A 55054-nucleotide genomic window follows, 5' to 3' on the forward strand; every position below is an offset into this window, starting at 1 on the left:
CATCGCCGTCGGCCACGACTCGCGCGGATCGATGCCGAGCTGGGTCACCGTCACGAGGCCCAACGAGCCGGGCACGAGGAGCCAGAAGCTGGGCAGGAACAGCACCATGCGCGACATCGTCGGGCGTGCCAGGGCGATGACCCAGGCGCTGAAGCTCGCGACGAAGGCGCCGGCGAGTGCGCCGCCCCAGGCCGGGGCGTCGACCCAGTTCTGCACCGACCACTGCGTCACGTACGTCGAGGCGGTGACGAACAGGACGCCGGGCGCGAGGCGGCGCGGCACCGACTCCATGAAGCAGATGCCGAGGGTGAGCAGGACGAGACCGACGAAGCCTGCGAGCGGGCCGATCTCGTCGACGCGCGCGTTGGCGAAGGCCTCCGGTGGCACGTCGAGGAGGATGCTCGCACCGGCGACCCCGGCTGCGAACATGACGAGCTGGGTCGTGCCGTAGGCGAGGCGTGAGGCGCCGGAGACCATGGCCCCGGCGACGAGTTCCGACAAGCCCGTGACCAGCAGGGCACCCGGCAACAGGACGGCCACGGGCGGCAACATCGTCCGCAGCGGGCTCGTGATGAAGCCCGCTTGGAACGCGGCGAAGGCCGCCGCGGCGACGAGGAATCCGGCGAAGAGCGGCAGGAGGGCGCTCGGTACGAGGCGTCGCCCGGTGAGGCGGATGAGGGCGATCGTGATGGGGCTCGCCACAGCTGCGAACAGCACGCTCGGCCACGTCGGTTGGAGGATGCCGGCAATGCCCGCCGCCACGGTGAACCCACCGAGGTACATGCCGGTGACGGGGAAACGGGCACGCTGCGCGCGCAGGCCCTTGAGAGCGTCGAGCGCGGCGGTCGGCGTCAGGGCGCCCGTCTCGAGGCCGTGCTGGATGCCGGCGACGCGGGCCGTCTGGTCGAGGCGCAGGGAGCCCTCGACCGACTCGAACGTCGCCGGGGCGCCGTGGCCGAGGCTGAGCGTGACACCGTCCGGGGTGGCGTTGATCTGCGCACCGGGGAGACCGATCGCGCGGGCTGCGCGCACGACGTCCTCGGTGGCCTCGTGGGCGCCGGCGCCGCCGGCCATGTGCGCGGCCGCGAGGTAGACGAGCAGCTGACGCGTCTGGGCGTCAGTGAGGGCGTCGGGGCTCGCAGTCACCGGACGATGGTACGCGGGCCTTCACGTGCCGAGCCGCCCCTCGCGTTCGTGGTGACGTTCGTTGCGGTTGGTGACGTTGCACCGTCACCAACCGCAGCAAACGTCACCAGCTAGGAGCGGGGCTCGAGCAGTCTGGCGGCGTTGTCGTGGAGAACGCCGCGCATCCAGTCGTCACCGAGGTCGAGACGCGCCAGGGCGTCGAGCTGGTGGATGTAGGGGTAAGGGATGTTGGGGAAGTCGCTGCCCAGCACCACCTTGTCGCCGATGTCGACGAGGCGCGGCAGATACTCGCGCGGGTACGGCGTGAGCGATTCGGTGAAGTCGGTGAACGCCATCGTCGTGTCGAGGTGGACGCGTTCGAAGCGTTCGGCGAGGTCGAGGAAGCGCCCGTACTCGGAGTTGCCCATGTGGGCGATGAGGAGCGTCAGCGCGGGGTGGCGCTCGAGAAGGGATTCGACGCGGTCGGGGCCGGTGAACTCACCTGGCATCGGGCCGGAGCCGCAGTGGATGACGACAGGCGTGCCCTTCGCCTCGAGCTGTGCCCAGGCGTCGTCGAGGGTGGGATCGAGAGGGTCGTAGCCGCCGACCTGGATGTGCACCTTGAAGATCTGCGCACCCGCGTCGAGGGCCTCGGCGACGTAGGTGGGAGCCTCGGGTTCGGCGTAGAACGTGGCGCTCGGGATGGCCTCCGGCGTGTTCGCGGCGAACTCGCGTGACCAGGCGTTGAGCCATTCGGCCATGCCGGGCCGGTGCGGGTAATTGAGGGAGCTGAAGCGGGTGACGCCGAAGTCACGCAGGGTGGCAACGCGCTCGGCTTCGTCGGTGCGGTAGGTGATCGTCCACGGCCCCGCCGCGGTCTCGATGGCGTCGAAGTAGGCCCACACCTTGTCGAGCACGTTCTGCGGCATGAAGTGGGTGTGGACGTCGATGAGGCCCGGCAGCTCGAGACGCTGGGCGTGCGCGCGGACCTGGGCAGCTTCGTCGTGTCGGCTCGGGTTCGTCACCACGCCAGGATGCCGCAGAGGGGCGGTGTCGGTGGGCGAACGCGGCCGTTCGTTCATCGCGCGCGCCGGGTGAACAGGCTGTAGAACGACAAAAGGGCCGGTGGCACGCGGTTATTTGCATGCCCACCGACCCTTCGGGCCGTCCCGATCAGACGGAGCAGTGGTCGCCTTCGCAGGACGGGCCGTGGTCGTGGGCAGCCTGAGCCGTGACGGCATCATCGCTCGTCGAGGCCGCGGTATCGCCGTGGAGCTCGTTCCACGTCTGTGCGAGAGCCTGCTCAAACAGCTCGACGGGCTGTGCACCCGAGATGGCGTACTTCTCGCCGAGCACGAAGAACGGCACGCCGGTGATGCCGAGCGCGCGGGCCTGCTCCTCGTCACCGCGCACGTCGTCGGCGAAGTCGGTGCCGGCGAGCAGCGCTCGCACCTGGTCGGAGGGCAGTTCGAGCTCTTCGCCGAGGCGCTGCAGCTCGGTCGTGTCGCCGACCGCGACGCCCTCGGTGAAGTAAGCGCGCATGAGGAGCTCGTGCGCTTCGGTGGCGCGCCCGTGCTGCGCGGCCAGGTGGACGAGACGGTGAGCATCGAACGTGTTGCCGAACTTGGCTTCGCGCCAGTTGAACGCGAGGCCGACCTCGGCCGCGCGGGCGGCGATGTCCTCCTGGCTGCGCTCGGACTGCTCCGGCGTCATGCCGTACTTGGCGGCGATCTTCTCGACGAGGGTGCCGTCGGGCACGGCCTCGATCGTCGGGTCGAGTTCGTAGGAGTGCCAGACGATCTCCACGTCGTCAGCGTGCTCGAAACCGTCGAGCGCGAGCTCGAGGTGGCGCTTGCCGATGTAGCAGAACGGGCAGACGATGTCGCTCCAGATGTCGATCTTCACGCGGGGTGAAACGTCGTGGGGGCATGTTCGATTCCGCACAGGCACCGGCGGGAGCCCCACCCCGGTGTGTTGTTCTGGGGAGACACGCACGCCCCCTCCCGTCACAGGAGCCGAGCGGCGCTGCCCGACGGGAGGGGGCGTGCTGGGCCGATGGCCTGTGCCCGATCCGAGGGGGCGCAAGCCGTCGCCACGGGCTCGTTCGTCGTCTTCGCCGTTGCCGTGGTGGCCGTCTGGGTCCTCACGATCGTGTCGATCCTGCGCTCGAGCTACACGTGGGGAATCAAGGCGTTGGCGCTGCTCGCAACCCTCCTCTTCCCGTTCGTCAGTTTCCTCGCGTGGTTCCTGTGGGTGAAGAAGCAGCAGCCCGGGTACGCGGGACGCTGACGGGGGCAGGGTCAGGCTGGGCAGACTCCCCTGCGGTTGGGTAGCGGCAGACTCTGCCCAACCGCAGGAAACCCTGCCCAACGAGGGTCAGGGCTAGAGCTGACTCACCAGAGCGTCATCGACTCCCGCAGCACGCGCTCGACGTCGGCCTCGGTGATCTCGGCCGGCGCCGTGGCGAGCAGGCGCTGCTGCTTCATCGTTCCCTCGACGAGCCTCGGAAGATCGGCGTCCGAATACCCCACGGCGGCAAGCCCGTTGGGCAAGCCGATGTCTCGCATGAGGCGACGCAGGGCGTTCGGTAGGGCGTCGCGCCCCAGGTCGCTCACCGACGTGTCGGGCTCGAGCAGCGCCGCCATCTCGTGGTGACGCTCCGGGTTCGCGGGGTAGAGCAGTGCGAAGGCCGCCGGCGCCGTCAGCGCCACGGCCATGCCGTGCGGCACCATCGCGTGGTCGGCGTCGTACCCGTCAGGCCGGAAGTCGCGCACCATGCCGGCGATCGGATAGGCGTTCGCGTGCGGCAGGTGCACGCCCGCGTTGCCGAAGCCCATACCCGCGAACGTCGCCGCGAGCGCCATGGCCCCGCGCGCCTCGGCGTCGTGGCCGCTCTGGACGGCGGTGCGGAACGAGCCGGCGAGCAGACGTACGGCCTCGCGCGACCACATGTCGCTGATCGGGTTGGCGCCGCAGTACGGCACCCGCTCGGACGCTTCCTTGCGGGCGAACTCGGTGTACGGCTTGGCCGTGTAGCTCTCGAGGGCGTGACACAGGATGTCCATGCCCGACGCCGCCGTCACGCCTGCCGGCTGGCTCATCGTGAGGTCCGGGTCGATGACGGCCATGCGCGGGCGCAGCGCAGGGTGACTGATGCCGGTCTTGACGTTCTGCTCGAGGACGTCGAGCACGCAGATCGTCGTCGACTCGCTGCCCGTGCCCGTCGTCGTCGGGACGGCGATGAGGGGCACGAGCGGCTTCGTCGGGTTCGCGCCCCCTCCGACGGGGGCGTTCACGTAGTCCATCAACTCGCCGTCGTTCGTCGTCATGAGGTTGATCGCCTTGGCGGTGTCGATGCTGGACCCGCCTCCCACGGCGACGATGACGTCCCACGGACCGTGCTCGCGCGCCCACGCGGTGGCTTCCTCGAGGGAGGCGTCCGTCGGTTCGACGTGCGAGTCGGTGAAGACGTCGACCCGCAACCCCGACGTTTCCAGCGCCTCCACGACCGGGGTGACGATGCCCGCGGCGGCCACGCCGGGATCGCTCACGACGGCGGCGGTGCGAGCGCCCAGCGTCGTCGCGTCGTGGCCGAGTTCGGTGACAGCTCCGGTGCCGTACTTCAGGTGCGGGCTGCCGTAGGTGAAGATCGTCTCGCTCATGGCTCCGACGCTACGCCCGAGGTGAGCACGTGCGTGGGCAGTGGACTCCGGAAGATCAGCGCTTCGTCAGGTCCTCGGCCAACATGACGAGGATGCCGCTCGGCCCGCGCACGTAGGTGAGCGCGAAGACGTCCTGGTAGTTCGCGACGCCACGCAACGGGTGGCAGCCGTGCCGCGCGGCGACGGCGAGCGCTTCGTCGAGGTCGTCGACGCGGAACGCCGCACGGTGCATCCCGATCTCGTGCGGCAGCGTCGGCTCGATCGCGATCGCGTGGGGGTGGAGGTACTCGAACAGTTCGATGCGCCCGAGCCGTCCGGCACCTCGAGCAGGGCGATCTTGGCGTGGTTGCCGTCGAGGCCGACTGCGGTGTCGGGCCATTCGCCGCTGACCTCGTCACGCCCGACGACGTTCAGGCCGAGGTCGGTGAAGAAGGCGACGGCGGCGTCGAGGTCGTCGACGGCAATGCCGACGTTGTCCAGGGTGATGGCCATGACCGACACGCTACCGAGGGGCGGCTGTTCCTCACGGTTCCTCGGGTGGACGCTCGTCGCCTGCTCGGGTCGAGCCGGTGCGCTGTGCGGCACCAGGCATGTCGCCTAGGCGTTCGCGGCGTCGGGCCTGGCGGGCCACCCGCGCTTGCGCTCGCTCGAGCGGCAGTTCCTGACGACGCACGCGCACCGCCTTCATCTGCTCCCGCACCGCCTCGCGCATCTGCTCGCGCGGGTAGGGGCGGCCGCCGATGATGTCGCGGATGGCGTTCCAGCGCGCGTCGTACGTCGCGTCGAACCGGCGCTCGGCCCGTCGCGCGAGCCATCCGTCCTTCTTGTAGCGCCGCCGCGCCCACCATGACCCCGGCTTCGCCACGCGCACGGCGCCGATGATCCCGACGAGCGGCACGAAGACGCCGACGAGGCCGGTGGGCAACTTGCCCTTGAGGATCGTCACGACGACGAAACCGAGGTTGACGATGCCGAGCGTCGACAGCAGTGCGCCGGGCAGGTCGTTGCCGGTGGGCACGACGTCGAGCGGGTTGGCACCGATGACGAGCGCCGCGGTGATCGTCACCGCGACGATGAGCGCCGTCACCGACTGACGTCCCTCCTCCTGCCAGTACACGTCGTCGAGGTGGAGCCACATGGCGAACTCGTCGAGCGTGAGCGCCGCGCCCATGCCGAACAGGGCCGCGAGGACGTTGAGCGCGAGCCCCCGCTCGGGCAGGTAGGTGATGAGCAGCAGACCGCTGAAGAGCACCATGAGGATGCCCCACACCTGGTGGTGCACGTGGATGCCGGCGACGACGATGTTGCGGATGAGCCCGGGTTCGGCGTTCTCCTTGAGGTATGCCTCGGCGCGGTCGGCCTTGTGGCGGATGTAGCGCGTCGTCGTGCGGGTGGCCGCCGTCGTGAAGACGAACGCGATGAGCAGCCACAGGACGGCGTGGCGGCTCGGGTCGATCATGCTGCCATCGTAGGTCGGGGGCGAGTTGTGGCCCGCTACGGCGCGTGTGGGCCGAACCGCTCCGTAGCGGGGGCGGAGCGGATATTCTCGCGGCATCGGACCGACCGAGCACCACCGACGGGGGAGCGTCATGAGCGACAACGACTGGACCAAGCGCGAGCAGGGCACGCCCGGGCAGGAGGACGACGCGACGCGTCAGTGGGGTGCCTCGCCGGCTCAGGGGAGCAACAACGCCGAGGCCCCGCACGACTCGTCCGAAGAGCGCACCCGCGCGTTCACCGCTCCCAACGAGTCAGGCGCCCAGAACACCGGCGCGACGGGACAGAACGACTCCTCGGAGGACCGCACGCGGGCCTTCACCGCTCCCAACGAGTCGGGCACCCAGAATGCCGGTGACCAGGCTCAGTACGGTTCGGCTCCCGCGGCGGGTGGCCAGAACGGGCAGCAGCAGGGTGGACAGTACGGCCAGTCTCCCTACGGCGCCAACGCTCAGGGCCAGCAGTACGGGCAGAACAACTCGTCGATCGGTCAGGGCTTCTCGAACGGACAGAACCAGTACGGCTCGCCCCAGTACGGCTCGGCGTCCCAAGGCGATGCGGGCTACGGCTCGTCGAGCCCGCAGAGCAACCAGAACCGGTACGACTCCGCCCCGCCGTCGAGTGGTCAGTACGGTCAGAACTCCTACGGTTCGACGCCGCAGGGTGGCCAGTACGGTCAGCCCAACCAGACCGAGAACGCGCAGTACGGCCAGAACTCCCAGGGTGCGAACTCGTCGATCGGCCAGGGCTTCTCGACCCATCAGAACCAGTACGACTCCGCCCCGCAGGGCGGCGGTCAGTACGGCCAGAACCAGTACGGCTTCCCGGGTCAGAGCGGGCAGGGCCACCAGTACGGTCAGCCCGGCCACAACGGACAGTACGGCCAGAACAACGCCTGGCAGGGCGGTGACGCGAATAACGCGAACAGCCCGTTCGGTGCCGGCGGCCAGGGTGCTGCCGCAGCCCTGCAGGTGAAGAACCCGGACGGGTCGCTGCGCATCGGGCGCGTCGGCCTGCTCGCCTCCCTCGCGGCGCAGTTCTTCGTCATCATCGGATGCCTCGGCCCGTGGGCCAGCGTGTGGGGCAGCTCGGTCTCGGGCATGAACGGCGACGGCGTCATCGTCCTGCTGCTGTCGCTCGCCATCATCGGCCTCGGCGTCGCGCACCTTCTCGGCAAGGTTCCGGCGAAGTTCCTGTGGGGCATCGTGGTCGCCGCTGCGATCTCCTTCATCGTCGGGCTCATCGACTACGGCAATGTCAGTGACGTCGCGTCGGTGGGCTGGGGCCTCGTGTTCGTCATCTTCTTCTCGCTCGTCTCCGGTGGCGCCGCGGCCCTCGCGGCTCTGCGCGACTGACGCCGTCACCCCTTCGGGCGCCCTGCCTTGCCGGGCGACCCGAAGGGCGGTTGGCTGATCGCATGAGTACGCACGATGAGGCCGCGGAGGCCATCGACACCGTCCTGTTCGACGTCGACGGCACGCTGATCGATTCCACCTACCACCACGCCGTCGCGTGGTCCCGCGCCTTCGCGCAGCACTACCTCCACCCGCCGATGTGGCGCATCCACCGCGCCGTGGGCATGGGCGGCGACCAGCTCGTGCCGAGCGTCGTCGGCGACGACGTCGAGGAGCGCCTCGGCGACGAACTGCGCACCGCGTGGGAGGGCGAGTACCGCCAGATGCTGCCAGACGTGCGGGCCTTCGACGGCGCGGCCGACGCCGTGCGGGCCGTGCAGGAGAAGGGCTACAAGGTGGCGCTCGCGAGCTCGGGTAAGAGTGAGTTCACGGACGCCGCGCTCGAGAAGCTCGGGCTCACGCGGGACGACGTCGACGCCGTCACCTCCTCCGACGACGCGGACAACAGCAAACCGGAGCCGGACATCCTCGTCGCGGCACTCGAGGAGGCCGGTGGCCGACGCGGTGTGCTCGTCGGTGACGCCACCTGGGACGCCGAATCGGCCGGTCGCGTGCCGCAGCCGGGCATGCTCTGCGTCGCCGTCCGCACCGGCGGTTTCTCCGCCGCAGAGCTGAAGGACGCGGGCGCGGTGGCCGTGTACGACGCCGTCACCGACCTGCGCGTCGGTGCGTGGATCGACGAACTCGCCTGAGGCTCACGGGCCGTCACCGGTGCGTGGCATGGTGTGACGCATGGCCGACCTCACCGAACCCTGCCCCAACTGCGGAACGATGATGCGCTGGGAAACCTCCCACGAACGCTGCGACGGCTGCGGCTGGATCCGCCCGTGCTGCGAGGGCGCCCCCTGCCCGAGCTGACGCCGCACGCCGTCACGACGTGAGCCGATCGTGGCGTTCGAGTGGTGTTCACCGCCGCTGAGGAGGAAGGTGGACGCCATGTCGACTCACGAAGGCGGTGACGAACGCAGTTCGTCACCGAGTCCAGAGCAGCAGAACGACACCCGCCACGACGAGCCTGTGCGCACGTGTGCGTTGCCCCCGGAGGGGCCCGCGACGAGCACCGAGCCGGGCGCCGACCACCTCGAATCCGGCCTCAAGCCGCGTCACGTCACGATGATCTCCATCGCCGGCGTCATCGGCGCGGGCCTGTTCGTCGGGTCGGCGAACGCGATCAAACTGGCCGGGCCCGCCGCCATCATCAGCTACGCGGCTGCAGGTCTCGTCGTCGTCCTCGTCATGCGGATGCTGGGCGAGATGGCCACGGTCAACCCCGACACCGGGTCGTTCAGCGTCTACGCGGACCGCGCGCTCGGCAAGTGGGCGGGCTTCTCCATCGGATGGCTCTACTGGTGGGCCTGGGCGCTCATCATCCCCGTCGAGGCAACGGCCGGGGCGACGATCCTGACGAACTGGATCGACTGGCCACAGTGGGTCTTCGCCTTCCTCATCACGGCGATCCTCACGGCCACCAACCTCGTGAGCGTCGGCAACTACGGCGAGTTCGAGTTCTGGTTCGCCCTCGTCAAGGTTGTCGTCATCATCGCGTTCATCGCCGTCGGCCTCCTCGCGATCCTCGGCCTGCTGCCGACGAGTGACGTCTCGGGCCTTTCCGGCCTCACGGCCAACGGCTTCTTCGGCGACGGCCTCGGCGGCATCTTCGCCGCCATGCTCACGACGACCACCACCTACCTCGGCACGGAGATCGTGACGATCGCCGCGGCCGAGTCGAAGAACCCCGTCAGCGGCATTCGCCGCGCGGTCAACAGCGTCATCTGGCGCATCTCGATCTTCTACCTGGGCTCGATCTTCGTCGTCGTGGCTCTCGTCAACTGGCGCAGCCCGCAGCTCGCAGAGGTTGGTTCGTACCAGTTCACCCTCGAGACGATCGGCCTCGGGCAACTGACGACGGTCCTCGACCTCGCGATCCTCACCGCCGTCGCGAGCTGCCTCAACTCAGCGCTCTACACTGCGAGCCGCATGGCGTTCAGCCTCGGCCAACGCGGTGACGCTCCCGGCGCGTTCGGACGGACGAACAGCCGAGGCGTTCCTGTCGCGGCGATCCTCGCGAGCGTCGTCGTCGGCTTCGTCTGCGTCGGACTCAACTACGTCCTGCCGGACAAGATCTTCGGCTACCTCCTGTCGACGGCCGGCTGCGCGGCGCTCTTCGTGTACCTGTGCATCTCGTTCACGCAGTTGCGCTCGCGTCGCGCGATGGACGCCGCGGGCGTGGCCGTGCGGGTTCGCATGTGGCTTTTTCCGGGCCTCACGTACGCGACGATCGCGTTCATCGTCCTCGTGCTCGTCATGATGGCGTTCGACTCGGAGCAGAGCCAGAACCTGTGGTTCAGCCTCGCCGTGGCCGCCGTCGTCCTCGTGGCGTCGTTCGTGCGTCACGGGTTCAGCGGCGGTAGCGACCGCGAGATCGTCGAGGCCGCCGAGGAGGGCATCGCCGAGACCTCCGATTCGGTCTGACGACTGACGACTGACGACTGACGGCGGCACGGCGCCCCACAGTCCGGTGCGACGGGGCAGACTCGACCCATGAGCACCTACGTCATGTTCCTGCGCGGCATCAACGTCGGCGGCATTCGCGTGCCGATGCCCGAGTTGCGGAAGGTGCTCGCCGACGCGGGGTGCCGCGACGTGATGACGTGGCTCGCCACGGGCAACGTCCGCCTCGACTTCGACGGCAGTGCCGAGGAGCTCAAGCAGGTGGCCGAGCAGGCCATCGGGGACGCGTTCGACTACGAGGCGTACGTGCTCGTGCGTGACGCCGAGTCGCTGCGCGAGCTCGTCGAGAGCTGGCCGTTCACGCCCGACGAGGCCCACCACCGCTACATCGTGCTGGGCGGTGGCAGTGCCTTCGAGGCAGCCCAGGCTGCGATCGATGCGGCGCCCACCGACGAGCACGTCGCGGCGTTCGGGGAAGACCTCTACTGGCGTTGTCTCAAGGGCTCGACGACCTCGACGCCCGTGGCGAAGCTGCTCACGAAGCGGGAGTACAAGGCGACGACGACCACGCGAAACCTCAACACGCTGGAGAAGATGCTGCCCGCCGACTGAGGTTCGCGTAATCCTCCACCGCGAGGCGATCGAGCGCTGTCACCGGTGCCCGTTAGGGTGTGCCGCATGTCGACGTCACCCCCTTCGCCGCTTCGCAGCGTCGCCGTCTTCTGCGGTTCGACGCCGGGTAACGACCCTGCCCTCATGGACGTTGCCTACGAGGCGGGGCGTGTCATCGCCGAGCGCGATCTCGTGCTCGTCTACGGCGCCGGTGGCGGCGGGCTCATGGGTGCTGTGAGCCAGGGCGCTCTCGATGCCGGCGGCGAGGTCGTCGGTTTCATCCCGACGCTCATGGTCGAGCGCGAGTGGGGCCGCGTGGACCTCACCGAGTTCCACGAGGTCGACACGATGCACACCCGCAAGGCAGGCATGGCCGAGCGGGCCGACGCCTTCCTCGCCCTGCCCGGCGGCCTCGGCACGCTCGAGGAGATCTTCGAGGTGTGGACCTGGCGCACCATCGGTTACCACTCGAAGCCCGTCGGCTTCCTCGACGTCGACGGTTTCTGGCGGCCGCTGCTCGACGCGCTGCGGGGCATCAGTGACGCAGGGTTCGTGCGCGGCAGCGTCATCGACGACGCCGTCGTCGAGCCGACCATCGAGCGGGCCCTCGACGCCCTCGCCGCGCGATGCACGGTGACCGGCCAAGAACTGCGCCCCGGTTTCTGAGCACGGTCGCCTCAAGGAGGGGTCTCATGAGTGACGAGGAGTGGGTGCGCTCGCGCCTTCCCGTGCGCACCATCGAGGCCTGGCCCGAGGTCCGCGAGCGGCTCATCGCGCACTCGCTCGAGGACGATGAGGTCGGCGAGTGGCCCGGCGAAGAAGCCGACGACTCACCCGAGACCGCCGGGACGCCCGAGCCGGCAGCGGCCGAGCAGGCCGCCGAACCCGACGACGGCCTCACCGACTTCCAACGTCAGTGGTTGTCGCTGGAGGAGCCCGAAGAGGACGAGTCCGAAGCGCCGCTCGAACCCGGCTACCACTGGTGGGAGGGCATCCCCGCCGTCCGTCAGTTCCTGCTCGAGGGGTTCACGCCCGGCCCCGCAACGGTGCTGCTCGGCGAGAACGGCAGCGGCAAGTCGACGCTCGCCGAGGGCATCGCCATGGCCTACGGCCTTGCGCCCGAGGGCGGTTCGACGGGCAGCAGGCACCGCACGCGCAACACCGAGGCCGGTCTCGGTGATCAGCTGCACATCGTGCGCAACGCCGGTGCGGGCAAGGGCGGCTACTTCCTGCGCGCCGAGACGATGCACTCGTTCTTCAGTTACCTCGAGGACAACCCGGGCAATGATCCCGAAGAGCCGCTCTTCCACCAGCTCAGCCACGGCGAGTCGTTCGTCGCGCTCGTGGAACTGAGGTTCAAGCCGAAGCGGCCCGGCCTCTACGTGCTCGATGAGCCGGAGTCAGCCTTGTCGTTCGACAACCAACTGCGCCTCCTGCGTCACCTCACCGCGCTCATGGGCACGGGCAGGCACCAGATCCTGCTCGCCACCCATTCACCGATCCTCGCGGCGCTGCCAGGCGCCACCATCATCGAACTCGACGATCGGGGCTTCCGCGAGGTCGATCACGACGACGCCGGGCTCGTGCGGCAGTGGCGTCACTTCATGAACGATCCGGCTTCGTTCCTCGAGTCCTGACGCAGGCGAGCGGCGCCCGAGCGAAGGCCCGGGCGCCGCTCACGCGGGGATCAGAGCTTGCCGGTGGTCGCGTAGGCACGCAGCTGCGTCAGCGAGCCGTTGAAGATGTTCGTGTCGTAGCCCTTCGCATCCAGCGCGGCGTTCTGCCAGATCGCGTGCTTGCGGTTCTGTGACGACCACATGGTCGGCAGCGGGCCGACCGAACTGCTGTAGCGCGCGAGCCACAACGGGTTCTGGGCGAGAACGGAATCCTTGACGACGACGGCCTGCTGCGTCGTTCCGGTCTGCGGGAGCGTCCCGTTCGAACCTGCGGCACTCGCATCGGTGCCGACGCAGCGGTTCCACCAGATCGAGGCGGTGTAGATCATCGGGTTCACGCCGGTACGCGTGCGGTACTGGGTGACGAAGTCGTTGATCCACGTGCGCATCTGCGTCTGGGTCATGTCGAAACACATGGAGCCGTAGGGGTTCCACTCCATGTCGAGGGCCCCGGGCAGGGTCTTGCCGTCGTTCGACCACCCACCGCCGTTCGACACGAAGAAGTCGGCCTGCTGCGCTCCGGTGGCGGACGAGGGATTCGCGAAGTGGTAGGCACCGCGGATGATGCCGTTGTCGTACGCGCCGGTGTACTGCGAGGCGAACTTGGGGTTCTTGTAGTAGTCGCCCTCGGTGGCCTTGGTGTAGAGGAAGGCCACCCCGGCTTCCTTCCACCCGGCCCAGTCGGACAGGACCGTATGGCCGCTGATGTCGATGCCTGCGACGCTGGTCGGCTCGCTCGGCGTCACGTCGCCGCTCGGGGGCGTGACGACGGTGGTTCCGCCGGTGGTGGCATCGGTGGTCGGGTTGGTCGGGATGGGCTTGACGACACCGAGCGAGGGGGAGGTCACGTTCGGCTTCTGCGAGATCTCGATGTGGCCGGAGAACAGCGGCACGCGAGAGTTGTAGTCGATCTCGTACTGCCACTTCTTCGTCACCGCGTTGAGCGTCACGCCGGAACGCCACGTCACCTTCGCGCCGAAGGTTCGTGCCTGGAGCGAGGCGACCCGCGCCTTCTCGACGGTTTCGACTTCGGCCTTCGTGGAGTAGGAACCGTTCACCTTGAACGAGTGCGCACCGGCGATGAGCGACGCCCAGCTTGGTGTCCCCGTTCCAGATGGTACGCGCCCGGTTGTACCTCACGTCGTAGAGGTAGCCGGTCTGACGGCCGGCACCCGTACCGGCGTCGATGCGGTGGCAGGCGCCGGCCTTGATGCTCGTGCCCTTGTATTTCTTGATCGTGGAGATGGCTGACGTGCGGGCCTCCTCGCAGGCGGCCAGCGTGCTCGAGTGCGACTGCTGGTACAGCCCGTGACGGAAGGTGTAGTTGGCAGCGGCCTGTGCGGGCGCTTCGGCGGGGACGAGCAGACCGAGGCTCGCGGTGGCGGGCACGACGGAACGTCAGAATGACGGCACGGTGAGAGGCTTCCTCGTCAGGGGCGGGGGAAGAGATCCGTCGCCCACGTGAATCGCAGTGGGAAGGCTGCGGATTCGACGGTAGGGATCGCGTGCGCCCAAAGAGACCCAACGGTTTGAATCGTTATCGAGGCGCGATGTGATCGAGACCGTAGCGCGACAGTCGGTAGGCAGACCGAATGGGTGGCCAGGCACCTCGCCCGACCCTTCGGGCCCTTCGGTGGCTCAGCTCGCGCTACTGGCGGCCTTCGAGGGCGGGCGCAGTTCGTAGACGGAGACCGTGGGCGAACTGAAGATCGTGGTCGTGAGGTCGGCCAACTCCGGCGAGACCCTCGACGCGCGGGAGTCGGCGTAGAGGTAGCGCACCCCGCGTGCGGCGAGAGCGTCGAGCACCTGACGATCCGGAGCCGAGAACGCTCGCTCGTTCTGGGCGAACGCCGTCGTGTCGTAGTACGGCTGGTACATGTAGCGGTAACCGCCCACACCGTTCCGGATCCGGGCGCTGGAACTGTAGGCCCAGGCCCCGATGTCGACCGGCGAACGCGTGATGGCCGACACCCAGAAACCCCGTGCATCGCAGTGATCGACGGTCACGACGGCCGCACAGTGCACGTTGGTCGCCACGAGTGACGACTCCGGGTTCGCCTGCGCAAGGGCGCGACCCGCCTCGAGTTCGTCCTCGGTGAGTGGAGAGGTGGCGGTCGGCGGATTGGCGGGCTTGACCACCGGGGCGTATTCGGGGGTCATCGTGTACGCAGTGGCAAGGACGGGGGCAGCCAGGCTGTAGCCGAGAACGGAAGCCCCCAGTGCGAGTGCGGCCCGCGGGTGCCGCTTGCGGCGCGCGAGCAACACGATGCTCACGAGGGCGAGCAGGAGGACAACACCGGCGATCGGGGCCATACGCGACATCTGAAGCGGCGCGAGGTGCTCGTAGACGGACGTGCGTTGCCACACGAGGGCCACACCGAACGAGGCGCCGCCGATGACTCCAGCGGCCAGGGCCACCGCCCGCGTGTCGGAGCGTCTGCGTGCCCCGTTGACCAACGCGACGAACCCCCAGGCGATGAAGACCGCCGACACGGGCTGCAGCCCGCGCATGAAGTAGACCTGCGACAGGGAGGGGTGAGCGAGCGCGAACATGGCCGCCACGGCTACCAGGAACATACCGATGAACATCGAGCGCGCCACGACGTCGTCGATCGCCGCCACGAAGAGGATGGCTGCGTAGGTCGCGAGCAACGCCACGACGAACAGAGCGAGCACGTCGAAACCCGGCTCGCGCCCCATCTTCTGAAGTTCTCTCCACGGCCGCAGCTGGCGGGCGGTGGCACCGAGCAGGAAGATCGAACCGCCCCCGCCGCCGGCGAAGAGAGGTGCTGTCCCGAGCACGATGGCTCCGCCGACGGCGCCGAGCACGATGGGCCGGACGACACCGCGCCGGCGCCACAGCGCGTGCACGGTGACGATGCCGAGACCGCCCATGAGCGTCGGCAGGATCGACACCTTCGTACCCGGGCCCATGAGAGCGAGCAGGAGAGCCAGCGCCGCCGTCGGCACCGGGACGCGAGGCGTTCGCAGGATGATGATGACGACCCAGGTGAGCAACAGGCACAGGGGCAGGCTGAAAAGGTGCGAAGGGCTGACCCAGATGAGCGCGAACGTCGAGCCGGTGTCGATGACCTCGCTGAACAGCGCGACGGGTGGGACGGCGATGAGCAGCGGAGCCAGGGCCGCGACGAGGGCCGAACGAGAAAGGGCAAGACCCATCTCGTAGGCGAGGCCGAGCGTCGCCAACCCCACGGGCAGGAACCACGCGACGACGGAGACCGCGTCGATGTCGACCCCGCTCGCAAGGCTCAGTGCCGCGCCGTGGGCGTTGCTGAACCAGTGGTAGGACAAGGGTCCTTCGGCAGCTGACTGGGGATCGGTCGGCGGCACCTGATGCATGGCGAGTGCCGAGATCGCGACGTGCCACTCCATGTCCTGGTACCAGCGCAGGTGGTGGTCGAGAGGCGTGATGCGCCACAGGGTGAGTGCCAGGGAATGCAGGGCGACGGCGCTACTGACGAGGAGTGCGCCGACGGCCCACCAGCGGCTGCGGGGCGCCTCGGCAGTTTCCTGGGTGCGAGGTGCGGGCGCGAAGCGGCGGAACGCGAGTTCCCACAGGCCCGCGAACAGCGCGGGCGTTACGAGGACCAGCCAGGTCTGTCCGGTGGCGACACCGACGGCCCACCCGAGAAGTTGCGCGGCAAGGCCGGCGGTGAAGGCAACACTCAGCCGTCCCACCCGTGTGAGCGTCGGGAAGCGCCGCGTGATGACGAGCCCGGGGCCGAGGACGGTGAGGCCGTACGCGAAGACGAGACGCGCGATGTCGGGCCAGGCGACGCCGGCTCGGTTGACGGCGAAAGCGCCGGCGAGGAACGTGAATGCACCGACGGCGTCGGAGGCCTCGAGACGGCGAAGAGAGAGGGACGAGCCGGGGGAGTTCACATGCACACCGCAGCATAAAGCGCGTCATGGCGGCATTCCGCGAGGCACGCCGTCACCCCGAACGCACCCGAGCGTCCACCGTGTCACGGTGGACGCTCGGGGCAGAAGTGATTGATTCAGCCGGCGTGCTTCTGCAGTGTGGCGCCGATGGCGGGCAGCGATTCCTTGATGAGGTCGGCGGCCTTGCCGCGCATGCTGCCGTAGACCTTCGAGATCTGGTCGCGGCTCGTGGCCTGAGCGCGGGCGTCGGCAACCTTGAGGATGTCGGCGGTCACCTCGTCGCCGCGGCCGGCGAGGTAGGCGCCGAAGTCGCCCTGGCCGCCGAACTGCTCCCAGTACGGGTCGAAGATGGCGGTGATCTGCTCGAGGTTCTCGTTGAGCACCTTCGGCACGTCGGCCTTCTTCTTGGCGGCGGCGTAGCCCGTCTTGATGGCGGCGCCGGAGAGGCCGCGCTTGTTCGAGACCTCGGTGTCGATCGTGGCCGCGAGGTCGGCGGAGACAGCGGGGCGCACGGCGGGGGCGAGGAGCTTCTCGGACAGAGACATGGGGTGCCTTTCTGACGGGGTAAATACTGCGCTCACCATAGCCGCCGCGGGTGACGGCGCCGTCGCGGGTGAGGCGCGCGGTCGAACGCGGCTCGGCGGAACGCCGCGGTTGTCACCGGGCCGTGGCAGTCTCGATTCATGACGACGAGAACAGCGAACTTCTGCATTGACTGTGCCGACCCGCGGGCCTTGGCCCTGTGGTGGGCCGACGTGGTCGACGACTTCGAGGCCGACGAGCAGGACGAGTGGACCGACGAGGAGGCCTGGTTGGCCGGCCCCGTGGGGCGAGACCTCGTGTTTCTCAAGGTGCCCGAACCGAAGCAGGTCAAGAACCGCATGCACGTGTGCGTTCGCCCGGTCGACACCACGCGTGACGAGGAGGTTGAGCGTCTGCTCGCCCACGGCGCCACGATGGTCGACGATCTACGTCAGCCTGACGAGGGCTGGGCAGTGCTCGCCGACCCGGAGGGCAACGAGTTCTGCGTCCTCACCGCGGACGCGGAGCGCTGTGGCGTAGCTCAGGGCTGAAACGCTTGGGCCGCTCGTGGCACAGTGACGCCATGAGCACGCTGCCGAGTTTCGTGTCGAACACACCCGTCGAGACGCCGCGCCTCCGTCTGCGCCCGATGACGAGCGACGACGTCGCGGCGGCTGCGGCAATTCGCGCCCAGCCCGAGGTCTGCGCCTACCTCAGCCACGGTGCGCTTACGCCCGCCCAGCTCGAGGCCAGGCTGCGGCTCCGGATGGCCCGCACCACCTTGGCCAACGACGTCGAACGCGAGGTCCAGCTCGTCGTCGAGGCGTTCGCTCAGGACGATGACGCGGCGGTCGTCGGCGACTGCGGCTTCAAGGTGGCACGCGCCTGGACGCAGAACGACGCACCCACCGACAGCCTCGTTGCGCGAATCCACTACGCGATGTCACCGCACGTGGCGGGGCGCGGCCTGGGCACCGAACTCGTCGGAGCACTCGTCGCCCACCTGTTCGCCGAGCCGCACGTGCATCGCATTCAGGCCGATGTGTTCGCCGACAACGTCGCGTCGCGCACCGTGCTCGAACGCAACGGTTTTCGTCAGGAGGGCTACTTCGTCGACGACGGCATCATCGACGGCAAGTTCGTCGACGCGTGCCTCTACTCGCTTCTGCGCCGTGAGTGGGAAGGCGGTCAGGCCGCGGGGCGGTGACGCTTGAGCTTGCGCCACAGCCACGTCTCCGGCACGTGGGCGCCGGTCGCGATGTACTCCGCCGCAGCGTCCGAGTACTGCGTTTCGTGCAGCGCGAGCAGCCCCGAGCGGTGACCGACGACGAGCAGGTGGTCGTCGGTCGTCACGGTCGTCGACTCGTCGGGAGCGAAGATGTGCTCGCCGTTGCGGACGAGGACGAGCGGTACGAGCGGGAGGTGCTCGTCGCGGCCGTCGGGGCTCTTGAGGATCTGCCCGACGGTGAGTTCGTCGTGGAGCAGCCAGCGGTGCAGTGCGGGTGAGCCCTGGGCCGACAGGTCGACGAGCATCCGCTCCTTGCCGGTATGGCCGCAGTGCGCCGTGAGGCGCGCGATGATCCCCTCGGCGAACTCGTTGGGCTGCTGGACTGCGTACTCGACGAAGCTCCAGAACAGCGGCGTGACGACGCGCGCGAGGCTCTCCTGGGCGACGAGTTCGGTGGGCGTGAAGACGGAGTCGATGGCGAGGGCGCTCACGAGCGAGGCGCGTGCGTCCGACTGCTGGCGGACGGCGACGAAGAGGTCGGAGCGAGCGATCTTGGCGTGCTCGGCGAGCGCGAGGTTGGTCGTGTCGTTGTCCGTTCCGACGACGAATCCGTTGGCCCGCGAGACATCGGGGTGGCCGTCCTTGGGGTCGGCGACGGTGACGTTCATGCCGGCCCGTTCGAGATCGCTCGTCACCTCCTCGGAGAACTCACCGTCGGCGCACACCACCCAGCTGCCGCCGGGTTGGGGCAGGAACGGCTTGGGCATCTCGTCGTCGCGCGGGTCCATGAGCCACTTCACGAGGGCGTACGTGGCAGGGCGCTGCAGCGCGAGAACGAGGTAGGCGCCGTACCGGTCGCTCGGGTTGATGACGGCGTTCGGCGCGAAGTCATCCATGCGTTCCTCGACGACGCGGTCCATGCAGCGTGCGATGACGCTCGTGCCGGGGCGCAGCAACGTCGTCGCCATGACGACGGCGAGGTTGTCGGTGTCGTCGTCGGTGAGGGCCAGCACGCCCTCGCAGTGCAGATTGGCGAGCCCTGCCATGCCGAGCACGCTGGGCAGGCTCGCGTCGGCCTCGAGCGCAGGGACGTCGCTCTGCAACTCGTCCGTGGCGATCCGCTGGATGCGGTCCTCGCTGCGGTCGATGACGACGAAGCGCCGCCCCGCCTCGTCGAGTTCGCGGCAGACCTGACGCCCGGCCTGGCCGTACCCGCAGACGATGAGGAACGGCTCGCGGATGCGCTTGACCTTGCGGCGGAAGCGCTGCATCGCGACGGCGTCCTGGAAGCTCGCCGATTGAAGCAGCGACAGCAACGTACCGATGGCGTACGCCCAGCCGACGACCGTCATGAAGATGCAGACCGTCACCCACATCCGTTGGGCGGTGGTGAAGGGCACGATCTCGCCGAAGCCGATCGTCGAGGCGGTGTAGGAGATGAAGTAGAACGCCTCGAACGGCGACAGGTGCGTCGCGTTTCCGTTCGCGTCCTTGCCCGGGATGATCGACAGCCCCAGCACGGAGATGGCGAACACCGTCGTGATGAACACGAGCGGCGAACGCATCCGGCGGATGACGATGAAGATCGCGTCGGTCGACGGTGCCTCGTCGGGGATGCGCACGGGCCGCCGCAGCCGGGTGCGGTGGCGGTGGCTGTGGCGGGCGAAGAAGGCGAGCATCGCGCTCATGGGGCGCAGGGATTCAGCGTCGGCGGTAGGAGATGGTCTCGGACACGAGCAGCACGACGCTCACGATGTTCGCCAGCAGGGCGCCGCCGGAGAGCGAGACGATGCTGGAGGTGGTGCCGGGGTCGTTCTCGTATCCGCCGGCGAGAACGTAGAACGCTGCCGCGGAGACGAGTTGGAGCACAGCCACGAGGGACGTGGCGAGGTGGATAGCGCCGATTTGCGTGCGGTCACCGAACTTGAGCACGAGCGCGATGAGGTTGACGAAGATCGCCACATACAGCTCGTTGATGTTGTGCAGCTTCGGGTCGCTCATGTCGCCGATGAAGTAACCGAAGTTCATCGTGGCGGCCAGCAGCACGAAGAAGCCGAAGACGACTTTTTCGAGGTTCATGCGTGAAAGCGTACGGCGTCGAACGGTCCGCCCTCCATCGCGGTGCCGATGGGAAGGTTCCTCGCGGTGGGCGCGCGCTCGCGGGCTACTGCTCCGGGGTGACGAAGTAGGAGTCGTCCATCGCAGGGTGCGGCGCGATGGGAACGACCTGCATGCGCACGCGCTCCTCGGCCCACCGTCGCTGCTCGACGGTCTCGCGTGCGTCGTTGACGGCCTCGCACTGCTCGGCGTCGAGGTAGAACTCGAACTGCGTGGCGCGGGCGTCGAGGCGCGCGACCTTCTCGTAGTCGTGCCCCTCGTGCGCAGCCGTGACGAGCTGTTGGACGACACGCTCGATCGTCGAGCGGCGCATTCGACGAGCCAGCTGCGGCAGGATGTCGATGCGCCCGTCCTCGCTCACAATGATGACCATCGAACCCCTGCCGCGCCCCGCGAGGTAGCGGATCGCCGAGTTGTACCGAGCGCCGCGCGAGATGTCGCCGGTGCCCGTGGCGGCGCCGTCGAGGATGACGCCGACGGCGTGGCAGTGACCCTCCGGGCTGACGAGCACCGCGCCGTCGATCTTCGTCAGGGCGTGGAACGCGTTCGGCCCGAGGCGGGTCGGCTCAACGGTGTACGCCTGCGGGAGAAGGCGTTCGCCCTCGGCGCGAGCATCGGGGTGGACGACGAGCATCGTGCCGTGCTGCTGACGGATGCAGGCCTGGGCCATGTCCCACAGGATGTTCGCGTGCTGGTCGGTGGCCTCGGGGAAGACGCGCCGCACGGTGTGCACGAACGTGTCGGCGTCGACGAGGTCGCGTGGCAGCGTCGGCTGGCCGTTGTCGACGCGAAGGAACGGCGTCGTCGCGTGCCACAGCTCCCACGAGCCGTTGCCGACGACGCGGACGGTGAAGCAGCGTTCGTCGGCCGTGTCGTAGGCCTCTTCGAGCGTGCCGAGCCCGTAGACCTTTCGCCCGTCGCACAGCAGCTCGAAGCCTGGCCCCGTCATCTCGAGGGCCTTGCGGAACGAGCGGGGCACCGAGACGGGCACCTCGTGTTCGAACGCCACCTCGCAGCGCACGGCGTCATGCGTGGGTTGCGCGAGCACGAGCGTGCCGAGGCTGGGGCGGCCCTCGTAGGTCTGAGCCGAGACGGCGTCGAGGGCATCACGCAGGCCGAGGGCGAACTCCTGCCCCGCGCGCGACGCGCACCCGTTGACGAAGGTGTCTGCGGCAGAACGCAGCACGGCACCTGCGTCGATGCCGATGAGGGAGACCGGGTGTTTGCGGTCGAGTTCGTGGCTGGCAGCGCGCAGCACGTCGTCGATGACGGCCTCGGGGAAGCACGCTGCGGCGTCGAAACCGTCGATCGTGGTTGTCGAGAGCTTCGGCAGTTCGGCCCACGGTTCGCTCAGCACGGCGAGCACGGGGAAGACGCGGTGGGCGTCGACGATGACGCTCATCCCGACGAAGAGTCGGCGGTCGTCGAATCGCGCTGCGGTGTCGAGGGCTTCGAGGAGAACCTGACGGTGGCAGCCCTCGCGCAGCGCGGTGAGGTAGTGCTCGGGATGCCATTCCTCGTCGGCGGCGTGGGGCACCCCGGCCGCCACCGAACGGGCCTCGGGGCAGGAGGCCGGGCAGGTCGTTCGGCGCTGCTCCTCGAAGAGCGCGTCGGCGCGGCCGAGAAGTCCGGCGAGCGGTTCGACGTCGAACGCGTTGCGCTCGGGCTCGATGAGGACGGCGTCGCTGCCGTCGACGGGGAAGCCGATGAGGAAGCCACGTGGGTCGAGTTCGACGCCTGCGCGGTCGAGCGCTTCGTCGGCGAGTCGTTCCATCGACCACCGAAGCTCGCCCTGATCACCCCACAGGGACGCAGCACCACCCCGAACTGCTTCCATGGCAGGCATTTTCGCACGCCGATTTCGGTGCGAAGACCCGCGTCCCACGCGGTGGATCCCGGTGGGCTCCGGCATCGGTCAGAGAACGGCCCCCGGCTCGCGGCTACCAGGTGCGAAGAACCGAAACTGCGCGCGTCCCAGGCGAACCCGGGACGCGCGCAGCGTCAGTCGTCGTGCGTGCGGTCAGCGCAGCGTGTCGCCGTGGGGACCGTCCTCCGGGAGGCCGTCACCGACGCGGCGCACCGCGTTCTCCTGCTCGGCCTCGCCGCTGAGGGCGGTGACCTCCGGGTCGGCCAGTGCCTCGCCCGTGTCCGCGTCGTCACCGAAGTCGCCGTTCACGGAATTGATCTCGGGATCGGTCACGGCTGCGTTGTCGATGTCGGCGTTGCGCACGTCGCGCGCGCCGGCGTCGTCACCGAAACCGTCGGTGGTGGTGCGGTTCTCGCCGAGACCGTCGGCCTCGCCGTGGACGGAGTTGATCTCCGGGTCCGTGACAGGCTCGTTGTCGTCGACGGAGTAGGCGGTGTTCGGGTCGAGCGAGCTCGTCGGTGCGTCGGCGCCGACCGCACGATCGACGGCGCTCTCGCCGCCGAACTGGTCGTCGGCCGTCTGCAGGCCGTCCTGTCCGATGGCGCGGTCGATGGCCTCTTCGCTGCCGACCGCCGTGTCGCCGAAGTCACCGGTCGTCGTGCCTGCAGCGCCGGTGGCGGCGCCCGTGGCAGACACCTTGTCGACGCCGGTCATGGCGGCATTCTGCGCCTTGGCGACCTTGTCGGCGTACTTGCCGCCGGTCTTGTCGTTGACGGTGGCGCCGGCCTTCTGGACGGCCTCGGCGATCTTCTCGCGGTTGCCGTCAGCCGCGGCGGCGGCCTTCTCCTTGGCGAGCTGAGCCTTCTGGTCGAGGCCGAGTTCGGCTGCCTTGGCCCTGAGCTTGTCGGTGAATCCCATGATCGTCTCCCTGGTGGGTTCGATGGAAGGTCTTACCTGTCGTAACGAACCCTGCCACGCGGATGTTCCGGGCACCAGAGGCAATTGGCCGGGATGCCGGGCCGGACGGACGATGCGCCGACACCAGCCGACGCAGGTCGCTGCCGGCGCCGCCTGCAACGGATCTCGACTGGTCGATGGCTCGGTGCATTCGTCGGCCCGGCGCCCGCGGCGATGACGGCCCGAGCCACCCGCATCGGGGGCGCCAGGGGCGGGCAGCAGCGTCAGTCGAGCTCGCGCACCGCATCGGCGAGGGCGGGCATGGCCCGCTCCATCGTCGCGAGCGTCGTGACGAAGCCGTCCTGACCGCCGTACCAGGGGTCGGGCACGCCGTCGCCGGGCTCGGCCTCGGGGTCGTAGTCGGTGAGGAGGACGACGTGGTCAGGCAGGTCCCCGCCGTAGATGTCGCGCATCCGGTCGAGGTGGATGTCCTCCATGGCGACGACGAGGTCGTTCTCGTCGATCTCGTCGCGCGTGATCTGGTGCGCGCTGTGGTCGTCGGCGTCGTAGCCGGCCTTCTTCAGTTCGGTGACGGCGCGAGGGTCGATCGGGTTGCCGATCTCCTCGGTGGACGTCGCGGCGCTCGTCAGCTCGACGTCGCCGAGGCCGTGTTCGGCGAAGTAGGTCGCGGCGACGCGCTCGGCCATCGGCGAGCGGCAGATGTTCCCCCAGCAGACGAACACCACCCTCCGAATGGGCGCCGCGGTGCCGGTGTCGCGTTTTCCAGGCATCATCGAATGCTGGCGACGATCTCGAGAGCGCGCTTCTGGGCCTCGAGGCCGCGGGCCGCGTTCGTCATCATGAGCTCGTCGGCCATGGCGTGCTCAGCGAACTGTTCGAGGTAGGCGCCGACGCGTTCGGGCCCGCCGATGGCGGTGTACGTGAGCATGTGCTTGGCCTGCTGGCCGGCGGGGGAGTCGAGAAGCATCTCGATCTCGTCGTCGCTGAGGCGGCGGTCGGCAGCGCCGAAGCGGGTGGCGAGGGAGCGAACGCGGGCGCGCAGGACCTCCTCGTACATCGTCGCCGCGGCGTCGTCGGTCTCGGCCGCCACGACGTTGAGGGCCGCGATGACGTGCGGCTCGGCCAGTTGCTCGGAGGGGCGGAACTCGGTGCGGTAGGCGTGAACCGCGGCCTGCAGCGCGTCGGGCGCGAAGTGGCTCGCGAAGGCGTACGGCAGGCCGAGAGCGGCGGCGAGCTTCGCTCCGAACATGCTGGAGCCGAGGATGTAGAGAGGCACGTGGGTGCCCTGGCCGGGCACGGCCTCGATGCCGGCGAGGGGGCTCTCGTCGGAGAGCAGGCCCTGGAGCTCGACGACGTCCTGGGGGAAGCGGTCGCTGGCGTGCGGATCGCGTCGCAGGGCCTGCCAGGTCCGCTGGTCGGTGCCGGGCGCCCGTCCGAGGCCGAGGTCGATGCGGCCCGGGTGCAGTTCGGCGAGGGTGCCGAACTGCTCGGCGATGACGAGCGGGGAGTGGTTCGGGAGCATGACGCCACCGGAGCCGACACGGATCGTGTTCGTGCGCGCCGCGACGTGCGCGAGCAGCACCGACGTCGCCGCGGACGCGATGTGTTTCATGTTGTGGTGCTCGGCGAACCAGATGCGCTCGAAACGGCCCGTCGCCTCAGCCGCCTGGGCGAGCTCGACGCTCGCGTTGATGGCGTCGCCGACGCTCTGGCCGCCGCCCACCTGGGCGAGGTCGAGGATCGACAGGGGGATGTCGTCGGCCTTCTTGGCGAACGACACGGTCTCGATCGTGGTGTCGTCCGGCGAGGAGCTCGCGCGGGTCGTCGGGTCGGTCGGGTGGGATGCGCCGTTGTCACTCACATTCGGGTCAACGCCCGGCGTCGGGGCCGGCATTCCCCGGCGGCTCAGCTCGCTTCGGTGAGCAGGTGCGTGTCGGTGGGTCGCTTGGGTTCGGCGATGAGGGCGTCGAGGCGTTTGGCCAGCTTGCGGTGCAGCCAGGCCGAGGGGTGGAAGCCGTCCTCGGCGAAGGCCTTGTCCTGCTCGAGCAGCCCCGATTCTGTGAGCAGGTAGTGCTGCACGTTCGGGTAGGTGGCGACGACGTTAGCCGCGACGGCGTCGAAGCGCAGGGCGCGGCTGCCGAGGGTGTGGCCGAGGAACGTCGGCATCGCGGGGAACTCCTGGATCGGCGGCACGCCGAGCAGGACGACCTGCACGAGCGGATTCACCTCGGTGATCGTGTCGAGCAGTGTGCGCAGACTGGTGCGCCAGGCGTCCTCGGTGCGTAGGTTCTTGACGTCGTTGACGCCGACGCTGACGACCACCGCGTCGGCGCGCGCGAGTTCGCTGCGGACTGCGTCGGTGCCGGCGAGGAGGCTGACGTCGTGGGCGTCGGCGCCGGAGCGAGCGATGACGTGCCAGGCGACGGGGTGTTCGAAGCGCTCGGACATGCGGCAGGCGAGACGCCCGGCGATGCTGTCGCGGTGGTGTTCGATGCCGACGCCGTCGGCCACGCTGTCGCCGAGCACGACGAGGTGATGGTCGTCCTCGGGCTCGAAGTGGGAGCCGTTCGGCACGGTACTGGCCACGCCCTCACGCGCGGTGGCGCTGGGCAGCCGGGCGATGTCGTGACGCACACGTCGCCCCTGGACGATGAGCGCGGGCGCGCGCAGAAGAAGCGTCGGCAGCGAGCACCCGGGTGCTCGGGAGGAGACCTTCGAGCGGACGCGGCGGACGGCGCGGGCGACCCCGGACGAGCGGCGTTCGGCTAAGAGGTCACGCATGGCGCCCATGGTTGCCGATTTCACGAAGATGACGCCACGCCGACGCGACTCGTTCACCCAACCGTTAGGTCGCTGTGACCTGCGGGTGAGCTACCTCACCCGATGAGTGCCGCGCACGCGTCGCGGCGACGTTGCCCGGGCTAGGGGGCTCTGCGACTCGAACCGCCGCCAGTCTTTGTGACTTTAGGGCCCTAGAGTTACAAAGACTGCTTGGGACCGCTCACTTAGAAATGATCTGGCGACCGTCTGATCTGACACAGATCGCCCCATGAGCCGATGGCAGCGTCACGAAGCCAGCCGATGGAGTCCGGCCGCACGTCGGCGTCACCAAGGGTGCTCGGCGAAGTCCTTGAGGAAGATGCCGTACTGGTCGACGCCGTTCTCGCCCATGACGATCGGGTCGTAGACGCGGGCGGCGCCGTCGACGAGGTCGAGCGGCGCGTGCCAGCCCTCCTCAGCGATGCGCAGCTTCTCGTGGTGCGGGCGCTCGTCGGTGATCCAGCCCGTGTCGACCGCCGTCATGAGGATCTTGTCGGTCGTGAACATCTCGCCCGCCGACGTGCGCGTCATCATGTTGAGCGCCGCCTTCGCCATGTTCGTGTGCGGGTGTCCGGGCCCCTTGTAGCGGCGCGAGAACTGCCCCTCCATCGCCGAGACGTTGACGACGTACGCCCGCCGCGCACCGTTCTTCACCGCCTGACGCATCGACGGCCGCAGCCGGCTCACGAGCAGGAAGGGCGCCGTCGAGTTGCACAGCTGCACCTCGAGAAGCTCGAGCGGGTCGACCTCCTCGACCTTCTGCTTCCAGCTGTTGATGCGTTGCGTGTCCGGCAACAACCCGCCCGCGTCGACGGCCGTACCCGCCTGGTACGCATCGAGACTCGCGTGCCCGGCAGACAGGGCGAGCGACGTCATCGCCGCCGCCGACTGCGCCTCAAGCTCGGACGCCCGGGCTCCCGCCTCGTCATGGTTCTCGTCGTCCGCGGCATGCGTGTGCTTGTGCGCCGCGAGCGTGCCCGCGAGGTTGGCCGGGTGCGCGTCGCTGATGCGATCGAACTGCACGATCTGCGGCAACGCGATGTCGCGCGGCAGCGGCAGCTCCTCACCCGCGACGAGGTTCGAGTACGCCCCGGGCGTGCGCCGCACCGTCTGCGCCGCGTTGTTGATGAGAATGTCGAGCGGCCCCGCCTCGGCCACCTCGTCGGCCAGGGCGATGACCTGCGTCGGGTCGCGCAGGTCGATGCCGACGATCTTGAGCCGGTCGATCCACTCCGGCGAGTCGGCGAGCTCCGCGAACCGGCGGGCCGCGTCACGCGGGAAGCGCGTCGTGATCGTCAGGTGCGCGCCGTCACGCAGCAGCATGAGTGCGATGTACATGCCGATCTTGGCGCGCCCGCCCGTCAGCAGCGCGCGCTTGCCCGTGAGGTCGACGCGCTGGTGACGCTTGGCGTGGCTCATCGCCGCGCACTTCGGGCAGAGCCAGTGGTAGAACGCGTCAACGGTCGTGTACTTCTCGTGGCAGATGTAGCAACCGCGCGGCGTGTGCAATTCGCCCGCGATGTCGCCGACCGTGCTCGACGTCAGGGGGATGCCCTTCGTCTCGTCGTCGATCCGAAGCGGCGAACCGGTAGCCGTGGACTCGAGCACCTTCGTGTCGTGCGCGCGCAACGGCCCGAGCTCGGCCTCGCGCGCTTCGTTGCGCCGCGCCTTGCGTACCCGCTTGTACATCGTGCCGGTGGCGCGCTTGACCCGCTGGATGTCGGGGTGGCCCGCCGGTAGTTCGTGCAGCATGCCGAGGACGCGCAACGTCGTCGCCATCTCGTGGGCGTCGATCGCGGTCTCGGCGAACAGCTGCTCCTGCTCGGGCGTCAGCGCCTCTTCGTGCACGTGCTCAGGGGCTGCCATGTCGTCCGAATCCACCCGGCAAGTGTAGGCGGGGTGGTGAGGGGCCACCCCAGCGGTGGACTCAGCCGGTGACGTTCGTTGCGGTTGGCTACGTTGCACCGTCACCAACCGCGAGAAACGTGGCCAACGTCGAGGTTGGCTACGTTTCGGACAGCTCGAGCACCCGGATGGCCAACTGGACGCGGTTCGTCACACCGAGCTTGTCGAACAGTCGGCTCGTGTGGGTCTTGATGGTCGGCATGCTGAGATAGAGCTGCTGCGCGATTTCGGCGTTCGTCAGGCCCTGGGCGATGAGCTGGGCCACCTCCCACTCGCGCTCCGTGACGCCGGCCGGCGCTGCCGGAGGCGATGGCACCGCTGACGGCGCTCCGGGGCCTGATTCACCTACCGAACCGCCGCCGAGCCCGATGTCGTCACTCGGCGCAGAAGCAGCACCCGCGGGCCGGCCCGCAGCCAACCGCACGAGCCGCGCCAGCACCGACGGCGAGAACCGAGCGCCACCTCGGGCTGCGTCGAGCACGGCTTCGACGACGGCCTCCGGGGGAGAGTCCTTGAGCAGGAACGACACCGCCCCGCCGCGCAGCGCGTCGAGCAGGTAGTCGTCGGTGTCGAACGCGGTGAGGACGACGACGCGCGCCCGTGCCCCTTCGTCGGCGAGCGCCCGGGTGGCGTCGAGCCCGTTCATACGCGGCATGCGAACGTCCATGAGGACGACGTCCGGGTCGAGTTCACGCGTGAGCGTGACGGCTTCGGCACCGTCGGCCGCTTCGCCCACGACCTCGATGCCGCGAGCGCCGTCGATCATGAGCCGCAGCCCGGCGCGCATGAGGTTCTCGTCGTCGGCGACGAGCACGCGAACGCGGGCGTCGGGGTCGGTCAGCTGCGCCACGGAATGCGCACCTCCACAGTGAAGTAGCCGGGTGTCTCGCGTCGGTTCATCGTGCCACCGAGCAGACGCACCCGCTCGCCCACCCCGACGAGTCCGAGACCGGTGCTCAGGGCCTCCGACGACGCAGCCGTGGGGTTGGTGCTCACGACGACCAACGCGTCCTCGTCACGGCGGAACGTGAGCGCGAGCGGAGCGTCGGGAGCGTGTTTGCCCGCGTTGACGACGAGTTCACTGACGATGCGGTGCACTGCCGCGCCGTTGGTGCCGGTCAGCGTCCCGAGGTCGGTTTCCTCGATGCCCTCGAAATTGACGGTGACGAGGCGGCCCTGCGCACGAGCGTCCTTGACGAGCGTGAGGACATCACGCGCCGACGGGAGGGGCCGCGCATCGGGTGCGGGGCTGCGCAACGCGGAGAGCACCTCGCGCAGTTCGGCGTTCGCGGTTCCCGCAGCGTCGCGCAGGGTGCGGGCGGTGGCGCGCATCTGCTCCGGCGAGAGGTCCTCACGGTAGGCGAGCGCGCCGGCGTGCATCGCGATGAGGGAGAGGTGGTGCGAAAGGCTGTCGTGCATGTCGCGCGCGATGGCGGTGCGTTCCTCCGAACGGGCACGCTCCGCGTCGATCTGCTTCGACCGGGCCAGGGCAGCGTGTTCGCGTTCGATGGCCGCACGCTCGCGCTGGGCGGCGATGGCCTGCGCCTGCCACGACGCGAGCAACTCCACCCGCTCGGCCCGCGAACGGCCCCAGGCGAGGAAGGCGTAGCCGATCGGCACCATGATGAGCGACCACAGGAGGGTCGACCAGTCGAGGGACAGCCGCTGCTCGGTCAGTGCCGTCTGGACAAGACCCGTCGCGACGAGAAGAGCGAGCACCGCGACGTCGTCCCGGCGACGGCGCAACCCACCGAGTCGGACGACGGCGACCAGCGCTGCGGGTGTTGCGAACGCGCTGACGGCGGAGGCGAGCAGGAGCAGGTAGTTCCACCGCCCCGCGCGAGACATCGGGCCCACAGCGATCACCGCGACGAAGCCGACGAGGAAATCCCAGAGGAGCAGCCCGTTCTCGTAGGAGGAAAGACCGTCCTCCTCGAGCGTTTCGATCTGGATGCCGAAGATCACGACGCCGAGGACGAAACAGGCCGCGCTCACCGCGAACGGACGCCAGCGCCGCCGGCCGGCGAGGCGTTCGTTGTTCGAGGTGGCCAGCGACGTGCCGGCGGAAGGTGGCATACCGCCATCGTAGGAACGCGCGAAGGGATGACGGTATCGGCCGAAGGTCGCTCCCTGGCGCGGTACGTCAGCCGAAAGAATGAACCTCGACGACCATGCCCTGGGCCGATGTGCCGGGCATGCTCGAACGACGAGGGTTGAGGCATGGAACGAGACGAGACGCGGCCACAGCCGCAGCACACGACGCCGGTGGGCGTCGGGCACGACGAGCCGCACACGAACACCCTGCCGGTCCGCCCGGTCGGCCTCGATGCGGGGGCTCCGGCGCAGCCGGTTCTGCCGACGACCCATGCTCCCGACGAGGCCATGGCGGCTTCCAGCACAGAGCCTCGCTGGGCGAACCTGCCTTACCACCGGCTCGCCCACGTCACACCGAGTTCCAGGCGGTGGTGGCGGCCGCTCGCCATGCTGCTCATGTTCGTCGTCACGACGCTCGTCGTCGCAGCCGTGGCCACGGGCCTTGCCTTCGCGGTCCACGCGATCTTCCCGGAACTGCGTCGACCCACCGAAGACCTCGGGGACTCACGCAATCCGGCTGACTTCTTCTACGGGTTCCTCTCCGTCGCGCTCTTCCTGCCGGTCGTGTGGGTGGCTGTCCGCGTCGGTTGTCGACGCGGCACGATCCACTCGGTGTTCGGCCATTACCGCTGGGAGTTCATGGCGCGCGCAGCCCGCGTCGTCGTGCCCGTCTCCGCAGTTGCCGTCCTCGCGCCGATCTTCCTCTTCGACGCGGACACCCTCACGACGACCACGCGGTCGACGACGCTGTGGATCCTCCTCTTCGCCGTCGTTCTCGTGCCGTTGCAGGCCGCCGCGGAGGAGTACGTCTTCCGCGGACTGCTCCCGCAGATGATCGGAACCTGGCTGCGTTCGCCGGTGTGGGGCGTGCTCGTGGCGGCGCCCCTGTTCACCCTGCTGCACGGGTACGACGCGGTCGGTCTCGTCGACATCGCCCTCTTCGCCGTGTGTACCGCCTACCTGGCGTGGAAGTCCGGCGGACTTGAGCTGCCGGTGCTGCTGCACGTGTCGAACAACCTGTTCATCGGGCTCATCACGCCGTTCGTCCCGGATGCCCTCGCGCAGGGTGAGACGGAGTTGTGGTCCGTCGTCTGGTCGGCCGTCACCACGCTCGTCCTCACCGTCTGGATGAGCCGCTTCGTCGACCGCGAGTACGGCCTGACGCGCTTCCAGCCCGTCGTCCGTCCCGCCCTGACGAGGGCCGTCTGACGCCGAGGCACGTCCCCAGCCGGTGACGTTTGCTGCGGTTGGTGACGGTGCAACGTCACCAAACGCAACGGCCGTAGCCAACGTCAAAGTTGGCTACGGCCGCTCGGCATGCGTGGCGGCGGAGCGTCAGCCCTTGAACGCGTCCACCGGGGGGATGACGTAGTACGAACCGGTCTCGGCGTTCGAGTACTTCGTCAGGGCGTCGCGCGGGTAGTCGCCGACGCCGGCCATCGACTCGAGCATGTCGTGCAGACGCTTCTGCTCGCACGCGAACCCGACGAACATCGTGCCGTGCGAGCTGACATCGCCGTAGGGCATGTTGCGGCGCACGATGTGGCCGAAGTCGTCCTGGTCGGTGCGCTCTGCGTGGCTCGTCTCCGGCTTGTCCTCGAGCTCGACGGAGTCGACCTTCGTACGGCCGATGACGCCCTCCTGCTCCTCGGTGGAGAGCGACTCCCAGGCCTTCTGCTTGTGCGGCCACTTCTGCAGCAGCAGCACGCTCGAGCCCTCGCCGGGCTTGCCGTCCGCGACGACGGCCTCGTCGTACTGCTCGATCGTCGTGGGGTTCTCGGTGCCGTCGACGAACCCCGTGAGGTCACGGTTCGTCTGGTAGACCCAGCCCTCCGTCTCGTCGACGACGCGGATACCCGGCACCACCTCGCGCGCGATGGCAAGCAGCTGACGCGTCGCGTCGAACACCTTGTCGCGCGCACCGCCGAACACCCAGAAGACGAGGTCGCGCTGCGTCGCGGGGATGACGTAACCGTCGGCTCCGACGACGTCATCGGCGAAGTCGTGCACGTTCTCGGGCGTGTGCTTCGGCGAGATCTCCTTCATGAGCGAGGGGCGCACACCGACGACGAAGTTGACGCCCACGTCGTCCTGCTCGGCCTCGAAGAGCGGCAGCAGCTGCGGGAGCGAGGTGAGCGAACCGGGCGCGACCTCGAACTCGATGTACTCGCTCGACGTCGCACCTTCGACGAAGATGCCGATCTGGGCCTGGGGCATGCTCAACAAACTCCTTGGGAAGGGGTGTTCCTGTCTGCCTCCAGGCTATCGACCCCCTAGCCCCGCGGCGCCAGGGGAATCGGTAGATTGGTGAACGTCCCGCGGGAGCCTTCGAGCTGAGAGACGCCAAGTGTGCGTCGACCGCCAGATCCACCGTCATCGGTGGGCACACCTGATCCGGGTAATGCCGGCGTAGGAAGGAGACGCGCGATGATCGCGCCCCGAAACACCCCTGCCCCCACACGACCTCGCGCCGAAGTCGACGAGATCGCAGCCGTGGTCGACGCCGTCCGCGTGGCCGCACCACTCACGCAGTGCCTGACGAACTCGGTCGTCACCGGTTTCACGGCGAACGTGCTCCTCGCGGTCGGAGCATCACCCGCCATGGTCGATTCGCTCGAGGAGGGTCCGATCTTCGCGGGCGTCGCCGACGGCCTGCTCATCAACGTCGGCACGGTCAATGCCATGACCGTCGACTCGATGCTCGCCACCGCTGCCGCGCGCGAGGATGCGGGCCGGACATGGTGTCTCGATCCGGTCGCCGTGGGTGCTCTCCCCGTCCGGACGGCGCTGGCCCGCGACCTGCTCGAACACCGCCCCAGCGTCGTGCGTGGCAACGCCTCCGAGGTGCTCGGCCTCGTCGGCGAGACGGGCGCGGGGCGCGGCGTGGACGCCGGCGACGACGTCGACTCCGCCCTCGACGTGGCGGCCGCACTGGCCGCTCGCACCGGGGGAGCGGTTGCCGTGAGCGGGGAGGTGGACGCCGTCGTCGCGACCGACACGCCTACCCTTCGCATCGCGAACGGCCACCCGATCATGACGAAGGTGACTGGCGTCGGGTGCGCCCTGGGAGCCATGGTCGCTGCGTACCTGCCCGTGGCCAGAACGCCGCACCTCGCGGCTGCAGCCGCCACCGCGGCCCTCACCGTCGCCGCCGATGACGCGGCGTACCGGGCCAGTGGCCCCGGCAGTTTCGCCGTCGAGTTGCTGGACGCCCTCGCCCGGGTCGACGCCGAGGCCGTCGCCGCGAACCTGGACCTGCGATGACGCCGCGGACCGCGACCACGACCACCACGTCGACCGCGACCTCGCAGGCGGCTCTGCCCGATCGGCGCTCCCTTCGGCCGCGCCTCTACCTCGTCACCGACACACACCTGTGTGGCGGCCCACGGGGCGTCGTCGAGACGGCACTCGCCGCCGCGAAGCACGGCGCGGACATCGTCCAACTGCGTGACCACGACGCCACGACACGCGAACTGGCCGCACTGGCAGTCGAACTGGTCGAGGCGCTCGAGCCGACCGGCGTACCGCTCGTCATCGACGACCGCCTCGACGTGGCGCTCGCGGCGGGTGCCGCGGGCGTGCACCTCGGGCAGAGCGATCTCGATCCCGTCGCCGCACGGCGAATCGCCGAGGCCCTCGGGCGCCACGACTTCCACATCGGATGGTCGGTCTCTCGCGCCGACGAGATCAGGGCGGCGGACGCGATGCCGCCCGGCACGCTCGACCTGCTCGGCATCGGCCCCTACCGGGCCACGCCGACCAAGCCGAACGCTCCGGAGCCGCTCGGCGCCGACGGCGTCGGCGCTCTGGTCTCAGTGGCCCGTGCGGGCGGTGTTCCGGCTGTCGTCATCGGTGGCGTCAAGCAGGCAGACGTCGGCGGCCTCGTCCGGGAAGGTGTGCGAGGTGTTGCTGTCGTCTCGGCGATCTGCGGCCAGCCCGATCCCGCCTCGGCCACCCGCGACCTCCGAGCTGCGCTCGACGAGGCGCTGGCTCGCGACGCGGGTGAGCCGGCATGACGACGCGCATCCCCAACGTGCTGTCGATCGCCGGCACCGACCCGAGTGGCGGGGCCGGCATCATGGCCGACCTCAAGACCTTCGGTGCCCTGGGCGCCTACGGCTGCGGCGTCGTCACGGCGGTCGTCGCGCAGAACACCCAGGGTGTGGAGGCCGTCGGTCTGCTGACGCCCGACCAGGTGCGTACCCAGATCGAGAACCTTCTCGCCGACGTGCGCATCGACGCGGTCAAGATCGGGATGCTCGGCTCCGCCGCCGTCATCGAGACCGTCGCCGACGCGCTCGAAGCACACCCCGAGGTGCCGTGGCGCGTGCTCGATCCCGTCATGGTCGCCTCGAGCGGGGACCGATTGCTCGACGAGGACGCCGTCGACGCGCTGCGCTCGCGCCTCGTGCCGATGGCGGACGTCATCACGCCGAACCTCGCCGAGGCCGCGGTCCTGCTCGATCTGCCCGAGCTCCCGCCGGAGCCGACCGAAGATCTCGCCGCACGGCTGGCGCAACTGGGGGCGGGCGTCATGCTCAAGGGCGGTCACGGGACGGGCGATTTGAGTGAGGACGTCCTCCTCGTCGGCGGCGACGTCACCCACCTGTCGGCGTCGCGCATCGCGACGCGGAACACCCACGGCACCGGCTGCACGCTGAGCGCCGCCATGGCCGCGTTGCGTCCCCAGCGTGACGGATGGGCGGAAGCGACCCGTGACGCCAAGGACTACCTGACGCAGGCCCTCGCCGCGAGCGAGCGTCTCGATGTCGGAGCCGGCACGGGGCACGGGCCCGTCCACCACTTCCACGCCTGGTGGTGAACGGGCGAACGCCCGACTCCGAGGAGGGAGCCGGGCGTTCGTGCCGTCACGGGACGTGTCACGTCATGCCGTGGTGACGCGCTCGTCGACGTCCTTGATGTGTCGCGCGATCCACGGCGTCAGGGCCATGAGAACGAGCGAGAATCCGGCCGTGATGAGGCCGAGGGTGAGGAAGAACGTCGTGTCGCCCATGCCCTCCATGAGGCGAATCGCCTGCGCGGCGGCGGACTGGCCGACCGCGGACGCGAGGAACCACAGCGCCATGCTCTGCGTCGTGAACGCCGCGGGTGCGAGCTTCGACGTCGCAGAGATGCCGACGGGCGACAGGCACAGCTCACCGATCGTCTGGATGACGAAGACGCTCGCCAACGCCCACATCGGCGCCGTCGGGCCGCTCGGCCACAGGTGCGAGTAGTAGGCGAGGAGGACGAACGACAGGCCGGCGAGGAGCACGCCGATGGAGAACTTCGCGCCGGTGCCCGGGAAGCGTCCGGCGCGCTTCATCCACAGCGCGGCCGTGACCGGCGCGAGCAGGACGATGAAGAGCGGGTTGACGCTCTGGAAGAACTCGGCGCTCACACCGATGCCGAACACCTCGCCGAGGTCGGTGCGATCGGCGGCGAAGGCCGCCATCTTGCTCGCGGCCTGCTCGAAGATCATCCAGAACAGCACCGCACCGATCCACAGGGGCACGTACGCCTGCAGGTGCGAACGCTCGCGCGCCGTCACCTTGGGGCTCTTGAACATCGTGACGAAGACGCCGAGCGCGGTGATGACCGATAGCGCCGTCACGCCGTTGATGATGGCGGTCGGGTTGTCCGCCGAGAAGGCGAAGCTGATGCCGAACACGGCGGCGATGACGACGGCCGAGCCGCCGACGAGGCGCACGACGCCGGGGATCTCCTCGCGCGTCAGCGGGTTCGTCGGGCGCGAACCGGCGCCGCGCAGCTTCTTGCGGAAGAGGAACATGCCGATGAGGCCGAGCGCCATGCCGATGGCCGCGGCGGAGAAGCCGGCGTGGTAACCCCATCGGTCCTTGAGGAAGGTGACGACGAAAGGCGAGAAGAAGGAGCCGATGTTGATCGACATGTAGAAGATCGAGAAGCCGGAGTCGCGTCGGCCGTCCTGGGGGTCGTACAGCTGACCGACAACCGACGACACGGACGCCTTCTGAAGGCCCGTTCCGAGCGCGACGACGGCGATGCCGAGCCACGAGAACGCCTCGGCGGGCACGGAGAGGAAGATGTGGCCCGCCATGATGACGATGCCGCCGAACAGGGTCGCCTTGAACGCTCCGATGACGCGGTCGGCGAGCCAGCCGCCGAGCACGCTGAGCAGGTACACGGAGGCGCCGTACGTCGCGACGATGGCGAGGGCGATCGACTGCTCGACGCCGAGGCCGCCGTTCGTGGCGGTGTCGTAGAGGTAGTACGCGAGGATCGCGCGCATGCCGTAGTAGCTGAAGCGCTCCCACAGCTCGGCGTTGAACAGCGTCCCGAGCCCGGCAGGATGTCCGAGGAATCCGCGGTCGGGCAGCGACGGCTCGGTGCGGCCGCCGGAGATGGCCTCCCGCGGTGCGGGATCGTCGAGGTCGACGTCGGTGACGTTCGCCGGTGAGTCACCGACCGGTGAGTCCTGGTGTGGTCGTGAGGAATCGACCATGAGGGGGTCGCCCTTCGGTAGGGGGACACCGTCGTCGGGGTGATGACGACGGCCGCACCTGGCAGGTGCGGCCGGCAATCATAGTCTTGCGATGCTCAGGCGGGTGCCGTCGGTTCCGCGTCCAGGTCGGCCACGGCGGCGCGGGCTTCCTCGATGGCCTCGAGCACCTCGGGCAGGTCGAGCAGCGAGTGGATCTCGGCGCTCGGCATGACGTCGGAGAGGTTGGCCACCCGGTCACGGTTGAGCCACACCGTGAGCCAGCCGCGCTCAGCAGCGAGTTCGAAGGCTGCGACGTTGTTGCTGATGAGCACGATGTGGTCGACGGGCTTGCCGGTCTCGGCGACCACGGACTCGATGCGATCGAGCGTCTCGATCCAGTTGAGGTGGTTCTCGGTGGTGTGGAGTTCGGGTGCGGCGTTGCTCGGAGCGTGCGGGCCGTCGACGCGGGCCTTGAACGGTGGGAGGAGGCACTCGTGCCCCTCGGGCATCGGGGCGTAGTCGATGAGGTTCACCGTGCCCGTCTCGCTGAGGCCCACCATCGTGGGCAGGACATCGGCAAAGAGTTCCGGCTCGCGCTCGTCGGAGCGTCCCCCAGCCCGAGCCCCCTGCTCGAGCAAACCGGTCAACATGAATCCCCGTCGATCCCACAGGGTTTCGTCGCCATCGAACCAGACAGAAATGGTCACCTGATCAGCGTGACAGATGGAGGCGTGATTCTCCTAGTCGAGCCGCGGAATCTGGCCCTCAGGGGTGAAGCGCTGCTCCCGCCCGAGGGGGTGTGTGCGCTCAGGTGGTGACGAGCATCCCGGCGAAGCCGAACATCATGACGCCGACGACGGTGTCGATGACCTGCCAGGTGCGTGCCTTGCGCACGAGCGGGGTGAGCGCGCGGGCGCCGTACCCGAGTGCCGCGAACCACAGGATGCTGGCCGCCACCGAGCCGGCGTAGAACCACCACCGTCCTTCGGGGCCACGCGAATTGGCGAGCGAGCCGATCATGACGACGGTGTCGAGGTAGACGTGCGGGTTGAGGAACGTCAGGCCGAGCACGTTGAGGACGGCGGTGCGCCGGCACACCGGCGGCGCGTCGGCCGGGCTGAGCGAGCTGGCCCGGCGGGCGCTGCGCAGGGCGTTGATACCGAACCAGATGAGGTAGGCGGCGCCGAACCACTTGAGCGCCTTGATCGCCGTCGGGTGCGCTTCGACGACGGCGCCCATGCCGAGCACGCCGGCCAGTTCGAGCGCGATGTCGCCGAGGGCGCAGACGACGACGATGAGGGTGACGTGCTGACGCAGCAGGCCCTGGCGCAGGACGAAGGCGTTCTGGGAGCCGATGGCGACGATGAGGCCGAGGCCCGTGAGGAAGCCGGTGAGCAGGTGCGTCATGGCTCGAGCGTAGGAATTGCGCCGTCTGTAGAACAGTTCTTGTTTCTACAGATACCTAAGCAGTGCTTCATCTACGGTGGGGCCATGCGCGTGCGCGACGACCACTTCAAGGCCCTTGTCGCCTGCGTCGACGAGGGCACCTTCGACGGCGCGGCCGCGGTGCTGCGCATCACGCCGTCGGCGGTGTCACAGCGGGTCAAGGCCCTCGAACAGGAACTCGGGCAGATCGTTCTCGTCCGGTCGGTGCCGGTGCGTCCGACGCCCGTGGGCGAGATCGTGCTGCGCACCGGCCGCCAGCGCGCGCTGCTCGACGCCGAGCTCGTCCGGGCGCTCGGGGGCGGCGGCAGCGAGCGCGGTGTCAGTGCCCCCGTCGTCGACCTGCCCGTCGCCGTCAACGCCGACTCGCTCGCCACGTGGTTCGTCGAGGTGCTCGAGACGGTCGGCGAATGGGGTGACGCTCGGCTGCGTGTCTTCGTCGAGGATCAGGACCACTCCGCCCAACTGTTGCGCGACGGTTCGGTCATCGGCGCCGTGACGGCGAGCGACGTGGCGGTGCAGGGGTGTTCGGTTCAAGAGCTGGGCGTCATGCGCTACGTCGCGCGGGTGCGGCGCTCGCAGTGGGAGGCGTGCGGGCGCTCACTGAAGCGAGTACCGACGGTGCGCTTCAACGATCGTGACGACCTGCAGCGCGGCGTGCTACGGCGCCGGGGGCTCGGCGAGCCTCCGTTGGAACACGTCGTGCCGTCGGCGGAGGGCTTCTCGGCCGCCGTCCGTGCGGGCCTCGGGTGGGGCATGATCCCCGAGGGTCTGGAAGGCCCCGCCGGGAGGGGCGGCGGGCGCGACGAGCTGATTCCGGTGCCCGGCGTCGAACCGCTCGACGTCCCCTTGTACTGGCAGTGCTGGCGCCTCGACGCTCCGTCGCTGGCGCGCCTCAGCGACGAGGTGACGTCCGCCGCCCACGCTCTGCGATGACCCGACCGCGCACGAAAAATCTCATTTACGACACTTCGGCGTGCCCTAATTGCCAAAAGCCCCGAAGCAAAGGTTAGGCTTACCTCATCGCGAACATTCTCCCGTGAGGAAGGGGAGCCGTCTGCTCTGAGTCGATGCGTTGCCAAGCACACGCGCCGAGGCCGCGTCCGGAGGTTGCCACCTCGAACCGGACGCGGCCTTCGCCTGTGTCAGCTCTCGCGACCGGCCAGCCAGCGCGTGATGCGCCCGGCGTCGCCTTCGATGACTCGCCCCGGCATAGCGGCGGCGCTGCGGCGCCAGCCCTCGCCGGCCCACAGGTGCGTCCACTGCGGGTCGCCGGTCTCCCCGGCCTTTTTGCGCAGCGGGGCGAGCAGGCGGTTCACCTCGGGGTAGGCGGCCGGCGTGACGGCGGTGATTCCGTCGAACATCGCCATGAACTCGTTGGCGAGACCCCGGGCGTAGCGACCGGAGAAGGCGCGCGTCAGGCCCGTCTCGGAGAAATCGTCGGAGGCGAGAGCCAAACGGTGCGTCAGCGACGAACCGGCTGACGAGGAGCGCAGGTAGGCGGTTCCGGCCTGGACGGCGACGGCGCCGGCATCGAGCGCGGCCTGCGTGTCGGCGGGCGTGGCGATGCCACCGGCTGCGAGCAGCGGTACGTCGACGGCGCCGCGCACGTCGTCGAAGAGCTGCGGCAGGGCGACGTCGCTCGGCTCGGCGTAGAGGTCGAACGTGCTCTGGTGGCCGCCGGCGTCGGGGCCCTGAACGATGAGGAAGTCCATGCCGCGCTCGACGGCGGCGCGGGCGTCCTCGGGGGAGGTGACCATCGCGCCGAGGCTCGTGCCGACGCCGCGCAGCGCCGTGACGTCCTCGGCCGACGGCAGGCCGAAGGTAAAGGTGACGACGTCGACGGGGTGGGTGACGAGCCAGTCGAGCTTGGCACCGTAATCGTCGTCGTCCCAGGAGGGTTCGCCGAGTTCGACGTCGAACTTCTTGGCGATGGGGCCGAGCTTCTCGCGCAACCCGGCGAGCGCCTCGGCGTCCGTGCTCTGCGGGCCGGGGATGAAGAGGTTGACGCCCGCAGCGACGCCGGCGTCCTGCACGTCGCGCACCTCGCGGGCCATCGTGTCGACGTCCTTGTTGCCCCCGGCGAGCACGCCCCAGCCACCGGCCTTCGAGGCGTCGATGACGAGTTCCGTGGTCGTGGGGCCGCCTGCCATGGGCGCTGCCACGACGGGCAGTTCAAGACTTTCGAACGAGAACATGCCCTCAGTGTCCCAGGTTGGTCAGCGCTTCGGCTTGTCGCCGCCGGAGGCGAGCACCTCGTGCACCCACTCGGGGGCGGTGGTGCCGCGCGCCTCGTGCGCGGCGATGACGCGGCGGGCGCGCTCGCGGCGCAGGCGACGCTTCGGGTCGCTCGCGGGCACGTGCTGGGCGGGGCCGAAGACGGAGACACCGATGTACTCGAGGCGCCAGCCCATGCGGTAGCCGATGCTCAAACCGGTGTTGTCCTTCATTCCATCTCCTCGTCGGGGCGCGGGTGCGCCGAACGGTCCTGCGGCGAGCCTAGCGCGACTTCCCTGAGCGTTTCTCGGGGTGCGTAGTCCCGTGAACGAGCTTCGTCACTCGGGGCGGGTCGTACTCGCCTCGGAGCCGTGACGATCACGCATACCCCACGCGAGCAACGGCAGCCCGAACGCCGTGACGACGGCGGCGAACAGCGGCAGCCTCGTGGCGGCCATCGTCAGGATGAGCACGCTGCCGATGTACGCACCGAGGCTGATGCCGATCTGGAACGCGACGACGTAGATCGGCGTGGCCGCGTCGTTGTGACCGGGTGTCGTGGCGAGCACGCGCGTCTGCATGGCAACGGGCAGCACGCCGAACGCTCCACCCCAGACCACGGCGGCGACGGCGCCCGTCGCGGTGCCGGGCAGGAACGTCAGGGCGAGCAGCGCAAGGATCATGCAGGTGAGCGCGATGGTCGTCACGCGGCGCGGGTGGGCGTCGAGGTGACGGCTCGCGAACGCCGTCGTGAGAGCGCCGGCCAGCCCGTAACAGAACAGTTCGACGGCGTACGCAGTGCCGGAGATGCCGCGCGCTTCGAGGATCGGGGCGATGAACGCCCAGGCCGCGTTGTGTGCCGTGACGATGAGGGCCGTCACGCCGCAGAGCGTGTAGAACGGCAAGCGCATCGACGCCGGGATGCGGAGCGAGAACGCGCCGCCGGAACGCGCTTCGAGCGGCGGCAGCTTGAGCTGGCTGGCCATCGCGACGAGCAACGCGATGACGGCGATGACGCCGCTCGCGAACCGCCACCCGACGTGCTCGCTCACGGCGGCGACGAACGGCGGACCGGCCACGACGCCGACGCTTGCACCGAGGAACGCGCCACCGACGGCTTTCGCCTCCGCGCCCTTGCGGGCCAGGCTCGCGGCAGCGACCGGCACGACGGCGAAGATGCCACCGTGTGCGATCGCGCCGATGAGTCGCGCGATCGTCACGACGAGGAGATTCGGGGCGATCGCCGAGAGAGCCATCGAGACGAACAGCGCGAGCAGTGACCCGACGATGACGAGCCGGCGCGAGAGGGCTCGTGTGGCCATGACGACGGGGATCGTCGCCACTCCGACGCCGATGGCGTACCAGGTGACGAGGCGCCCGACGGCGGATTCGGATTCGCCGAGGTCGCGCGTCATGTCGGGCATGGCGCCGACCGGGTACATCTCGGCGGTGAGGAAGACGAAAAGCCCCGCAGCGAGGAGGAAGAGCCGCGTCGTGCGCAGCCGGTCGTCCTCGCCGGCCCCCGGTGCGTTGGGGGAGGCGCCGTCGCTCGGCGCGGCGGCGGAGGGCTGCGTCATCAGCCAAGCACGCGCACGAGCACGAACACCGCGAAGACGACGAAGAGCAGCAACGTGACGACCATGCAGCCCATGGTCGCGAGGGTGCCGTTGGCGGCCTTGGGCACAGCGTTGGCCGGGTCGCTCGGGTCGACCGACAGCGGCAGCCGCTGGCCGTCGCGCCCGTTCGTGCTCATGCCGCCGGTCTTCGTCTCCAGGACGTGACGCCCACCGTCGGGGGCCGTGTAACGAATGCGTGCGAGGGAGTTCTTGCGACCGTCCTCGCCGGTGGCGAGTTGGACGACGCCGTCGACGACCGGCCAGCTGCGGCGGCGCACAGCACCCACGATGCCCTTGAGCAGGGCGGCTGCGAGCGCGAGGCCGAAGACGAGTATGACGACGGCGGCAGCAACGGGCACGAATCCACTCTTCACCCGACGAGCGTAACGAGCACCGCGCAATCGGGCTGTCACGGGGCGTGGGCGCAGCGGTCGGCGAGCAGCACGCAAACCCCGTAGGGGTGTCACACGCGTCGCACAGGAACCCCATAGCAACGCGGCGTTGAGTCAGGGCCATGAACACCACACAGAACACCTCGTCCCAGGCCGCCACCTCCCGCTTCGGCTCGCTCAGGAACCTCGGCCGCGGCATCGTCGTCAGCTCCGCGGTTGCCCTCATGGGCGTCTCGACGATGAGCGCCGCCGACGCCTCGGCAGCCGGTGTGGCCACCGGCATCCGGTACGCCGGCAACGCCGCCGAGGTCGTGAAGCCCGCCCCGACGAACCTGGCCGTCGAGTCGAACGCCCGCTACGCCGTGCGCGACGGCAAGCTCGTGCGCCTGTAGACCCACCTCGAAGACTCCTGCGGCCGGCCGTCCACGCAGATCGTGACGCCGAGCTGGGCGCCTCACGCCGCGCGACGTTCGTGGTGTTCGGCGCGCCATCCGCGCCCAGCGGGCCGGTTGCAGGCTCACGTGACCTGCGCGCTCATCTCCTCGCGCGGTTCACCCGGTGCCGCGAGCTCCCGACACTCGCGGGCGCCGGCGCGAAACCCGCCACGAACCGTCCTCGTGGCGGGTTTCGTGCGCTCTGGGTCGGACGTCCGATGCGTCATCGGTCACACCCGGCGAGAAATGTTGCTGGAAGTCTTTCCAGAAGGTGAAGTCTCCGCTAATAATTGCTCTTAGCCCCCGGCTACCTGATGACCCCAGAGCACCAGGCAGTCGGGGGATCCAACGTTTCTGGGGTCTTTGCCCGCTGACGCCGCTCCCGCACCCCGCGCGGCAGCGAGCGCGACACGAGCGAAATCCCCGGCCTGCCGCCGGAGACACCGAGGGAGCAACCGCTAAGGTGAGCGCGTGATCGAGCTCGCCGTCCCGGTGTCCCGCGACGGTGCGTCCCTTCCGTTCTACCGCCGCCTCAACGTGCTCTGGCCGCTCACGCGCGTCATCATGCTCGCGCTGTGCGCCCTCTACTCGGGCATGCGTGGCGACCTGCGCTACTACTACGCGCAGGCGGGTCGCTCCGACGTCATGTCGTCGATGGCCGAGTACCCCTTCCCTGTGGCGCTGTGGATCATGGCCGCCGCGCGCACCCTGCCGTACGCGGGCTTCGTCGCGCTCTTCGTCGTCACCGCCATCGCGTGTGACGCCGTGGCGACGCGGCTGTTCGACCGTCACTTCGGGCGCGAGGCCGCGCTGCGGTGGACGTTGTTCGTCGGGCTCCTCGGACCGTTGCTCTACATGCGCTTCGACCTGTACGCCGCGTTCGCGCTCGTCCTGCTGCTCGTCTTCAACGACGGCGCGGCTCATTCGCGCAGCCGCTCGGTGCTCTCCGGGCTCGCGGTCGCGATGGGCTCGGCCGTCAAGCTGTGGCCGGCCGTCTTCGGCCTCGGCCTGCTCGGCCCCACGCGCCGCCGCGTCACGCACATGGTCGCCGCGATGGCGGGTGGCATCGCCTGGGTCGGGACGACGGCGCTGTTGGCCGGGCCGCAGCGCGTCACGTCACCGTTGTCCTGGCAGGGTCAGCGCGGCTTCGAGGTGGAGTCGCTGTGGGGTGCCTGGCTCGGTTTCGCGCGGATCTTCGGTTCCACGCCCGTCTCGCTGGAGAAGCGTCAGGGCTCGTGGGAGTACACGGGCGAACTCGCGAACTCCCTTATGTGGATGGTGAAGCCGACGCAGTACGTCGGCTACGTCCTCGCGCTGTCGCTGCTCGCCCTCGGCTGGCGGGCCGGGCGTGACGAGCGCGTCACCACCCTCGCGCTGACGATGACGTGCGTCATCTCGGTGCTCATCCTGTCGAGTCCGGTGCTGAGCCCGCAGTACCTCATCTGGCTCATTCCGGCGCTCGTGCTCGTCGACGACGCCCGCCTGCGCCTGCTCGGCGCGGTGACGCTCGTGCTGACGCAGCTGGAGTTTCCGTTCCTGTTCGATGGGATCTTCTCCGATCACACGCTGTTCGCGCTGACGACGCGCGTCGTCATCCTCGTGCGCAACATGCTGCTCGTGTGGTTGACGGTGCGGGCCGTCATGCTCCTCGTGCAGCGCGCTCGAGTTGCTCGACGTCCAGCTTCTGCATCGAGTACATCGCCTGCGACACCCGCGTGACGACCTGCGGGTCCGGGTCGCTCATCAGCTCGTAGAAGCGGCGGGGATGACCTGCCAGCTCACGCCGAACGGGTCCTTGCACCAGCCGCACTGGCTCTCGGCGCCGCCGTTCGCGGTGAAGCCGTTCCAGTAGTGGTCGACCTCGGCCTGGTCGGCGCACATGATCTGGAAGCAGACGGCCTCCGTCTGCGGGAACTGCGGCCCGCCGTTGAGGAGGGTGAAGGGGTTGCCGTCGAGCTCGACCTCCTCCATGAGCACCTGCCCGGCCATGTGCGCGTTCGGGCCGAGCGCCGCGGCGTCGGTGGGATAGTGCACGGTGCTCGTGCGCTTCGCGTTGGGAAAGAGCGACAGGTACAGGTCGGCTGCCGCCTGAGCGGTGCCGTCGAGCCAGATGCAGGGTGTGATGTTCGTCGTCATGGGTTCATGATGCGCCCTTCGGGATGGCCACCGGTGGTACGCGTCCGAACGCTGTTCATCGTTGTCGAGGTCCACGGCGGTCGTGGGAAACTGTCGCCCGTGTCGACCATCGTCTTCTTCCACGCCCACCCCGACGACGAAGCCAGCCAGACCTCCGGCGCCATGGCGCGCGCCGTCGAGGAGGGCCACCGCGTCGTGCTCGTCTACGCCACGAACGGTGACCACGGTTCGCCCGCCGAAGACATGGCCGAGGGTGAGACGGTCGTCGAGCGACGCCGCAAGGAAGCGGCCGAATCCGCTCGGGTGCTCGGCACGGCGCGCGTCGCGTGGCTCGGCTACGCCGACTCGGGCATGACGGGCTGGGAGCAGAACGACGTCGACGGATCCTTCCACGGCGCCGACCCCGTCATCGCTGGGCAGGCGCTCGCCGACATTCTCGACGAGGAGAACGCCGACGTCGTCGTCGGCTACGACTGGCACGGCGGCTACGGCCACCCCGACCACGTCAAGGTGCACAACGTGCTCCACCGCGCGGTCTCGCTGGCGAAGAGTTCGCCGCGCGTGTTCGAGTCGACGATGAACCGTGACGCCCTGCGCGAGCAGATGCGTCAGGCCCGCGAGTCCGGGCTCATCCCCGAGGGCGAGAGCTTCGACCCCGACGCCGGCGGCGACGACGGCAACCCCCTCGGCATGGCCGAGCGCGACATCAGCTTCCGCGTCGACGTCAGCGCCTACCTCGACACGAAGCGCGCCGCGCTCGGCGCGCACGCGTCGCAGCCCGACGCCGCAGGCATCCTCGCGATGCCCGCCGAGGCGTTCAACGCCGGCTTCGGCACCGAGCACTACATCGACGTCGCCGCCATGCAGGCCGGCGGCCTTCCCGCGACGGACGGCCGCGGCCACGGCGCGCGTCCCGAGGGCCAGCCCCTGTCCGACGGCTGGTTCTTCTGAGCCGCTGACGCTGGGCCGGCCCGCTCGCTCCGGCCATGCCGGTGGGTGCGCGAGTGCCGTCAGGCCGCGTTGTGTCCTGATGGTCCCGGTTTGAGATGCCGACGTGCCACCGGGGCACGTTGTGTCCTGAACAGGTAGTCGCGCCGGTGCGAGCTCAGAGCGTCAGGACGTACTCGTCCTCGTCGGCCGGGCACGCCGGCGACGGCGGGTTCACCTGCGTGAACCCGTGCCGCACGTACGCCGCCGCGGCCCGCTCGTTCGCGCGGAACACGTGCAGCGCCAGCACCCGGTAACCCAACTCGCGTGCCCGCAAGACGAGTGCTTCGACAAGGTCGTCGACGACGCCGGTGCCGCGCCGACCCGGCTCCACCCACACCTGGACGACGAAGGCGAGACGCTCCGGGTCGTCCGTCAGCGTCCGAGCGCTCTCCACGTCGTCGAGATAACCGGAGGCGGGAAAGAGGCCCGCCAAACCGTCAGCACGCGGCGCGACGCCGCTCGAGGCATCCGGCTCGTCGTCAGCCACCCACAGCAGCGTCCCGGGGTTCGACGCGCGCTCGACCCACCGCTCGTCGGGGAAGGCCACCTCGCGCTCGAACGACGAGCCGAACGCCTCCGGATTGGTCCCCAACGCACGCAGACGCACGTCACGGTAGGTCTGCCACGGAAGCTGCGACGCGGGGTGCACACTCATGACGTCATCCTCCCGATCCCGAGGGGCACAATCGACCGATTTGCCCGCACTGTCGCAATATTCAGGGATTCGTGAGCCATTCGTTATCAACTGTGAATTCCCTCTGTCATGGCAAGGAGAACGGCCGACTCGTTCGTCGGCGATAACGCTCCCGCAGGGCCCGTGAGGCCCGGAAAACCGCGGTCTGACGCGCCTGCGCACCTAGGATGAGCCAAACGAAGCCCGCCTACTCCCGTGTGCCGCACGGGGCGTCGGCGGGCACATTGTGGAAAGGGGGATGACGCCTCGTGTGGGAATTCATCGCTGAGCGATGGCAGGACATCGCCTATCGCAGCTACCAGCACACCTCGCTCGTCGTCCAGGCCGTCTTGCTCGCCACGATCATCGCGCTCGTCCTTGCGGTCATCGTCATTCGGAACAACAGGCTCAAGGGCTTGGCCAACATCTTCTCGGCGGTCGGTCTGACCATCCCGTCGTTCGCGCTCCTCGGCGTGCTGCTGCCGCTCGTGGGCATCGGTGCCCTGCCGTCGGTGCTCGCAGTCTGCTTCTACGCCGTTCTGCCGATCCTGCGCAACGCGGTCGTCGGCCTCGAGTCGGTCGACAAGAACCTGCTCGAAAGCGCGCAGGGCATGGGCATGAGCAAGGCAGCGACGCTGCTCAAGGTGCGCCTGCCCATGGCGTGGCCGGTCATCCTCGCCGGCGTGCGCACGTCCACCCAGATGTCGTTCGGCGTCGGCGCCATCGCCGCCTACGCCCTCGGCCCCGGCCTCGGTGGCTACATCTTCACCGGCCTCGCCCAGGTGGGCGGCGCCAACGCGCTCAACTACGCGCTCGTCGGCACCATCGGTGTCGTCGTCCTCGCGCTCCTTCTCGACCTCATTCTTGTCGGCGTCGGCCGACTGACGATTCCCAGGGGGATCCGTGCCTGACAACACCACCGAAGCCCAGGGCGCCACGCCGGTCGAGCGCGCTGACGACGTCAACACGGACGTCAACACCGACGTCGACGCCACGAGCTCTCAGCGCAGCGAAGTCACGGGCGCCGAGATCGTCTTCGACAACGTCGTCAAGAAGTACCCCGGCCAGGCGAAGGCTGCCGTCGGCGGCATGTCGCTGCGCATCCCTGCCGGTGAGACCGTCATGTTCGTCGGCCCGTCGGGCTGCGGCAAGACGACATCGCTCAAGATGATCAACCGTCTCATCGACCCGACGAGCGGCACCATCACGATCGACGGCAAGCCGATCTCCGAGTCGAAGGCCGACGACCTGCGCCGGCGCATCGGTTACGTCATCCAGGGTGGTTCACTCTTCCCGCACATGACGGTGGCCGACAACATCGCCGTCGTCCCCGGTCTGCTCGGCTGGGACAAGGCCAAGACGACCGAGCGCGTCGACGAGCTGCTCGACATGGTCGGCCTCGACCCGGAGCGCTACCGCGACCGCTTCCCGCGTGAGCTCTCCGGCGGTCAGCAGCAGCGTGTCGGTGTGGCCCGCGGCCTCGCCGCCGACCCGCCCGTCATCCTCATGGACGAGCCCTTCGGCGCCGTCGACCCGATCACGCGTACGCGCCTGCAGGACGAGATGCTCAGCATCCAGCGCCAGCTGCGCAAGACGATCATCTGCGTCACGCATGACATCGACGAGGCTCTCAAGCTCGGCGACCGCATCCTCATCCTTTCCGAGGGCGGCAAGATCGAGCAGTACGACACCCCCGAGAACATCCTCGCGGCCCCGGCCAACGAGTTCGTCGAGGACTTCGTGGGTGCCGGTTCGGCCCTCAAGTCCCTCGCCCTCTCGCGCCTCGACGATGTCGAGATCGCCGACGCGCCGACGGTTCGCGTGGGTGACTCCATCGTCGACGTGCAGCGCAACGCCACCGCGTCCGGTGTGCGCAACGTCGTCGTGCTCGACGAGCGTGGTCGTCCGGTCGACTTCGTCACCGCCGCCAAGCTGCGCGGCGAGCGCGTCGAGAACCGTCGCCGCGAGGCACTGCAGACGGTCGACCACCGCGCCACGCTCAACGACGCCCTCGACGCCATGCTCAGCTCGAGCCACGGCGCCGTCGTCGTCACCGGTGGGCGCGGCGAGTACCGCGGTGTCGCGTCGTTCCAGCAGATCATGACGCACATCCAGGACACCCACGAGGCGGCCGAGTCGCGCCGTCACGGTGCCGACGCCGAGGCCACGCCCGATTCGGTGGCTGTGGCGAACACCTCGAGCCACACCGACTTCCGCGAGCAGGCCGAGGAGGGTGAGGAACAGTGAAGGGCCGTATCGGACGCGAGCAACTCGGTCTGATCTTCGGGCTGCCCGTCCTCATCCTCGTCATCTTCGGCGCCTGGGTCATCTGGCGTCAGACCGCCGATCTCGACCCCATCGAGGCGCGTCAGCTCGACTGGTCCACGCTGCGCAAGCTCGGGTGGGAGCACATCAAGGTGACGTTCGTCGCCACCTTCTTCGTGCTCGCCACGGCCCTGCCCATCGGTGTCGCCCTGACCCGTCCCAAGCTGCGCCGCTTCTCCGGGCCCGTCGTCGCGTTCGCCAACGCGGGCCAGGCGACGCCGGTCATCGGCCTCATCGTGCTGCTCGCGCTGTGGATCGGCTTCACCTTCTGGGTGGCCGTTCTCGCTCTCGCGATCTACGCGTTCCTGCCGGTGCTGCGCAACACGATCGTCGGTCTGCAGCAGGTCGACCCGACGCTCGTCGAGGCGGCCCGCGGCATGGGCATGAGCCAGATGAAGACGCTCGCGACGGTCGAGCTGCCGCTCGCGGCGCCGGTCATCATGGCCGGTGTGCGCACCGCGCTCGTCCTCCTCGTCGGTACGGCGTCGTTCGCGACGTTCATCAACGCCGGCGGTCTGGGCGCGCTCATCCAGGCGGGCATCAACCTGTTCCGCTACCCGATCCTCGTCAGTGGCGCGATCCTCATCGCCCTGCTCGCGCTCGTCTTCGAGTGGGCCGGGCGTGTGCTCGAGGCCATCGTCACCCCGAAGGGGCTGTGATCGCATGACGCACAAGTTGATTCGTACTCCGCGGGCCAGGCTCGCCGGCGTCGCCGGAGCGGCGGCAGCGGGTTCGCTGCTGCTCAGCTCCTGTGGCCTCGGTACCTCGGCCGGCATCTCGCCCTCGGGTGAACTGGGGCCGAAGCTCGCCACCGTGAAGAAGCTCGACGGCGCCGAGATCGCCGTCGGTTCCAAGCAGTTCACGGAGCAGCAGATCCTCGGAAAGATCGCCGTCATCCTGCTGCAGTCGGCCGGGGGAAACGTGAAGGACTTCACGACGATCCCCGGTTCTGCGGCGGCTCGTGAGGCGCAGATCCAGGGCCAGACGACGTTCTCGTGGGAGTACACGGGCACGGCGTGGATCACGTACATGGGGCACACGAAGCCGATTCCGGACCCGCGCAAGCAGTTCGACGCCGTCAAGGCAGAGGACGCGAAGAACGGTCTGACGTGGCTGCAGTACGCGCCGATGAACAACACCTACGGGTTCGCGGCGAAGGAAGCCACGGCGAAGAAGTTCAACGTGAAGTCGTTGTCCGACCTCAAGAAGGTGCCGAAGGCGCAGCGCACGCTGTGCGTCGACACCGAGTTCGCCAACCGTGACGACGGCCTCGAGCCGATGCTCAAGGCCTACGGCATTCCGCTCGGCAGCGAGATTCCGCGTAACCAGATCAAGAAGCTCGAGTCGGGTGCGATCTACGCGGCTACGAACAACGGGCTGTGCAACTTCGGTGAGGTCTTCACGACCGATGGCCGCATCAAGGTGCTGAAGCTGCAGGTGCTCGCCGACGACAAGAAGTTCTTCCCGCTCTACAACGTCGCCCCGGTGTTCTCCACCGAGACGTTGGAGAAGAACCCGCAGTTGTCGGACCTGTTCGGCCCTGTGTCGAAGAAGCTGACGAACGAGACGATGATCGAGCTCAACGCCAAGGTCGACGTCGACGGTGAGAACCCGTCCGACGTGGCGTTCGACTGGCTCAAGAAGGAAGGCTTCATCAAGTAGCCGCCTGACGTGACGCCCGGCCCCTCGAAGCGCGAGAGGCCGGGCGTTCGCGTATCCGGGGAACTTCTGTCGATCTGGTGGCGACATAGCGCGGCCACATCGACACATCTGCACCGGCTGGGTCAGAGCTCGAGCGCTGACCGAGCTTCGTCGAGCCGCGACCGGACGACGGTGTAGTGCGCCCACCGTCCGCGCTGTTCGCGCATGAGGAGCCCGGTGTCCGTCAGCTTCTTGAGGTGATGGCTCAGGGTCGGCTGGGTGATGCCCAGTTGGCTCGGCAGGTGGCAGGCGCACACCGTGCCGCCGGGGGTGGCTGCGAGGTAGGTGAGCAGACGCAGCCGCACCGGATCGGCGATCGCCTTTAGGAGCTCGGCCCGGCGATTCGCGTCGTCGAGCGGCAGCAGCGCCGCGTCGGCGGCGGGAGCGCAGGTGAACTCTGCGGGGGTGGACATGTGGCTCACCCTACCGACATATTGACAAACATCAATACGTTGGCCAGAGTTCATGACGATGAAGACCGATGCCACTGGCTCCGCCGAGCCCACGCAAGCCCCTGTTGCCGCGCGCCTTTCGACGCTCGATCGCTTCCTGCCGGTCTGGATCGTCGCTGCGATGGCCGTCGGTCTCCTTCTCGGACGGCTCGTGCCGGGTCTCGACGACGCGCTCTCCGCCGTCGAGGTCGAGGGTGTCTCGCTGCCGATCGCCATCGGCCTGCTCGTCATGATGTACCCGGTGCTCGCGAAGGTTCGCTACGACCGCCTCGACACCGTGACGGCCGACAAGCGGATGCTCGGTGCGTCGCTCGTCCTGAACTGGCTCGTCGGGCCCGCCGTGATGTTCGCGCTCGCGTGGATCTTCCTGGCCGACCTGCCCGCCTACCGCACGGGCCTCATCATCGTCGGGCTCGCCCGGTGCATCGCGATGGTCATCATCTGGAACGACCTCGCCTGCGGTGACCGCGAGGCCGCGGCCGTGCTCGTCGCGCTCAACTCGGTCTTCCAGGTCATCGCCTTCGCCGGCCTCGGGTGGTTCTACCTGTCGGTGCTGCCCGGGTGGCTCGGCCTCGAGCAGACGAACCTCGACGTGTCGCCGTGGCACATCGCCGCGTCCGTGCTCGTCTTCCTCGGCGTGCCGCTGCTGGCCGGTTTCCTTTCACGCCGTGTCGGCGAGAAGCGTTGGGGCCGCGACGCGTACGAGGGGTCGTTCCTGCCTCGCGTCGGGCCGTGGGCCCTCTACGGGCTGCTGTTCACCATCGTCCTGCTCTTCGCGCTCCAAGGCGACGCCATCACGCGCAACCCGCTCGACGTCGCCCGCATCGCCCTGCCTCTGCTCGTCTACTTCGCCCTCATGTGGGGCGGCGGCTACGTTCTCGGCAAGGCGCTCGGCATGAGCTACGAGCGGACGACGACGCTCGCCTTCACTGCGGCCGGCAACAACTTCGAGCTCGCCATCGCCGTCGCCATCGCGACCTTCGGGGCAACGTCCGGCCAGGCGCTCGCGGGCGTCGTCGGGCCCCTTATCGAGGTGCCCGTGCTCGTCGGCCTCGTCTACGTCTCGCTCGCGCTGCGCGGGCGCTTCCCCCAGGTGCCGAAGGAGACCCGAGCATGAGCGAGCCCCGCCCGAGTGCCCTGTTCGTCTGCGTCAAGAACGCCGGAAAGTCGCAAATGGCGGCTGCCCTGACGCGCCTGCACGCCGGCGACTCCGTCGAGGTGCACTCGGCCGGCACGCACCCGGGATCGAAGCTCAACGAGGAGTCGCGAGCGGCCGTCGAGGAGGTGGGCGCCACGTTCGAGGGCGAACACCCCAAGGCGATCGACGTCGATCTGCTGCGCCGCGCGGACCGCGTCGTCGTCATCGGTGGCGAAGCGCAGGTCGAACCCGTGGAGGGAATGCGAACCGACATCGAGCGCTGGACCACCGACGAACCGTCGCTGCGCGGCATCGAGGGCGTGGAGCGGATGCGTCTCGTGCGCGACGACATCGACGCGCGTGTGCGCGCCCTCGTCGCCGACCTGACGGACTGACCACCCAGCCACCTGGGGAACTACTGTGGATCTGGCGGCGAAATATCGCAGCCAGATCCATACAACTGCACCGGATAGCCGACCCTCAGGGCGTCAGAGGGCCTTCGTGACGAAGTCGCGCAGGTCGGTGATTGTGCGGCATTCGTGCATGTCGATGATCTCGGCGTACTTCGTCGCGACAGAGTCACCCGTGCCCCACTGCGATTCGGCCTCCGGGTTGAGCCAGAACGCGTGACGTGCCTCGTCCACGATGGCGCGCAGCGCGTCGTAGCGCGGGTTCGTCGAGTTGGTGCGAGCGTCGCCGAGGACGAGCAGGGTGGCACGCGGCGTGACGGCGTCGAGGTGGTGGGCGACGAAGTCGACGAACGTCATGCCGTAATCGGAGTTGCGGTGCCCGCGCTGCATCCGAGTGTTGCCGCGAAGCGCCTCGATGAGGTCGCCGTCCGCGCCCACGGAGCGGACGGTCTCGGTGAGTTCGTCCACGGTGTTGACGAACCCGAAGACGCGCACGCGCGCGAACTGCGCCTGCATCGCCTGCATGAGCAGGATCGTGAAGCGGCTGAAACCGGAGACGCTGCTGCTCATGTCGGCGAGGATGACGAGCTCGGAGCGGTTCGGCGTGCGGTGGTCGTAGACGGGCGCGATAGGAACTCCGCCGGTGGACATCGACGCACGAAGCGTCTTGCGGATGTCGATGCGCCCGTGACTGGCGCGGCGTCGTTTCGCCGCCATGCGGGCCGCGAGCTTGCGCGCGAGGGGCTCGACGACGCGACGCATCTGGGCGGCGTCGATCGCGTAGGTCTGACTGAAGTCGCGCCGCTCGATCGGCGTGGTGACGGCGTAGGTCGCCTGGCTCGCCCTGCCGCGGATCTCGGCGTTGCGACGGCGGGACTCGGTCTCGATGCGACGCCGGAACCCCGCGACGCGCGTACGGATCTCGTCGCGGTCGAAGCGCTGGACGAACGGGTCGGGCTGCCACCCCTCGAGTGGGGCTGCGGCCTGACCGCCACTGCCGGCGCCACCGCCGCCCTCGGAGGTGCCGACGCCCTCGTCGGCGAGACCGGGGGAGCCGACGCTGCCCTCGAGGGCGTCCGCCTCCTGCTCGGCTCGCAGGCGGCGCAGGTACTCGTCGTGCTCGCGCAGAAGCTCAGTGGCCCGCGCAACCGCGAGGTTCGGTTGGAACTGGTCGATGGCCTGGTTCGCAGAGAACCCCTCGTCACCCGCGCGACGCAGGCGCCCGAACTCGTCGACGACGACGCCCGCGAGCGTCTCGAGGGCCCGCTCGTCGTTCTCGGCAAGAGCCCTCGCAAGCAGTTCGGTGAGGGCCTTGGCGCGTTCGCGCAGCTCGGCGGCATCGGCGTTCTCCGCGTCGAACTCCGGTAGCTGGGCGAGCAGGTCGTCGGCGCCGAGATCGCCCGCCGCAGTGCGTCGTCCGAGCGCAGCGGGGAAGAAGATGTCGAACAGATCGTCGAAGACGCCGCGCTGCTCGCCCCGGCGCACCAGAGCCGCTGCGAGCCCCTCACGCAGGCGCTCGCGGTTCTCGAGACCGAGGGCGCCCGCGACGTGCCCGGCATCCACGACGTCACTCGTTCCGACGACGACACCGTGGCGGCGCATCGCGTCGGCGAGGGCAACGAGGCGGCGTCCGAGGGGGCCGATCACCGCGGGTGTCTGCGTGTCCTCGCCACGCGGCGCAGCGTCGTCGAGCGGTTCGTGACGTTCGGGCTGCCCGGCCGAGGGGCGGTTGTGGAACGCCCCCGGGAAGTGGTGCTCGTCAGGCATCGAGCTTGAGCAGCGTGGAGGCGCGCTCGATGTCGTCCTGGTGCTTGAGCAGGACGCCGAGGTTGGCGCGCAGCACGGTGGGGTCGAGGTCGTCGGAGCTGTCAGCCCCGAGTGCGACGAGGGTGCGCGCCCAGTCGACGGTTTCCGCGATGCTGGGCGCCTTGCGCAGCGGCATCTCGCGCAGGCGCTGCACGAGCCGGACCACGGACTCGGCGAGCGCCGCGTCGAGGCCCGGCACCTTGAGGGCGACGATGCGCTGTTCGAGTTCGGCGCTGGGGTAGTCGATGTGGAGGAAGAGGCAGCGTCGGCGCAGAGCCTCCGACAGGTCGCGCGCGGCGTTGGAGGTGAGGACGACGAACGGGCGCTGCGTCGCGGCAAGGGTGCCGAGTTCGGGCACGGTGACCTGGAAGTCGCTCAGCACCTCGAGGAGGAGGCCTTCGACCTCGACGTCGGCCTTGTCGAGCTCGTCGACGAGCAGGACGGTGGGCTGCTCGTTGCGGATGGCGCGCAGCAGCGGCCGGGTGAGGAGGAACTCGTCCGTGAAGATGTCGGTGGCGAGGGCCTGCCAGTCGTGAGCGACCTCGTCGTCGGTCGCCTGCGCGGTGGTCCCTGTCGCGTTCGTCTGTGCCAGCGCAGTGTTGGCGGTGATGCGCAGGAGCTGCTTCGCGTGGTTCCACTCGTAGAGGGCGCGGGCCTCGTCGATGCCCTCGTAGCACTGCAGGCGCACGAGGTCGGCGTCTTCGCCGGTGGTCGCGGTGAGCGCGCTCGTGACGGCCTTGGCGAGCTCGGTCTTGCCGACGCCGGCGGGGCCCTCGACGAGCAGCGGCTTACCGAGTGCGTCGGCGAGGAAGACCGTCGTCGCGATGGCGTCGCTCGCGAGGTAGCCGGCCTCGGCGAGGCGGTCGCGGACGTCGTCGACGGATTCGAAGTGCGCAGTCACCGTGCCATTGTCGCGGATGGCTCAGGCCGCGATCGGCGAAAACGCAGAACGGGTTGACCGGGTAGGCCCTCGGAACGATCCGATGTGACGCTGGCCCCACAGCTCGCGCACACTTCGCAGTCAGGTGTACCTTTAAACATAGAT

Annotated in this window: 55 protein-coding genes and 1 pseudogene (1 of these 56 only partly in view); 23 read left to right on the plus strand and 33 right to left on the minus strand. The window is 69.0% G+C overall.

The genetic code is table 11. The features are described from left to right. The 3 genes from K9D12_RS04650 to K9D12_RS04660 all read right to left on the minus strand — a co-directional run. On the minus strand, window positions 1–1146 hold the 5' portion of the coding sequence (locus tag K9D12_RS04650) for a threonine/serine exporter family protein (RefSeq protein ID WP_223059603.1). 138 nt of this gene lie to the left of the window's left edge; 1146 of the gene's 1284 nt are visible here — the first part of the coding sequence; the start codon lies at window positions 1144–1146; its stop codon lies off the left edge, out of view. A 110-nt stretch (window positions 1147–1256) separates the two neighbouring features. Continuing rightward, a complete protein-coding gene (locus K9D12_RS04655; protein WP_370633455.1) occupies window positions 1257–2150 on the minus strand; it encodes an amidohydrolase family protein in 894 nt (297 codons plus the stop codon). A 148-nt stretch (window positions 2151–2298) separates the two neighbouring features. Beyond that, a complete protein-coding gene (locus K9D12_RS04660) occupies window positions 2299–3030 on the minus strand; it encodes a DsbA family oxidoreductase (RefSeq protein ID WP_223059605.1) in 732 nt (243 codons plus the stop codon). Between the two features lie 150 nt (window positions 3031–3180). On the opposite strand from K9D12_RS04660, the gene K9D12_RS04665 reads away from it, so the two are divergent. Further along, window positions 3181–3414, plus strand: coding sequence for a hypothetical protein (locus tag K9D12_RS04665; protein ID WP_223059606.1), 234 nt, complete (start codon window positions 3181–3183; stop codon window positions 3412–3414). A gap of 104 nt (window positions 3415–3518) precedes the next feature. Here the strand turns inward: K9D12_RS04665 and K9D12_RS04670 are convergent, their stop codons facing one another. The 3 genes and pseudogenes from K9D12_RS04670 to K9D12_RS04680 form a co-directional block, all read right to left on the minus strand. Further along, window positions 3519–4787 (minus strand): hydroxyacid-oxoacid transhydrogenase, encoded by a 1269-nt coding sequence (locus K9D12_RS04670; protein WP_223059607.1) that lies wholly within the window; start codon window positions 4785–4787, stop codon window positions 3519–3521. Window positions 4788–4842: 55 nt separating this feature from the next. Further along, window positions 4843–5279 (minus strand): annotated as a pseudogene (locus K9D12_RS04675) (VOC family protein). 31 nt (window positions 5280–5310) lie between these two features. Further along, window positions 5311–6246: a hypothetical protein gene (locus tag K9D12_RS04680; protein WP_223059608.1), complete on the minus strand. Its 936-nt coding sequence runs from the start codon at window positions 6244–6246 to the stop codon at window positions 5311–5313. A gap of 130 nt (window positions 6247–6376) precedes the next feature. Here K9D12_RS04680 and K9D12_RS04685 point away from each other — a divergent pair, with 130 nt between their 5' ends. Beyond that, window positions 6377–7639, plus strand: a complete 1263-nt coding sequence (locus K9D12_RS04685; RefSeq protein ID WP_223059609.1) for a hypothetical protein — start codon at window positions 6377–6379, stop codon at window positions 7637–7639. A 62-nt stretch (window positions 7640–7701) separates the two neighbouring features. Further along, window positions 7702–8391, plus strand: coding sequence for an HAD family hydrolase (locus tag K9D12_RS04690; RefSeq protein ID WP_129665902.1), 690 nt, complete (start codon window positions 7702–7704; stop codon window positions 8389–8391). A gap of 3 nt (window positions 8392–8394) precedes the next feature. On the opposite strand, the gene K9D12_RS04695 is transcribed toward K9D12_RS04690, so the two are convergent. Then, the gene (locus K9D12_RS04695; RefSeq protein WP_129665905.1) at window positions 8395–8637 is read right to left on the minus strand and encodes a hypothetical protein; all 243 of its coding nucleotides are present in this window, start codon (window positions 8635–8637) and stop codon (window positions 8395–8397) included. Here K9D12_RS04695 and K9D12_RS04700 point away from each other — a divergent pair. The 4 genes from K9D12_RS04700 to K9D12_RS04715 all read left to right on the plus strand — a co-directional run bounded on the left by K9D12_RS04700 (window position 8636) and on the right by K9D12_RS04715 (window position 12399). After that, on the plus strand, window positions 8636–10171 hold the full coding sequence (locus K9D12_RS04700; protein WP_223059610.1) for an amino acid permease: 1536 nt from the start codon (window positions 8636–8638) through the stop codon (window positions 10169–10171). The genes K9D12_RS04695 and K9D12_RS04700 overlap by 2 nt on opposite strands. Window positions 10172–10240: 69 nt before the next feature. Further along, window positions 10241–10762: a DUF1697 domain-containing protein gene (locus tag K9D12_RS04705; protein WP_129665909.1), complete on the plus strand. Its 522-nt coding sequence runs from the start codon at window positions 10241–10243 to the stop codon at window positions 10760–10762. 66 nt (window positions 10763–10828) lie between these two features. Next, window positions 10829–11428 (plus strand): TIGR00730 family Rossman fold protein, encoded by a 600-nt coding sequence (locus tag K9D12_RS04710; RefSeq protein WP_129665911.1) that lies wholly within the window; start codon window positions 10829–10831, stop codon window positions 11426–11428. 26 nt (window positions 11429–11454) lie between these two features. Beyond that, window positions 11455–12399: an AAA family ATPase gene (locus tag K9D12_RS04715; RefSeq protein WP_129665913.1), complete on the plus strand. Its 945-nt coding sequence runs from the start codon at window positions 11455–11457 to the stop codon at window positions 12397–12399. Window positions 12400–12449: 50 nt separating this feature from the next. Here K9D12_RS04715 and K9D12_RS04720 read toward each other — a convergent pair whose 3' ends face one another. The 3 genes from K9D12_RS04720 to K9D12_RS04730 all read right to left on the minus strand — a co-directional run bounded on the left by K9D12_RS04720 (window position 12450) and on the right by K9D12_RS04730 (window position 16886). Continuing rightward, window positions 12450–13496 carry a GH25 family lysozyme gene (locus K9D12_RS04720; RefSeq protein ID WP_240730213.1) on the minus strand — a complete coding sequence of 349 codons (1047 nt, stop codon included), beginning with the start codon at window positions 13494–13496 and terminating at the stop codon, window positions 12450–12452. A gap of 580 nt (window positions 13497–14076) precedes the next feature. Continuing rightward, entirely contained in the window at window positions 14077–16347 is a 2271-nt protein-coding gene (locus tag K9D12_RS04725) for a hypothetical protein (RefSeq protein WP_129665915.1), read from the minus strand. 110 nt (window positions 16348–16457) lie between these two features. Next, the gene (locus K9D12_RS04730; protein ID WP_129665917.1) at window positions 16458–16886 is read right to left on the minus strand and encodes a hypothetical protein; all 429 of its coding nucleotides are present in this window, start codon (window positions 16884–16886) and stop codon (window positions 16458–16460) included. 138 nt (window positions 16887–17024) lie between these two features. Here K9D12_RS04730 and K9D12_RS04735 point away from each other — a divergent pair, with 138 nt between their 5' ends. Together K9D12_RS04735 and K9D12_RS04740 are read left to right on the plus strand one after the other, a co-directional pair. Next, on the plus strand, window positions 17025–17414 hold the full coding sequence (locus K9D12_RS04735) for a VOC family protein (protein WP_047310955.1): 390 nt from the start codon (window positions 17025–17027) through the stop codon (window positions 17412–17414). Window positions 17415–17446: 32 nt separating this feature from the next. After that, window positions 17447–18070, plus strand: coding sequence for a GNAT family N-acetyltransferase (locus tag K9D12_RS04740; protein ID WP_129665919.1), 624 nt, complete (start codon window positions 17447–17449; stop codon window positions 18068–18070). Here K9D12_RS04740 and K9D12_RS04745 read toward each other — a convergent pair. From K9D12_RS04745 to K9D12_RS04790, 10 genes are all read right to left on the minus strand, one after another. Continuing rightward, window positions 18052–19779, minus strand: a complete 1728-nt coding sequence (locus K9D12_RS04745) for an NAD-binding protein (protein ID WP_129665921.1) — start codon at window positions 19777–19779, stop codon at window positions 18052–18054. The two genes, K9D12_RS04740 and K9D12_RS04745, sit on opposite strands and share 19 nt — an antisense overlap. A gap of 13 nt (window positions 19780–19792) precedes the next feature. Next, window positions 19793–20170: a DUF6394 family protein gene (locus K9D12_RS04750; RefSeq protein ID WP_047310957.1), complete on the minus strand. Its 378-nt coding sequence runs from the start codon at window positions 20168–20170 to the stop codon at window positions 19793–19795. 85 nt (window positions 20171–20255) lie between these two features. Next, entirely contained in the window at window positions 20256–22046 is a 1791-nt protein-coding gene (locus K9D12_RS04755) for a DNA integrity scanning protein DisA nucleotide-binding domain protein (protein WP_223059611.1), read from the minus strand. A gap of 183 nt (window positions 22047–22229) precedes the next feature. Then, window positions 22230–22994, minus strand: coding sequence for an antitoxin (locus K9D12_RS04760; RefSeq protein WP_223059612.1), 765 nt, complete (start codon window positions 22992–22994; stop codon window positions 22230–22232). A gap of 263 nt (window positions 22995–23257) precedes the next feature. Next, on the minus strand, window positions 23258–23764 hold the full coding sequence (locus tag K9D12_RS04765) for a low molecular weight protein-tyrosine-phosphatase (protein ID WP_052946920.1): 507 nt from the start codon (window positions 23762–23764) through the stop codon (window positions 23258–23260). Further along, the gene (locus K9D12_RS04770) at window positions 23764–24855 is read right to left on the minus strand and encodes an LLM class flavin-dependent oxidoreductase (RefSeq protein ID WP_370633456.1); all 1092 of its coding nucleotides are present in this window, start codon (window positions 24853–24855) and stop codon (window positions 23764–23766) included. Before K9D12_RS04770 ends, K9D12_RS04765 begins: the two co-directional genes overlap by 1 nt. 44 nt (window positions 24856–24899) lie before the next feature. Beyond that, window positions 24900–25775, minus strand: coding sequence for an SGNH/GDSL hydrolase family protein (locus K9D12_RS04775; protein ID WP_165357949.1), 876 nt, complete (start codon window positions 25773–25775; stop codon window positions 24900–24902). A gap of 324 nt (window positions 25776–26099) precedes the next feature. Beyond that, entirely contained in the window at window positions 26100–27680 is a 1581-nt protein-coding gene (locus tag K9D12_RS04780) for an SDR family NAD(P)-dependent oxidoreductase (RefSeq protein ID WP_129666021.1), read from the minus strand. A 139-nt stretch (window positions 27681–27819) separates the two neighbouring features. Further along, the gene (locus K9D12_RS04785; RefSeq protein ID WP_240730215.1) at window positions 27820–28569 is read right to left on the minus strand and encodes a response regulator transcription factor; all 750 of its coding nucleotides are present in this window, start codon (window positions 28567–28569) and stop codon (window positions 27820–27822) included. Continuing rightward, a complete protein-coding gene (locus tag K9D12_RS04790) occupies window positions 28557–29795 on the minus strand; it encodes a sensor histidine kinase (protein ID WP_165357950.1) in 1239 nt (412 codons plus the stop codon). Before K9D12_RS04790 ends, K9D12_RS04785 begins: the two co-directional genes overlap by 13 nt. 144 nt (window positions 29796–29939) lie before the next feature. Between K9D12_RS04790 and K9D12_RS04795 the strand changes: the two genes are divergently transcribed. After that, complete coding sequence (locus K9D12_RS04795) at window positions 29940–31022, plus strand: CPBP family intramembrane glutamic endopeptidase (RefSeq protein ID WP_129665931.1); 1083 nt, start codon at window positions 29940–29942, stop codon at window positions 31020–31022. 126 nt (window positions 31023–31148) lie between these two features. Here K9D12_RS04795 and K9D12_RS04800 read toward each other — a convergent pair whose 3' ends face one another. Next, window positions 31149–32030, minus strand: coding sequence for a Dyp-type peroxidase (locus K9D12_RS04800; protein ID WP_129665933.1), 882 nt, complete (start codon window positions 32028–32030; stop codon window positions 31149–31151). Window positions 32031–32240: 210 nt separating this feature from the next. On the opposite strand from K9D12_RS04800, the gene thiM reads away from it, so the two are divergent. Genes thiM through thiD form a run of 3 tightly spaced genes read left to right on the plus strand, consistent with a single transcriptional unit; the run spans window position 32241 to window position 34635 of the window. Further along, window positions 32241–33077 (plus strand): hydroxyethylthiazole kinase, encoded by an 837-nt coding sequence (thiM, locus tag K9D12_RS04805; RefSeq protein WP_129665935.1) that lies wholly within the window; start codon window positions 32241–32243, stop codon window positions 33075–33077. Continuing rightward, window positions 33074–33829 carry a thiamine phosphate synthase gene (gene thiE / locus K9D12_RS04810; RefSeq protein WP_129665937.1) on the plus strand — a complete coding sequence of 252 codons (756 nt, stop codon included), beginning with the start codon at window positions 33074–33076 and terminating at the stop codon, window positions 33827–33829. Before thiM ends, thiE begins: the two co-directional genes overlap by 4 nt. Further along, a complete protein-coding gene (gene thiD, locus K9D12_RS04815; protein ID WP_129665939.1) occupies window positions 33826–34635 on the plus strand; it encodes a bifunctional hydroxymethylpyrimidine kinase/phosphomethylpyrimidine kinase in 810 nt (269 codons plus the stop codon). The genes thiE and thiD overlap by 4 nt, the downstream gene beginning before the upstream one ends. Before the next feature lie 63 nt (window positions 34636–34698). Here thiD and K9D12_RS04820 read toward each other — a convergent pair whose 3' ends face one another. From K9D12_RS04820 to K9D12_RS04830, 3 genes are all read right to left on the minus strand, one after another. Next, window positions 34699–36297, minus strand: coding sequence for a peptide MFS transporter (locus tag K9D12_RS04820; RefSeq protein ID WP_129665941.1), 1599 nt, complete (start codon window positions 36295–36297; stop codon window positions 34699–34701). Window positions 36298–36392: 95 nt separating this feature from the next. Beyond that, complete coding sequence (locus K9D12_RS04825; protein ID WP_129665943.1) at window positions 36393–36983, minus strand: hypothetical protein; 591 nt, start codon at window positions 36981–36983, stop codon at window positions 36393–36395. Window positions 36984–37083: 100 nt separating this feature from the next. Then, complete coding sequence (locus K9D12_RS04830) at window positions 37084–37683, minus strand: LysE/ArgO family amino acid transporter (RefSeq protein ID WP_129665945.1); 600 nt, start codon at window positions 37681–37683, stop codon at window positions 37084–37086. 84 nt (window positions 37684–37767) lie between these two features. Between K9D12_RS04830 and K9D12_RS04835 the strand changes: the two genes are divergently transcribed. Then, a complete protein-coding gene (locus K9D12_RS04835) occupies window positions 37768–38655 on the plus strand; it encodes an ArgP/LysG family DNA-binding transcriptional regulator (RefSeq protein WP_129665947.1) in 888 nt (295 codons plus the stop codon). 209 nt (window positions 38656–38864) lie between these two features. Here K9D12_RS04835 and K9D12_RS04840 read toward each other — a convergent pair whose 3' ends face one another. The 4 genes from K9D12_RS04840 to K9D12_RS04855 form a co-directional block, all read right to left on the minus strand. Then, entirely contained in the window at window positions 38865–39917 is a 1053-nt protein-coding gene (locus tag K9D12_RS04840) for a nitronate monooxygenase (protein WP_129665949.1), read from the minus strand. Between the two features lie 21 nt (window positions 39918–39938). Next, on the minus strand, window positions 39939–40169 hold the full coding sequence (locus tag K9D12_RS04845) for a hypothetical protein (RefSeq protein WP_047310965.1): 231 nt from the start codon (window positions 40167–40169) through the stop codon (window positions 39939–39941). A gap of 105 nt (window positions 40170–40274) precedes the next feature. Beyond that, on the minus strand, window positions 40275–41513 hold the full coding sequence (locus K9D12_RS04850; RefSeq protein ID WP_223059614.1) for an MFS transporter: 1239 nt from the start codon (window positions 41511–41513) through the stop codon (window positions 40275–40277). Beyond that, window positions 41513–41926 carry a DUF3592 domain-containing protein gene (locus tag K9D12_RS04855; RefSeq protein WP_165357951.1) on the minus strand — a complete coding sequence of 138 codons (414 nt, stop codon included), beginning with the start codon at window positions 41924–41926 and terminating at the stop codon, window positions 41513–41515. The genes K9D12_RS04850 and K9D12_RS04855 overlap by 1 nt, the downstream gene beginning before the upstream one ends. Before the next feature lie 140 nt (window positions 41927–42066). Between K9D12_RS04855 and K9D12_RS04860 the strand changes: the two genes are divergently transcribed. Both K9D12_RS04860 and K9D12_RS04865 read left to right on the plus strand, forming a co-directional pair. Next, on the plus strand, window positions 42067–42336 hold the full coding sequence (locus K9D12_RS04860) for a hypothetical protein (RefSeq protein ID WP_223059615.1): 270 nt from the start codon (window positions 42067–42069) through the stop codon (window positions 42334–42336). Between the two features lie 513 nt (window positions 42337–42849). Next, window positions 42850–44097, plus strand: a complete 1248-nt coding sequence (locus tag K9D12_RS04865; protein ID WP_223059616.1) for a glycosyltransferase family 87 protein — start codon at window positions 42850–42852, stop codon at window positions 44095–44097. Between the two features lie 24 nt (window positions 44098–44121). On the opposite strand, the gene K9D12_RS04870 is transcribed toward K9D12_RS04865, so the two are convergent. Next, window positions 44122–44514, minus strand: a complete 393-nt coding sequence (locus tag K9D12_RS04870; RefSeq protein WP_225910934.1) for a VOC family protein — start codon at window positions 44512–44514, stop codon at window positions 44122–44124. Window positions 44515–44613: 99 nt separating this feature from the next. Here K9D12_RS04870 and K9D12_RS04875 point away from each other — a divergent pair, with 99 nt between their 5' ends. Then, window positions 44614–45465, plus strand: a complete 852-nt coding sequence (locus tag K9D12_RS04875) for a PIG-L family deacetylase (protein WP_223059617.1) — start codon at window positions 44614–44616, stop codon at window positions 45463–45465. A 154-nt stretch (window positions 45466–45619) separates the two neighbouring features. On the opposite strand, the gene K9D12_RS04880 is transcribed toward K9D12_RS04875, so the two are convergent. Then, window positions 45620–46159 carry an N-acetyltransferase gene (locus K9D12_RS04880; protein WP_182434807.1) on the minus strand — a complete coding sequence of 180 codons (540 nt, stop codon included), beginning with the start codon at window positions 46157–46159 and terminating at the stop codon, window positions 45620–45622. A 287-nt stretch (window positions 46160–46446) separates the two neighbouring features. Here K9D12_RS04880 and K9D12_RS04885 point away from each other — a divergent pair, with 287 nt between their 5' ends. The 4 genes from K9D12_RS04885 to K9D12_RS04900 are packed head-to-tail and all read left to right on the plus strand — an operon-like array spanning window position 46447 to window position 50164. Then, the gene (locus tag K9D12_RS04885) at window positions 46447–47088 is read left to right on the plus strand and encodes an ABC transporter permease (RefSeq protein ID WP_047310972.1); all 642 of its coding nucleotides are present in this window, start codon (window positions 46447–46449) and stop codon (window positions 47086–47088) included. Then, window positions 47081–48424 carry an ATP-binding cassette domain-containing protein gene (locus K9D12_RS04890; protein ID WP_370633457.1) on the plus strand — a complete coding sequence of 448 codons (1344 nt, stop codon included), beginning with the start codon at window positions 47081–47083 and terminating at the stop codon, window positions 48422–48424. The genes K9D12_RS04885 and K9D12_RS04890 overlap by 8 nt, the downstream gene beginning before the upstream one ends. After that, the gene (locus K9D12_RS04895; protein ID WP_223059618.1) at window positions 48421–49161 is read left to right on the plus strand and encodes an ABC transporter permease; all 741 of its coding nucleotides are present in this window, start codon (window positions 48421–48423) and stop codon (window positions 49159–49161) included. The genes K9D12_RS04890 and K9D12_RS04895 overlap by 4 nt, the downstream gene beginning before the upstream one ends. A gap of 4 nt (window positions 49162–49165) precedes the next feature. Continuing rightward, window positions 49166–50164 carry a glycine betaine ABC transporter substrate-binding protein gene (locus K9D12_RS04900; RefSeq protein WP_223059619.1) on the plus strand — a complete coding sequence of 333 codons (999 nt, stop codon included), beginning with the start codon at window positions 49166–49168 and terminating at the stop codon, window positions 50162–50164. Between the two features lie 122 nt (window positions 50165–50286). Here the strand turns inward: K9D12_RS04900 and K9D12_RS04905 are convergent, their stop codons facing one another. After that, window positions 50287–50616, minus strand: coding sequence for a helix-turn-helix transcriptional regulator (locus tag K9D12_RS04905; protein WP_223059620.1), 330 nt, complete (start codon window positions 50614–50616; stop codon window positions 50287–50289). Between the two features lie 52 nt (window positions 50617–50668). On the opposite strand from K9D12_RS04905, the gene arsB reads away from it, so the two are divergent. Beyond that, a complete protein-coding gene (gene arsB, locus K9D12_RS04910; protein ID WP_274541974.1) occupies window positions 50669–51772 on the plus strand; it encodes an ACR3 family arsenite efflux transporter in 1104 nt (367 codons plus the stop codon). Next, window positions 51769–52188: a low molecular weight phosphatase family protein gene (locus K9D12_RS04915; RefSeq protein ID WP_223059621.1), complete on the plus strand. Its 420-nt coding sequence runs from the start codon at window positions 51769–51771 to the stop codon at window positions 52186–52188. The genes arsB and K9D12_RS04915 overlap by 4 nt, the downstream gene beginning before the upstream one ends. 93 nt (window positions 52189–52281) lie before the next feature. Here K9D12_RS04915 and K9D12_RS04920 read toward each other — a convergent pair whose 3' ends face one another. Together K9D12_RS04920 and K9D12_RS04925 are read right to left on the minus strand one after the other, a co-directional pair. Beyond that, complete coding sequence (locus tag K9D12_RS04920; protein ID WP_223059622.1) at window positions 52282–53970, minus strand: VWA domain-containing protein; 1689 nt, start codon at window positions 53968–53970, stop codon at window positions 52282–52284. Continuing rightward, window positions 53963–54910, minus strand: coding sequence for a MoxR family ATPase (locus tag K9D12_RS04925; protein ID WP_223059623.1), 948 nt, complete (start codon window positions 54908–54910; stop codon window positions 53963–53965). Before K9D12_RS04925 ends, K9D12_RS04920 begins: the two co-directional genes overlap by 8 nt. Between the last annotated feature and the right edge of the window lie 144 nt (window positions 54911–55054).

This window comes from Dermacoccus sp. Tok2021 (assembly GCF_019895135.1).
In the GTDB taxonomy this organism is placed as follows: Bacteria; Actinomycetota; Actinomycetes; order Actinomycetales; family Dermatophilaceae; genus Dermacoccus; species Dermacoccus abyssi.

Excerpts from the sequence above, each read along its gene's own strand:
- K9D12_RS04830 (WP_129665945.1), bottom strand. The coding sequence starts at position 37,683 with ATGACGCACCTGCTCACCGGCTTCCTCACGGGCCTCGGCCTCATCGTC.
- K9D12_RS04760 (WP_223059612.1), bottom strand. The coding sequence starts at position 22,994 with ATGGGATTCACCGACAAGCTCAGGGCCAAGGCAGCCGAACTCGGCCTC.
- thiD (WP_129665939.1), top strand. The coding sequence starts at position 33,826 with ATGACGACGCGCATCCCCAACGTGCTGTCGATCGCCGGCACCGACCCG.
- K9D12_RS04800 (WP_129665933.1), bottom strand. The coding sequence starts at position 32,030 with ATGCCCCAGGCCCAGATCGGCATCTTCGTCGAAGGTGCGACGTCGAGC.
- K9D12_RS04680 (WP_223059608.1), bottom strand. The coding sequence starts at position 6,246 with ATGATCGACCCGAGCCGCCACGCCGTCCTGTGGCTGCTCATCGCGTTC.
- K9D12_RS04705 (WP_129665909.1), top strand. The coding sequence starts at position 10,241 with ATGAGCACCTACGTCATGTTCCTGCGCGGCATCAACGTCGGCGGCATT.
- K9D12_RS04915 (WP_223059621.1), top strand. The coding sequence starts at position 51,769 with ATGAGCGAGCCCCGCCCGAGTGCCCTGTTCGTCTGCGTCAAGAACGCC.
- K9D12_RS04715 (WP_129665913.1), top strand. The coding sequence starts at position 11,455 with ATGAGTGACGAGGAGTGGGTGCGCTCGCGCCTTCCCGTGCGCACCATC.
- K9D12_RS04730 (WP_129665917.1), bottom strand. The coding sequence starts at position 16,886 with ATGTCTCTGTCCGAGAAGCTCCTCGCCCCCGCCGTGCGCCCCGCTGTC.
- K9D12_RS04850 (WP_223059614.1), bottom strand. The coding sequence starts at position 41,513 with ATGACGCAGCCCTCCGCCGCCGCGCCGAGCGACGGCGCCTCCCCCAAC.
- arsB (WP_274541974.1), top strand. The coding sequence starts at position 50,669 with ATGACGATGAAGACCGATGCCACTGGCTCCGCCGAGCCCACGCAAGCC.
- K9D12_RS04765 (WP_052946920.1), bottom strand. The coding sequence starts at position 23,764 with ATGCCTGGAAAACGCGACACCGGCACCGCGGCGCCCATTCGGAGGGTG.
- K9D12_RS04870 (WP_225910934.1), bottom strand. The coding sequence starts at position 44,514 with ATGACGACGAACATCACACCCTGCATCTGGCTCGACGGCACCGCTCAG.
- K9D12_RS04665 (WP_223059606.1), top strand. The coding sequence starts at position 3,181 with ATGGCCTGTGCCCGATCCGAGGGGGCGCAAGCCGTCGCCACGGGCTCG.
- K9D12_RS04780 (WP_129666021.1), bottom strand. The coding sequence starts at position 27,680 with ATGGCAGCCCCTGAGCACGTGCACGAAGAGGCGCTGACGCCCGAGCAG.
- K9D12_RS04845 (WP_047310965.1), bottom strand. The coding sequence starts at position 40,169 with ATGAAGGACAACACCGGTTTGAGCATCGGCTACCGCATGGGCTGGCGC.
- K9D12_RS04710 (WP_129665911.1), top strand. The coding sequence starts at position 10,829 with ATGTCGACGTCACCCCCTTCGCCGCTTCGCAGCGTCGCCGTCTTCTGC.
- K9D12_RS04775 (WP_165357949.1), bottom strand. The coding sequence starts at position 25,775 with ATGCGTGACCTCTTAGCCGAACGCCGCTCGTCCGGGGTCGCCCGCGCC.
- K9D12_RS04670 (WP_223059607.1), bottom strand. The coding sequence starts at position 4,787 with ATGAGCGAGACGATCTTCACCTACGGCAGCCCGCACCTGAAGTACGGC.
- K9D12_RS04820 (WP_129665941.1), bottom strand. The coding sequence starts at position 36,297 with ATGGTCGATTCCTCACGACCACACCAGGACTCACCGGTCGGTGACTCA.
- K9D12_RS04750 (WP_047310957.1), bottom strand. The coding sequence starts at position 20,170 with ATGAACCTCGAAAAAGTCGTCTTCGGCTTCTTCGTGCTGCTGGCCGCC.
- K9D12_RS04840 (WP_129665949.1), bottom strand. The coding sequence starts at position 39,917 with ATGTTCTCGTTCGAAAGTCTTGAACTGCCCGTCGTGGCAGCGCCCATG.
- K9D12_RS04690 (WP_129665902.1), top strand. The coding sequence starts at position 7,702 with ATGAGTACGCACGATGAGGCCGCGGAGGCCATCGACACCGTCCTGTTC.
- K9D12_RS04695 (WP_129665905.1), bottom strand. The coding sequence starts at position 8,637 with ATGGCGTCCACCTTCCTCCTCAGCGGCGGTGAACACCACTCGAACGCC.
- K9D12_RS04755 (WP_223059611.1), bottom strand. The coding sequence starts at position 22,046 with ATGGAAGCAGTTCGGGGTGGTGCTGCGTCCCTGTGGGGTGATCAGGGC.
- K9D12_RS04735 (WP_047310955.1), top strand. The coding sequence starts at position 17,025 with ATGACGACGAGAACAGCGAACTTCTGCATTGACTGTGCCGACCCGCGG.
- K9D12_RS04880 (WP_182434807.1), bottom strand. The coding sequence starts at position 46,159 with ATGAGTGTGCACCCCGCGTCGCAGCTTCCGTGGCAGACCTACCGTGAC.
- K9D12_RS04685 (WP_223059609.1), top strand. The coding sequence starts at position 6,377 with ATGAGCGACAACGACTGGACCAAGCGCGAGCAGGGCACGCCCGGGCAG.
- K9D12_RS04835 (WP_129665947.1), top strand. The coding sequence starts at position 37,768 with ATGCGCGTGCGCGACGACCACTTCAAGGCCCTTGTCGCCTGCGTCGAC.
- K9D12_RS04920 (WP_223059622.1), bottom strand. The coding sequence starts at position 53,970 with ATGCCTGACGAGCACCACTTCCCGGGGGCGTTCCACAACCGCCCCTCG.
- K9D12_RS04790 (WP_165357950.1), bottom strand. The coding sequence starts at position 29,795 with ATGCCACCTTCCGCCGGCACGTCGCTGGCCACCTCGAACAACGAACGC.
- K9D12_RS04900 (WP_223059619.1), top strand. The coding sequence starts at position 49,166 with ATGACGCACAAGTTGATTCGTACTCCGCGGGCCAGGCTCGCCGGCGTC.
- K9D12_RS04905 (WP_223059620.1), bottom strand. The coding sequence starts at position 50,616 with ATGTCCACCCCCGCAGAGTTCACCTGCGCTCCCGCCGCCGACGCGGCG.
- K9D12_RS04795 (WP_129665931.1), top strand. The coding sequence starts at position 29,940 with ATGGAACGAGACGAGACGCGGCCACAGCCGCAGCACACGACGCCGGTG.
- K9D12_RS04700 (WP_223059610.1), top strand. The coding sequence starts at position 8,636 with ATGTCGACTCACGAAGGCGGTGACGAACGCAGTTCGTCACCGAGTCCA.
- thiE (WP_129665937.1), top strand. The coding sequence starts at position 33,074 with ATGACGCCGCGGACCGCGACCACGACCACCACGTCGACCGCGACCTCG.
- K9D12_RS04860 (WP_223059615.1), top strand. The coding sequence starts at position 42,067 with ATGAACACCACACAGAACACCTCGTCCCAGGCCGCCACCTCCCGCTTC.
- thiM (WP_129665935.1), top strand. The coding sequence starts at position 32,241 with ATGATCGCGCCCCGAAACACCCCTGCCCCCACACGACCTCGCGCCGAA.
- K9D12_RS04740 (WP_129665919.1), top strand. The coding sequence starts at position 17,447 with ATGAGCACGCTGCCGAGTTTCGTGTCGAACACACCCGTCGAGACGCCG.
- K9D12_RS04745 (WP_129665921.1), bottom strand. The coding sequence starts at position 19,779 with ATGAGCGCGATGCTCGCCTTCTTCGCCCGCCACAGCCACCGCCACCGC.